Source organism: Streptomyces sp. Root1304 (genome assembly GCF_001426405.1).
GTDB lineage: Bacteria > Actinomycetota > Actinomycetes > Streptomycetales > Streptomycetaceae > Streptomyces.
In genome coordinates, this window is sequence record NZ_LMEP01000026.1 from 229,709 (window position 1) to 287,379 (window position 57,671).

The following is a 57,671-nucleotide window of genomic DNA, read 5'->3' on the forward strand; positions in this document are numbered from 1 at the left end:
ATCTCGATCATCCGCTTCGTCCAGTGCAGCAGCGAGGACGGCGAGGCCATGCCCGCCTCGACATTGGTCACCTGGTAGCCGTGGACCGGGTCCATCACGGTCGGCAGGGTGAGCCGGCCCGGGTCGCAGGAGGAGAAGCCGGCGTTCCGGTCGGGGGTCCACTGCATCGGGGTCCGCACCCCGTCGCGGTCGCCCAGCCAGATGTTGTCGCCCATGCCGATCTCGTCGCCGTAGTAGAGCACCGGCGAGCCGGGCAGCGAGAAGAGCAGCGCGGTGAACAGCTCCATCTGCTTGCGGTCGTTGTCGAGGAGCGGGGCGAGCCGCCGCCGGATCCCGATGTTGGCCCGCATCCTCGGGTCCTTGGCGTACTCGGCGTACATGTAGTCGCGCTCTTCGTCCGTGACCATTTCGAGGGTCAGCTCGTCGTGGTTGCGCAGGAAGATGCCCCACTGGCAGCCGGACGGGATCTCCGGGGTCTTCGCCAGGATTTCCGAGACCGGGTGGCGCGACTCCCGCCGCACGGCCATGAAGATGCGCGGCATGACCGGGAAGTGGAAGGCCATGTGGCACTCGTCGCCGCCCGAGCGGAAGTCGCCGAAGTAGTCGACGACGTCCTCCGGCCACTGGTTGGCCTCGGCGAGCAGCACCGTGTCCGGGTAGTGGTCGTCGATCTCCTTGCGGACCCGCTTGAGGAAGGCGTGGGTCGCCGGGAGGTTCTCGCAGTTGGTGCCCTCCTGCTGGTACAGGTACGGCACCGCGTCGAGCCGGAAGCCGTCGATCCCCAGGTCCAGCCAGAACTTCAGCGCGGACAGGATCTCCTCCTGCACCGCCGGGTTCTCGTAGTTGAGGTCGGGCTGGTGCGAGAAGAACCGGTGCCAGTAGTACTGCTTGCGGACCGGGTCGAAGGTCCAGTTCGAGGACTCGGTGTCGACGAAGATGATCCGGGCGTCCGGGTACTGCTTGTCGTCGTCGGCCCAGACGTAGTAGTCGCCGTACGGGCCCTCCGGGTCGCGCCGCGACTCCTGGAACCACTCGTGCTGGTCGCTCGTGTGGTTCATGACGAAGTCGATGACCACGCGCATCCCGCGCTGGTGGGCCGCGTCGACGAACTCCACGAAGTCGGCCAGGTCGCCGAACTCGGGGAGCACCGAGGTGTAGTCGGCGACGTCGTATCCGCCGTCCCGCAAGGGGGACTTGAAGAAGGGCGGCAGCCAGAGGCAGTCCACGCCCAGCCACTGGAGGTAGTCCAGTTTGGACGTGATGCCCTTCAGGTCGCCGACGCCGTCCCCGTTGCTGTCCTGGAAGGAACGGACGAGGACCTCGTAGAAGACGGCCCGCTTGAACCAGTCGGGATCGCGGTCCTTGGCGGGGGTGTCCTCGAAGGTGTCGGGGACGGGCTCGTTGACAGTCATGAGATGGGTGACCCTCCGGTCTGCGGGGACGGTCGCAGGACGAGGACGTGCGCGGGTGCGACACCCGGTTCCAGGCGCACGTAGCTGGCCCTGCCCCAGTGATAGGTCTCGCCGGTGAGCTCGTCGCGCACCGGCACGGTCTCGTGCCAGTCGAGGCCGAGTTCCGGCATGTTCAACGAGAGTGAAGCCTCCTGGGTGTGGTGCGGGTCGAGGTTGACGACCACCAGAACGATGTTCGAACCCGAGCGCTTGGAGTACGCGATCACCTGCGCGTTGTCCGTGTCGTGGAAGGTCAGGTTCCGCAGCCGGCGCAGGGCCGGGTGGCGGCGCCTGATCCGGTTCAGGGCGGTGATCAGCGGGGTGATCGTGGCCCCCGAGCGCTCCAGCGACTCCCAGTCGCGCGGCCTCAACTGGTACTTCTCCGAGTCGAGGTACTCCTCGCTGCCGTCCCGCAGCGGGGTGCCCTCGCACAGCTCGTACCCGGCGTACATGCCCCAGGACGGCGACAGCGTCGCCGCCAGCACCGCCCGCGCCTCGAACGCCGGCCGGCCGCCCTCCTGGAGGTAGGCGTGCAGGATGTCCGGGGTGTTCACGAAGAAGTTCGGCCGCATCAGCGCCGCCGCCTCCCCGGACAGCTCCGTCAGGTACTCCGTCAGCTCCTCCTTGGTGTTCCGCCAGGTGAAGTACGTGTACGACTGCTGGAAACCGATCGCGCCGAGCGTCCGCATCATCGCCGGCCGGGTGAACGCCTCCGCCAGGAAGATCACGTCCGGATCGGCCCCGTTGATCTCGCCGATCACCCGCTCCCAGAACACCACCGGCTTCGTGTGCGGGTTGTCGACCCGGAAGATCCGCACCCCGTGGTCCATCCAGAACCGCAGCACCCGCACGGTCTCCGCGACGATCCCGTCCATATCGACGTCGAACGCGATCGGGTAGATGTCCTGGTACTTCTTCGGCGGGTTCTCCGCGTACGCGATCGAACCGTCCGGCCGGTGGTGGAACCACTCCGGATGCTTCTCCACCCACGGATGGTCCGGCGAGCACTGCAGCGCGAAGTCGAGGGCGATCTCCAGGCGCAGCTCCCGGGCCCGCGCCACGAAGGCGTCGAAGTCCTCGAAGGTGCCCAGGTCCGGGTGGAGCGCGTCGTGTCCGCCCTCCGGCGAACCGATCGCCCACGGCACGCCCACGTCGTTCGGCGCCGCCGAGAGGGAGTTGTTCGGGCCCTTGCGGTGGGTCTCGCCGATCGGGTGCACCGGCGGCAGGTACACCACGTCGAAGCCCATCGCCGCCACCGCCGGAAGGCGCTCGGCGGCGGTGCGGAAGTTCCCCGGAACCGTACGGCCCTTGACCTTCCGCACGCCCTCGGAGCGCGGGAAGAACTCGTACCAGGAGCCGAACAGGGCCCGCTCCCGCTCCACCTGGAGCGGCAACGCGGGGGAGGAGGACAGGAGTTCGCGCAGCGGGTGCCGGTCAAGGGCCTCGACCACCCGGGGACTGAGCACCGCCGCGAGCCGGACCGCCGCCGGGCGCGCGGTGTCGCGCAGGGCGTCCGCCGCCGCGAGCACGCACTCCCGCCCGCCGCCCTTCTTCGGGACGCCCTTCGCGGCCCGCTCGTGCAGTTCGGCCCCCTCGGCGAGGACGAGTTCGGAGTCGATCCCGGCCGGGATCTTGATCTTCGCCGTGTGGCGCCAGGTGGCCACCGGGTCGCTCCACGCCTCGACGGTGTACGTCCAGGAGCCCTCGACGTCCGGAGTGACCTCGGCGCCCCACCGGTCGGTGCCCTCGGCGAGTTCACGCATCGGCGTCCAGGGGCCGGGCCGGCCCGAGGGGCCGCGCAGCACGACATTGGCGGCGACCGCGTCGTGCCCCTCGCGGAAGACGGTCGCCGTCACCTCGAAGGACTCTCCGGCCACCGCCTTGGCGGGGCGCCGGCCGCAGTCGACCAGCGGGCGTACGTCCAGTACGGGAATGCGTCCCATGAGCGGATTCACAGCATCACCTGACGGGTTACGGGGGAGCGGGTGGTGGTGCGCTCTTTCTAGCTCCGTCGACGGCCGGCGGGTTGCGGGCATGGCCGCTCCTGTCCGCGTTCACCCGGATGGCGGGCATCTGGGGAGGAAACGGGATGATCGGGGAGGAACGGAGGTCACGGGGAGACGGGTTCGGGGGTTTCCGGGGAGGAGCCTTCCCACGCTCCTCGGGTGGGCAATCCCGGAGCTTCGCCAACTACCAGGGCTACTGGGCGGTCGTGGCGCGGGCAAGCACCGGACCCGGACAAAGAAACGGCCCCGCCCTTGTCGGGCGGAGCCGTCTCCGGTGGTCGGGCGCGGTGCTCAGCGCAGCGGCGTCGCGTCGGGTTCGTCCGCGTCCGAGGCCCACACCTGCCACGGCTGGCGGGCCACCCACTCCTCCACCGGGGCCGGTTCGAGCGCCAGGACCTCGGTCGACACCCCGTCGTCGTCCGCCATCAGCAGCGGATCGGCGCCGCTCGCCATGTAGTGGTAGATCCCGGCCACTCCGGCCGCCGTCTCCGGGCCCAGCAGCCGTCCGAGCCCCCGCTCGAACACGGCCGGATCCAGCTCCTCGTACCGCACCGACCGCCCCAGCCCCCGGCCGAAGGCCGCCGCCAGCTGCCCGCCCGTCAGCGAACGCTCCCCGCCGATGTCGAAGGTCCGCCCGTCGAGACCCTCCCGGCTCAGCGCCGCGAGCGCCGCCTCCGCCAGCCCCCGGTGCGAGATCCACGCCGTCCGCGCGGACTCCGGCAGCGGATACGCGAGGACGCCCTCGTCGACCAGCGAAGGACCGTTCCACGGCGAGAACAGGTTGTCCAGGTACACCGGTGGCCGGATCACCACCAGCGGCACCCCGCTCTCCCGCAGCACCCGCTCCGCGAGCCGCCGCGTCTCGAAGGCGGCGACGTCCGTCGGACCCAGCGGAATCCGGGTGTTGGTGTTGAGGACCAGCCGGACCGTGCCCGCCTCGCGGGCCGCCTCCCCGATGTGCCGGGCGTACGCCTCCACCCGCTCGGCCTCGTACACCAGCGGCATCGTGACGAACGCGTGCGTCGTCCCCTCGAAGAGCCGCCGCACGTCCTCCGGCCGCCCCAGATCGCCGCCGAGGAAGAAGGCCCCCGGCAGCGGCGGCCGGTCGGCCTCGGGACGCCGGGTCAGGGTCCGCACCCGGTGGTGCCGGTCGGCGAGGAGACGGGCCACCGCACCGCCCTGGAAGCCGGTCGCCCCCACGACCGCCACCCTCATCGGAATCTCACTGGACATCTGTCTCTGAGGCCCTTCGATAGACTTTCGCCGCTGCCGTGCCGGCGTCATCCAGGCTCGCCGCGCCGGCTTCGGCCGTTCAATTAACAAACCGGGGCGGAAGTTGAAGGATCGTCCATGGCATCCGTGGGAACCGACCGGCACGACCGACTCGACCAGGGCGGGCACGACGACCTGCTGAGCGAACTCCTCAAACCCCTCCGGCTCACCGGAGTCTTCGACAGCCGCTGGCACGTCCGCGCCCCCTGGGCCATCGAAGGGGACGCCGAACGCAGCTGCGCCGTCCTCCACTACGTCGTCGAGGGCGACTGCTGGATCACCACCACCGACGAACCCCCCGTCGCCCTGCACGCCGGCGACCTCGTCGTCTTCCCCACCGGCACCGCGCACCGCCTCTCCGACCGCCCCGAACGCCAGGGCCTCCCGCTCAAGGCCGTCCTGCCCGAGCGGCAGCCCGGCACCTCCGGCGAGATCGTCATCGACGGCAGCGGCCCCGAGAGCCGGCTGCTCTGCGCCGGACTCCACTACGACGCCAGCGCCGCCACCGGCCTCTACACCTCCCTGCCCTGGGCCCTCGTCCTCGACCGCGCCCAGGTCGACCGCGAACCCCTGCTCCGCGACACCCTCCGGCTGCTCGCCGCCCCCGACCGGCCCGTCGGACCCGGCGACCGGCTCATCACCCTGCGGGCCTTCGAGATGGCCCTCGTCCTCGCCCTCCGCCCGCTGCTCCGCGAACTCGCCGACAGCCCGGCCTCCCTGCCGCTGCTCGGACACCCCGGGATCAGCCGGGCCGTGGTCATGATGGCGACCCGGTTCGCCGAGCCGTGGACCATCGACTCCCTCGCCCGGGAGGTCGGCATGTCCCGCTCCGCGTTCACCGCCGCCTTCCGCGAGCTGGTCGGCGAATCACCGGCCCGGTACCTCTCCGCCCGCCGGATGCAGGAGGCCGGCCGGCTCCTCGGCGAGACCTCGCTGCCGCAGTCCGCGGTGCCCGCCCGGGTCGGCTACCAGAGCGCCGTCGGCTTCCACCTCGCCTTCCGCAAATGGTTCGGGGTGACCCCGGGGGAGTACCGCGCGGGAGTCGTCCGGGCGGCCTGAACGGCCCCGGCGCGGCCCGACCTGACATCTTCGCGGGGCCGCTGGACGGTTCTTAAGGAGCCCTGGACGGACGTTCATTGCCCGGGTGGACCGCGCCGGAAAGGCTCGGGTCCGGCAGAGCCGTGACACCCGAGGAGAGGCGACACACCGGTGACGAGGTCCGGGCAGGAGTATCTGGAGGGGTTGCGCGACGGGCGCGAGATCTGGCTCGACGGGGAACGCGTCGAGGACGTCACCGCCCACCCCGCCTTCCGCGCCACCGCGGCCTCCTTCGCCGGGCTCTACGACCTCGCCGACGACCCCGTGCACCGCCCCGTCCTCGTCCGGGGCGGGGTGCGCCGCCCCTACTCCGTACCCCGCTCGTACGAGGACCTCGTCGCCCGCCGCCGCGCCTTCCGGGCCACCGCCCGCGCCAGCTACGGCTTCCTCGGGCGCACCCCCGACTACATGGCCGCGGGCGTGGCCGGATTCGCCGCCTCGCCCGAGGTCTTCACCGGCGACACCTTCGACGGCGCCGGACACGCCCTCGCCCTCCACCGCCGGCTCGCCGAGGGCGACCTGCACACCGCGTTCACCCTGACCGACCCGCCCCGGGGGCACGGCGAGGACGACATCGCCCTGCGGGTCGTCGCCGAGCGGGACGGCGGCATCGTCGTCCGCGGCGCCAAGACCGTCGGCACCGGCGCCGTCTTCGCCGACGAGATCCTCGTCGGCACCATCGAACCCCTCGCCGCCGACGACACCGGGCACGCCGTCACCTTCTCCGTACGGCCGGACACCCCCGGCCTCACGCTCGTCTCCCGCACCTCCTACGAGGGACGCTCCCGGTCCGTCTTCGACCAGCCGCTGTCCTCCCGGTACGACGAGAACGACGCGATGCTCGTCTGCGAGGACGTGTTCGTGCCCTGGGAACGGGTCCTCACCTACCGGGACCCGGTCACCACCGGCGCGGCCTGGTGGGGCACCCCCGCCTACCCGAACCTCGTCCACCAGTCCGCCACCCGCTTCTGGACCAAGCTGGAGTTCCTCACCGGGCTCGCGATCCTCCTCACCCGCTCCAACGGCACCGCGGACCTGCCGGCGGTCACCCAGGCCGTCGGCCGGCTGCTCGGCATGGTCGCCCAGGCCAAGGCCTTCGTGCTCGCCGCGGAGGCCTCGTACGAGCAGGTCGACGGCGGGCGCGGCGGCGTCCGCCCCGGGCAGGAGATCTCCTTCGCCCAGCGGATCATGGCCGGCGAGCTCTACCCGCGCGCCGTCCAGGACATCAGACTCCTCGCCGGAGGCGCCCTGGTGCAGCTGCCCGCGAGCGGCCGGGACCTGCTCCACCCCGAACTCGGGCCGCTGGTCCGCCGCTACTTCGGCACCCCCGGCCACGCAGCCGAGGACCGGATCAAGCTCCTCAAGCTCGCCTGGGACGCGCTCGGTTCCGAGTTCGCCGGCCGCCACGAGCAGTACGAGCGCTTCTACCACGGCGCCCCGCACGTCTATCTGACGATGCAGACCCGGGCCGGCGCCGCCGAGGAGTGCGAGCGCCTCGCCCAGGACTGCCTCGACGGGTACGGCCTCGGGACGACCCGGTGACGGCACCGCCACCGGGGCCCCGGCGCGGAGCCCTCGCCCTGCTCGCCGCCACCCAGCTGCTGCTGATCACCGACACCGCGATCGTCAACGTCGCCCTGCCCTCGATCGGCGCGGACCTCGGCCCCGGCCCCACCGGGCTCTCCTGGGTCGCCAACGCCTACCTCATCACCTTCGGCGGGCTGCTCCTCCTCGGCGGCCGGATCGCCGACCTCCTCGGCCACCGGCGGGTCCTCCTCGCCGGACTCGCCCTCCTCGCCCTCGCCTCCGCCTGCGGCGGGCTCGCCCCCGGCGCCGCCGCGCTCGTCGCCGCCCGCGCCGCCCAGGGCGCCGGCGCCGCCCTCGCCGCCGCCTCGGCCTTCGCCCTGCTGCTCCTGCTCTTCCCCGAAGGCCCCGCCCGGCACCGGGCGCTCGGCGCGTTCGCCGCGATGGGCGGTCTCGGCGGGGTCCTCGGCACGGTCGGCGGGGGCGTCCTCACCGGCGTCCTCGGCTGGCGCTCCACGTTCTGGCTGAACGTCCTCCTCGCGGCCGCCCTCGGCGCGCTCGCGCTGCGGGTCCTGGACGGCGGGACCGGCGGCGTCCGTACGGGCGCCGCCGACCGCTCCGGACGGCGCCACCGGGGCGGCTTCGACCTCGCCGGGGCTCTCACCGCCACCGCCGGACTCGGGCTCGTGGCCTACGCGCTCGTCGGCGCCGCCGGGGCCGGATGGCTCTCCGCCCGTACCCTCACCGCCGGGGGCGCGGGCCTCGCGCTGCTCCTGGCCTTCGCCGCCGTCGAGACCCGGGCCGCCGCGCCGCTGGTCCCGCCCGCGGTCCTCCGCCGCCCTGCGCTCGGCCTCGCCAACCTCCTCGCGGCGCTCGCCCAGATGACGCTGTTCCCGATGTTCTTCCTGGTCAGCCTGCATCTGCAGAGCGTCCTCGGGTACGGGCCGCTGGGCGGCGGCCTCGGCCTGCTGCCGCTCTCGCTGGCCGTCGTCGCGGTCGCCCCGCAGACCGGCCGGATCATCTTCCGGCTCGGACTGCCCCGGACCACGACCCTGGGTTTCGTCCTCCTCTGCGCCGGAACCCTGTGGCTGGCCCTCGCCCTCCGGGCGGACGGCACCTTCGCGAGCACGGTCCTCGCCCCCGGCCTCCTCCTCGGCGTCGCCCTGCCGCTGGTCGTGGTCACCACCAACGTGGCCGCCACAGCCGAGGCCGCGCCCGGGGAGAACGGACTCGCCTCCGGACTCGTCAACACCAGCCAGCAGTTCGGCTCCGTCCTCGGCCTCGCCGTCCTGGTGGCCGTCGCCGCCGGCCGCACCGGGGCCGCGGACGCGTCCCGCGCGGTCGCCGAGACCGCGGGCCACCGCGCCGCCCTGCTCACGGGTGCCGCCCTCGCCGCCGCGGCCGCGCTGCTCTCCCTACGCCTCCACCGGGGAGAACCGGCGGCCGGAGCCGCCCCGGCACGGGCCCCGGACCCCGGGACGCCGGACCTCCGGACGCCGGACCCCGGGACGCCGGACCTCCGGACGCCCGACCTCCGCGAGCCCGGACCGCGCTGAGCCGCCCCCCGGCCCCCCGCCCCCGACCCACCCCACCGACCGCGCCAGAACACCGCCCACCACCGGCGGGTGAGCCGTGCACCCCCGGCGAACCGAGCCGCCCCAGGAGAGGAGCACCGCAGTGCCGCTCGGCGATTCGCCCCGTAGGACCGAGGTCATCCGCGCCGCCGACCCGCTCGGCGCCGACGCCCTGCTCGCCGCGGTGCCCGCGATGAACGCGGACGCCGACACGGCCGCCCTGACCGTCGCCCTGCGCACCCTCGTGCCGGACCCCGACCGGGCCGCGCGGTGGAGCGTCGCCGACGCGCTCGCCGCCATGCGCGACCTCGGCATCCTGCTCGGCTCGCTGAAACGTCACGGCGTACAGCCCCTGGCCGCCGTCCCGGAGGCCCTGCCCCTCCTCGAACTCCTCGGCCACCGCACCGACATGATCCCCCGGGACACCGTCCACCACTACACGACGTGGAACCCGCCGGGCCCGCGCCGCCGCACCTACACCGGCCACCCCACCGAGGCCCGCCTCCAGGACGCCGTACGGATGGTGTTCCCCGGCCTGGTCGCCGCCCTCGACGACTGCGGCCGGATCGCCCGCCTCGAACCGTACGACCCCGGATTCGCCGCCGCCCTCGACCGGGTGGGCCGCCACGTGCGGACCATGGTCGACTCCATCGACCTCACCGTCGCCCAGGTGCCGCCCGAGTACTTCGCACTCACCCTGCGCCCGTACTTCGAGGAGGTCGACGTGGCCGGCCGCCCCTACCTCGGCCCGGCCGCCGCCCAGGTCCCGCTCTGGCTGGTCGACCTGACGCTCTGGCAGTGCGACCGCTCCGACCCCGCCTACGACGCCTTCCTCGCCGAGTCCCTGCCGTACGCGCTGCCCGCCTGGCGCGCCTTCCACGCCCGGCACCGCGGCGGGGTGTCGGCGGTGAGCAAACTGTCCGCCGCCGTCAGCTGGGAGGGCGCCGACCGGCTCCCGCCCGCGCTCACCGCCTCGGCGCAGGCACTCGGCCGGGTGCTGCGCCTCCTGAAGACCTTCCGCGCCCGGCACCTCGGCATCGCCCGCAAGGCGTACCGCGAGGACGTGCGCCTGTACGAGGAGGGCAGCGGCGGGGCCCCGGTCGCGCTGCTGCGCTCGATCCTGGATCTGACCAGGGAGAACGAGACCATGGTGCGCCGCGCGACCGTGCGGTGCCGTCCCGCCGGTGCCCCTGCCGGGCCGTCCGCCGCCCAGCGGCGCGAAGGAGCAGTCGAGATGTCCCCCCACACCCCCGCGCCCTCCCCGCACCGCTCCGCCCACGGATACGGCGGGCGGGGACCGCACATCGTGATCGCCGGCGGCGGCGTCGCCGGCCTCACCACCGCCCTCGCCCTGCACGCCGCCGGATTCGAGCGGATCACCGTCGTCGAGGCCGCGCCCGCGATCCGCCCGGTCGGCGCCGGACTCAACCTGATGCCGAACGCGGTCCGCGAACTCGACGCCCTCGGCCTGCTCGACGCCCTCGAAGCGGGCGCCCTGCGCACCCGCGAGCTGCGCTACTACCACCGCTCCGGCGGACTGATATCCCGCGAGCCGCGCGGTCTCGGCGCCGGCTACCGCTGGCCGCAGCTCTCGGTCCACCGCGGGCACCTCCAGCAGGTCCTGGCCGGCGCCGTCCGGGCCAGGCTCGGGCCGGCCGCCCTCGTCACCGGGGTCCGGGTGCGCGGGGTGGAGCCGCTGCCCGACGGACGGCCCCGGCTGCGCCTGGAGCACCGGGCGGGCTCCGTGCACGGCCGGGCCTCCCTCGAACCGGACGTGCTCGTCGGCGCCGACGGCATCCGTTCGGCGGTGCGGGCCGCGCTCCACCCGGAGGAGGGCGCGCCGCCGTGGAACGGGACCCTGGTCTGGCGGGGGGTCTCCCGGATGCCCGCGCGGGCGGTGGGCCCGGCCATGTTCATCGCCGGCGACGACCGGCAGAAGGCCGTCGTGTACCCGATGAGCCGGCCGACGGGACCCGGCCGGGAGGTCCTGGTCAACTGGGCGCTCGCCCGCCCGGCGGCCGACACCGGCGGGGCGCCGGCGGACCCGGGCGCGGCCGGGGCGGCGGACGGCGACGAGCGGCTGCTCGGCGACTGGAACCGGCCCGTCCCCGTCGAGACCTTCCTGCCGTACTACGAGGGCTGGGAGTTCGACGGCGTCAGCGTCCCCGCCGTCCTGCGCGCCGCCGACTCCGCCCATGTGTACCCGATGGTCGACCGCGAACCCCTGGACCGCTGGACCCACGGCCGCACCACCCTCGTCGGCGACGCCGCCCACGCCATGTACCCCATCGGCTCCAACGGCGCGACCCAGTCGATCGTCGACGCCCGCGCCCTCGCCCACGCGCTCGCCCTGCACCCCGCCGACCCCGCCGAGGGCCTCGCCGCGTACGAACGGGCCCGGCGCCCCGTCACCACCGCGCTCCAGCGGGCCAACCGCGAACTCGGCCCCGAGGTCGTCATCAACCTCGCCCACGCCCGCGCCCCGCACGGCTTCACCGACATCCACGAGGTCATCCCCGCCGAGGAACTCGCCGCCATCGCCTGCCGGTACGCCGCCACCGGCGCCTTCGACCCCGGCACCGTCAACCTGGGCTCCCCGTACGAGGTGCCCCTGCCGGCCATCGGCTGACGCGGCCCGGCCCGACCGGCGCGCCGCCCCTCCCGCGGGAGCGGCACGCCGGACGCACAGCGTGGTGCGACCGCTCCGCTCCGTACTCGCCTGCCAAGGTGGACGACGTGAAGGCAATCCGTCGATTCACCGTGCGTCCCGTCCTCCCGGACACCCTTCGACCCCTCGCCGACCTCGCGCACAACCTGCGCTGGTCCTGGCACGAGCCCACCCGGGCGCTCTTCGACTCCCTCGCCCCCGAGGGGCCGGCCGGAGCCGATCCCGTCCGGGTGCTCGGCGCCCTCGAAGCCCCCCGGCTCGCCGCGCTCGCCGCCGACCAGGAGTTCCTGACCCGGCTGCGGGCCGCCGCCGAGGACCTCGACACCTATCTGCACGCCCCCCGCTGGTACCAGGACCGGTCCGGCGAGGCGCCCGCCGCCGTCGCCTACTTCTCCCCCGAGTTCGGCGTCGCCGCCGCCCTGCCCCAGTACTCCGGCGGCCTCGGCATCCTCGCCGGCGACCACCTCAAGGCCGCCAGCGACCTCGGCGTCCCCCTGATCGGCGTCGGCCTGCTCTACCGGCACGGCTACTTCCGCCAGTCCCTCGGCCGCGACGGCTGGCAGCAGGAGCGGTACCCCGTCCTCGACCCCGGCGAGCTGCCGGTCGCCCTGCTCCGCGAGGCCGACGGCAGCCCCGCCCGGATCACCCTGGCGCTGCCCGGCGGCCGCAGCCTCCACGCCCATCTGTGGATCGCCCGCGTCGGCCGCGTCCCCCTCCTGATGCTCGACTCCGACGTCGAGGAGAACGCCCCCGGCGAACGCGGCGTCACCGACCGGCTGTACGGCGGCGGCAGCGAGCACCGGCTGCTCCAGGAGATGCTGCTCGGCATCGGCGGCGTCCGCGCCGTCCGCACGTACTGCCGTCTCACCGGCACCCCCGCCCCCGAGGTCTTCCACACCAACGAGGGCCACGCCGGCTTCCTCGGCCTCGAACGCATCCGCGAACTCCAGGGCGAGGGGCTCGACTTCGACGGCGCCCTGGAGACCGTCCGGGCCGGCACCGTCTTCACCACCCACACCCCCGTCCCGGCCGGCATCGACCGCTTCGACCGGAGCCTCGTCGCCCGCCACCTCGGCGAGGACGGCGCACTCCCCGGCGTCGACACCGGACGGGTCCTCGCCCTCGGCGACGAGACCCCCCTCGGCGGCGACCCCGGCGTCTTCAACATGGCCGCCATGGGCCTGCGCCTCGCCCAGCGAGCCAACGGCGTCTCCACCCTCCACGGAGCCGTCAGCCGGTCCATGTTCGCCGGGCTCTGGCCGGGCTTCGACGCCGACGAGGTGCCGATCACCTCCATCACCAACGGCGTCCACGCCCCCACCTGGGTCGCCCCCGAGGTCGGCGAACTCGGCCCCGACCCCGCCGACCGGGAGCTGTGGGCGCTGCGCCGCACCCTCCGCGAACGGCTCGTGACCGACGTACGGGAGAGGCTGCGGGCCTCCTGGCGGCAGCGCGGGGCCGCAGCCGCCGAACTCGGCTGGACCGACTCCGTCCTCGACCCCGACGTGCTCACCATCGGCTTCGCCCGCCGGGTCCCCTCGTACAAGCGGCTCACCCTGATGCTCCGCGACAAGGACCGGCTGCGGGCCCTCCTCCTCGACCCCGAGCGGCCCGTACAGCTCGTCGTCGCGGGCAAGGCCCACCCCGCCGACGACGGCGGGAAGCGGCTCGTGCAGGAACTCGTCCGGTTCGCCGACGACCCCCGGGTCCGGCACCGGATCGTCTTCCTGCCCGACTACGGCATGGAGATGGCCCGCGGCCTCTACCCCGGCTGCGACGTCTGGCTCAACAACCCGCTGCGCCCCCTGGAGGCCTGCGGCACCAGCGGCATGAAGGCCGCCCTCAACGGCTGCCTCAACCTCTCCGTCCTCGACGGCTGGTGGGACGAGTGGTTCGAGCCCGACTTCGGCTGGGCCATCCCCACCGCCGACGGGGCCGCCGCCGCGGACGAGGACCGGCGCGACGACCTGGAGGCCGCCGCGCTCTACGAGCTGATCGAGCGCAGGGTCGCCCCCCGCTTCTACGACCGGGGCGCCGACGGCGTCCCGGCCGGCTGGACGGCCATGGTCCGCCGCACCCTCACCGACCTCGGCCCGAAGGTGCTCGCCGACCGGATGGTCCGCGAATACGTCGAGCGGCTGTACGTGCCCGCCGCCGGCGCCCGGCGGGCGCTCACCCCCGGGCGGGCACGGGACCTCGCCGCCTGGAAGGCCCGGGTCAGGGAGGCCTGGCCCAAGGTGACCGTCGACCACGTCGAGGTCGGCGACGGGCTCGCCGACGACCTGGCCGACGCGGAACTCGGCGCGACCCCGGTCGTCCGGGTCCGGGTGGCCCTCGGCGCGCTCGGCCCCGAGGACGTGGAGGTGCAGGCCGTCACCGGCCGGGTCGACGCCGCCGACACCCTCGCCGACGCCCGTGCCGTCCCGTTGAAGCCGGCGGGCGGCCCGGACCTGGAGGGCCGTCAGCCGTACGCGGGCACTCTGGAACTCGACCGCACCGGCACCTTCGGCTGCACGGTCCGGGTCCGCCCCGCCCACCCGCTCCTCGCCCACCCCGCCGAGCTGGGCCTGGTGGCCCTGCCGGAGGAGACGACGGGGGCGGGGGCGGGAGTGCTGCTGAGGTAGCCCCCGGCGCCGGTCAGGGCACCTCGGCCTTGTCGGCGAGGTGCCCGTCGACGAAGCACAGCCGGTACACCGGGATCGCGGCGAGCATCGAGGACCGGTAGTACCGGCACTCGTGCATGCCCGCCGGCTCGGGCGGCACCCCGTGCGGGGGACGGTCGAGCGGATGCTCGGGCAGGTCGTCGGAGACCCCGGAGAGCTGCGCCGGGGTCATCCCGACCCGCATCCGCGCGTAGTCCTCCGGCTCCAGATACGACTGGGACTGCGTCCACAGCGCCACCCCCACCATCAGCAGACCCAGCGCGGCGAGCAGCGCGAGCGGGATCCAGATCGCCCGCGCCAGGCCCTTGCGGACCTCGCGGCGGGCCCGGTCCAGCTCCCGGGCCGAGGTGGGCGCGGTGGGCAGCGGTGCGGGGGGCTTCCTGGGCAGCTCCGCCTCCAGGGCGAAGCCGCCGTCCGGGGTGGCCCGGTGGGTGAGCGTGCCACCGGCCAGCCGGACGCGCTCGTCCAGGCCGACGAGCCCGGTGCCGCCGGAGTCGGTGCCGGAGCGCGAGCCGGGGCCGGAGGCGCGGTCCTGTCCTCCGGGCCCGGCGCCCGTACCCGCACCGGACCCCGCGGCCGGGTCCGTACCTCCGCCGCCCGGTTCCCTGCCGGGCCCGCTGACCACCCCGACCCGGACGTGCGTCGGGTGCGGGGTCACCGTGACCGTGACGGCGGCGCCCGGCGCGTGCTTGGCCGCGTTGGTCAGGCCCTCCTGGACGATCCGGTGCAGCGCGAGCCCCGACATCCCCGGCAGGGTCGGCACCGGGGTGCCGGCCAGGGTGACCGCGAGGCCCGAGGCGCGGGCGCGGGCGGCCAGCTCCTCCACCGTCTCGCCGGGCGGGGCGGTGGTGGGCGCCGCCGGGTCCTCCTCGCGGAGCACGCCGATGATGTCCCGCAGTCGCGCCGTGGCGTCCGCCGCCGCCCCGCGCAGCTCGCCCGCCGCCCGCTGCTGCTCGGGGCCGAGCTCCGGGGAGACCTCGAGGGCGCCCGCCCGGATCGCGATCAGGGCCAGGTCGTGGCCGAGGGAGTCGTGCATGTCGCCCGCGATCCGGGACCGCTCCCGCAGCCGCTCCCGGTCGGCGACGGCCGCCTGCTCCCGCTCCATCCGGTCCGCCAGCTCCCAGCCGCTCCGGACGAGCCGGTCGTACTGGCGCACGTACCGCCCGATCAGCCAGGGCGCCACGACGGCCAGCGCGAGGGCGAGCAGCAGGGTGAACCACTGGCCGAGCGAGGTGTGGGTGAGGCGGGTCAGGAGGAGTCCGACGGCGGCGACCGCGCCGAACAGCCACAGCGCCGCCCGGGTGTGCTCCTGCCGCCGCCCCGCGAGGTAGCCGAAGGCGATCAGGGCCAGGCTGTACGAGGGGGTGAACAGCTCCAGGGAGGCCGGCAGGCTCGCCGCGACGGTGATGCCGAGCGCGAGCAGCGGCCATCTGCGGCTCACCGCGACACAGCCCGCGAGGACCACGACGCCGACGGCGACCAGCGGCCAGCTGCCGCCGTCGTTCGGGTCCGACTTCAGCAGCACGGGCACGCACAGCAGCAGCCACAGGGCCAGGTCGAAGAGCCGTTCCCGGGCGGCCGTGCGGCGCGGCTCAGGCACCGGGGACCAGCCCCGCCTCGTACGCGAGGACCGCGAGCTGCACCCGGTTGCGCAGGCCGAGCCGGCCGAGGACGGCGCTCACGTGCGCCTTGACGGTGCCCTCGACGACGTACAGCCGCTCGGCGATCTCCTGGTTGGAGAGGCCCGCGCCGAGGAGTGCCACGACCTCGCGCTCCCGGCCGGTGAGCGGCTCCAGGCGGGTCCGCGCCTCGGCGGCGCGGGTGAACCGCTCGCCGCCGAGCGTGTCGATGACCCGGCGGGCGACGGTGGGGGAGAGGGCGGCGCCGCCCCCGGCGACGGCCCGGACCCCGGCGATCAGCTCGCGGGGGTCCCCGGACTTCAGCAGGAAGCCGCTCACGCCGCAGCCGAGGGCGCGGGCGATGAAGGCGTCCTCGGAGAAGGTGGTGAGCATGACGACGGCCGCGTCCGGTACGGCCCCGCGCAGCTGCTCGGCGGCGCCGAGCCCGTCGAGCCGGGGCATCCGGATGTCGAGGAGGACGACGTCGGGCCGGTGCTCGCGGGCGCGCTCGACGGCCTCGTGGCCGTCGCCGGCCTCGGCGACCACCTCGATCCCGGGGTCGGAGGCGAGGATGGCCCGCACCCCGGCCCTGATCATCGTCTCGTCGTCGGCCAGCAGCACCCTGATCATGCGGTCCAGGGTAAGCAGACGCGCGGGCGCCCGGAGGGAAGGTTCCCTCCGGGCGCCCGCTCCCGTGCGGTGAGGCTTACGGGAAGGTCAGCTTGAAGCTGTTGATGTAGCCGGTGTCGATCGACGCCTTGTCCTGGACGCGGAGCTTCCAGGCACCGTTGGCGACCTCGGAGGAGGCGTTCACGGTGTACGTCTGCTGGATGTTGTCGGCGCTGCCGCCGGCCCGGTTGCTCAGGTTGTAGACCGAGCCGTCGGGGGCGATCAGGTCGACGACGAGGTCACCGATGTAGGTGTGGACGATGTCCACGCCGACCGAGAGGTTGCTCGGCGCGTTGCCGGTGATGCCGGTGACGTTGACCGTCGAGGTGACCGCGGCGCCGTTGTCCGGGACCGAGACGTCGGCGGTGTTCTCGAAGGAGGTGCCGGTGGGCGGGGTGCCGCCGCCGGAGCGCGGGCCCACGTTGATGGCGGCGAAGGAGTCCTCGACCGCCTTGACCTCGGGGCTGCCCGCGCCGTACAGCTCGGTGGCCGCCGCGACGGCACCCGTGCGGGCGCCGGCGTAGTTGGTCGAGGAGCCGAACTTGGTGGTGAGCGCCTTGAACCAGATCAGCCGGGCCTTGTCGATGCCGATGCCGGTGACCGGCAGGCCGTCGGAGGTCGGCGAGTCGTAGTTCACGCCGTTGACGGTCTTGGCGCCGCTGCCCTCGGAGAGCAGGTAGAAGAAGTGGTTCGCCGGGCCCGAGGAGTAGTGGACGTCGATCGAACCGATGCCCGAGTACCAGGCGTCCTTGGACGAGCCGTCCTTGCTCGGCTTGTCCATGTAGCGCAGCGGGGTGCCGTTGCCGCGGATGTCGATCTTCTCGCCGACGAGGTAGTCGCCCTTGTCGTTGGCGTTGTTGGCGTAGAACTCGACCGCCGCCGCGAAGATGTCCGAGGTGGCCTCGTTGAGGCCGCCGGACTCGCCGCTGTAGACGAGGCCCGCGGTGTTGGAGGTGACGCCGTGCGTCATCTCGTGCGCGGCCACGTCGATGGAGGTGAGCGGCTTGGCGTTGTTCGTGCCGTCGCCGTAGGTCATGCAGAAGCAGGAGTCGGACCAGAACGCGTTCACGTAGGCGTTGCCGTAGTGGACGCGGGAGTACGCGCCGACGCCGTCACCCTTGATGCCGGTGCGGCCGTGCACGTTCTTGTAGTAGTCCCACGTGAGGGCGGCGCCGTAGTGGGCGTCCGCGCCCGCGGTCTCCTTGTTGGAGGCGAGGCCGTTGCCCCACGTGTCCGTGGTGTTGGAGAACAGCGTCCCGGTGCCCGACGTACCGCCGTTGAGGTTGTACGTCTTGTGGTTGCCGCGGCCGGTGTCGGTCAGCGTGTACGAGGGCGCGGTGCCGAGGGTCACCTGGCCGCTGTACTGCGTGTTGCCGATGCCGGTCTCGATGGCCTGCCACTCGTAGAGCTTCGCGCCGGACTTCGCGTCCGTCACGACGTGCAGCTCGTTCGGGGTGCCGTCGTGCTGGAGGCCGCCGACGACGGTCTCGTACGCGAGGACGGGCGCGCCCTGGGCCATCCACACGACCTTGCGCGGGGCGCGGTCGGCGGCGGCCTTCTTCGAGCCCTCCGCGGCGGCGAGGCCGAGGGCCTGCTTCTCGGCGGCGGCCGGGGCGACGGCGGCGGCGAGGTCGACCCCCGCGAGCGCGGCGCGGTTGGACTTGATGACCCCGGTGGTGGCGCCGGCCTTGGACTCGGCGACGATCAGGTCACCGCCGAGGACGGGCAGTCCGGCGTAGGTGCGCTCGTAGCGCGTGTGGGTCGTGCCGTCGCGGTCCTGGACGACGTCGCGGACGACCAGCTTCTCCTGGGCGCCGAGGCCGAGGGACTTGGCCGTCGCGGCCTTGTCGGCGTCCGCCGCCTTGATGAGCGCGGCGCGCTCGTTGGGCGAGAGGTCGGCCGGCAGCTTGCCGGGGTTGGGCTTGCCGGCGGACAGCGCCGACGGGGCCGCCGCGAAGGGGTCGGCCGAGGCGGTACCGGCCTGCACACCGATGGTGAGCATGGCGGCGGCAGCGATCAGGGCGCCGGTCGCGGTGGCACGACGGCTGGGCGTGGATCTCACGCAGACTCCTTATGCGAGGGGGGTACCGGCGGGCTTGGGTGAGTCCGTCCGGGCGGAGCAAGGAGAGCTGTGGAGCACGTACTTGTGACGCGTTACTCGTTCGGGTGAAGCGGTGAACGATGGTGCGAAGGACCGGGGAGAGAGTGACAGGAATGACGGGGACCTGTCAGGACCGCGTCAACAAGTTGGCCGGAAATCGTCCGGTGCCCGATGGGCCGTGTTCGTTAACCGGACGTTTCGTCGATCATGGCCGCGATGCCGTCCAGTGTTCGCCCGAGCCCGAATTCGAAGAGTGTCCGCAGATCGAGACCGAACCCGCCGTCGTGCGTCACCGAGGCCAGTTCGGGGTACGAGCCCGCCGATTGGATCGCGTCGAATCGTGGCTCGTTCTGTTCCATCCACTCGTCGTCGGAGATGCCCGAATCCTGACGCGCCTGCTCCTCCAGGTCGTCCGCCATCGACAGTCCCTGCACGAAGGCGAAGATCACCAGATGGGTGTGCAGCTTCTGCCCCGCCGTCAGCGGAGTGCCCCGCAGCGCCCGCAGCACCCACTCCGTGTACGCCATCGCGTTCGGCGTCGCCACCGGCCGCGTGAACGAGGCCATCGCGTGCGCCAGCCACGGATGACGCGCGTACACCCCGCGCAGCCAGCGCGCCCCCTGCTCCAGACCCGTCCGCCAGTCCGCCGGCACCGGCCCCAACGGCGCCTCGCCGCACGCCGCGTCCGTCATCAGCCGCACCAGCTCCGGCTTGCCCGGCACATGGCGGTAGAGGCTCATCGTGGACACCCCGAGCACCGTCGCCACCCGGCGCATCGTCAGCGCGTGCAGCCCCTCCGTGTCCGCCAGCCCGAGCGCCGCCTCGACCACCCGCCCGCGCGAGAGCGGAACCGTCCCGGCCACCGCACCCGCCCTCGCGCCCGAGGCCGTCACCACCGTGCCCACCCCCGGCTCAGGACGGACCAGACCCTCCCGGCGCAGCACCGCCAGCGCCTTCGTAGCCGTCGCCATGGCCACCCCCCACTCACGGGTGATCGCCCGCGTGGACGGCACCCGGTCCCCGGGCGACAACTCGCCCGTCAGGACCCGGCGGCGGAGTTCGGCGGCGATCCCCAGATAGGGCGGCTCGGTCGTCATGGCGGGGAGTGTACTAGTGCACTCGGACCCCTGTACGCGGCTCCGAACTGCGGCTTCCCGGCGAGCGAACGCGGTGCACTAGGGCGGGAGTAGCGCCGTACACACCCCGCTGCTTCCCTCCTCGCATGACACTCCTCGCACCCACCGAGCCCGAGCCCGGACCCGCCCTCGCCGGCCGCCGCGAATGGACCGCCCTCGGCGTCCTCATGCTCCCGCTGCTCCTCGTGTCCATGGACGTCTCCGTCCTCTACTTCGCCATCCCCTCCATCAGCGCCGACCTGCGGCCCGGCGCCACCCAGCAGCTCTGGATCCTCGACACCTACGGCTTCGTCCTCGCCGGACTCCTCATCACCATGGGCGCCCTCGGCGACCGCCTCGGACGCCGCAGGATCCTGCTCGGCGGGGCCGCGCTGTTCGGCGTCGCCTCGGTCGCCGCCGCCTACGCCCACACCCCCGGCGCGCTCATCGGCGCCCGCGCGCTGCTCGGCGTCGCCGGAGCCTGCCTCATGCCCGCCACCCTCGCCCTCATCCGGGTGCTGTTCCCGGACCCCGGACAGCGCGCCAAGGCCGTCACCCTGTGGACCTCCGTCATGGCCGGCGGCATCTCGCTCGGACCCGTCGTCAGCGGCGCGCTCGTCGAGCACTTCTGGTGGGGGTCCGTCTTCCTCGTCAGCCTGCCCGCCATGGCCCTGCTCCTGGTCCTCGGGCCGCTGCTGCTCCCCGAGTCCAAGGGCGCCGCCGCCACCGGCCGGTTCGATGTCCTCAGTGCCGCCCTCTCGCTCGCGAGCCTGCTGACGCTCGTCGGCGGCATCAAGGAACTCGCCAAGAACGGCTGGGCGCCCCTGCCCGCGCTCGCCGTCCTCCTCGGCCTGCTCCTCGCCGGCGTCTTCCTGCGCCGGCAGACCCGGCTCGCCCACCCCATGATCGACCTCGGCCTGCTGCGGAACCGGGCCTACGGCGGCTCCGTGCTCGTCAACCTGCTCGCCATGGCGGCGACCGTCGGTTTCGCCGTCTTCCTCACCCAGTACCTGCAGTCCGTCCTCGGCCAGAGCCCCTTCGAGGCGGCGCTGTGGAGCCTCGTGCCCACCGGCGGCGTCCTCCTCGCCGCACCGGCCGCCGCCGGGCTCGCCGGCCGGATCGACCGCGCGTACGTCATGGCCGGCGGCTTCCTCCTCTCGGCCGCCGGCTTCGCCTGGCTCAGCGCCGTCGACCGGGCCACCCCGCTCTGGGTGGTGCTCGTCGGCGGCGCCGTCTACGCCGGCGGCCTCGTCTCCGCGATGACCCTCGCCAACGAACTCGCCCTCGGCGCCGCCCCGCCCGAGCGCGCCGGAGCCGCCGCCGCCGTCCTCGAATCGGGCCAGGAACTCGGCGGGGCGCTCGGCATGGCGGTCCTCGGCGCGGTCGGCGCGGCCGTCTACACCTCCGCGATGCCGGCCGGGGCGCCGGCGGCCGCCAGAGAGACCCTGGGCGGCGCGCTGGCCTCCCCGGGACCGGTGCTGGAGGCGGCACGGGAGGCCTTCGTGTCGGCGATGAGCGGGGCGGCGGTGGGAGCGGCCGTGCTGATGGCGGGGGCGACGGCGCTGTCGCTGGTCCTGCTGCGGGCCCGACGGGGCCAAGAGGCCCGGTGAGCCCGTCCATGGGTCACGGAACCGACGGCGGCAGTGGGGGACGTGGAGGGGGTCGTGTTCGGGACGTAAAGCGTGATTTGTGGCGCATCGGAAACGCCCACGACGCGAGGGCGTTGCCTGCGCCGTAAATCATGCAGTCCCGAATACGACCCCCGGAACGGCCCCCACGGACCCACCCACGGGTCTGAACGCCCGGGGCCCGCAGGGGCCTCAGCCCACCAGGCTCTCGCGCCAAGCCCGGTGCAGGCCCGCGTAGTGCCCCTCCCCGGTGACCAGTTCCGACGGCGTGCCGTCCTCGACGACGCGGCCCGACTCCATCACCAGGACCCGGTCCGCGACCTCGACCGTGGAGAGGCGGTGGGCGATCACCACGGCCGTACGGCCCGCGAGGACCGTGTCCATCGCCCGCTGCACCGCCCGCTCGCCCGGCACGTCCAGGGAACTGGTCGCCTCGTCCAGGATCAGCACCGCCGGGTCCGCGAGCAGGGCCCGGGCGAAGGCGACCAACTGGCGCTGGCCCGCCGAGATCCGGCCGCCCCGCTTGCGTACGTCCGTGTCGTAGCCGTCCGGGAGGCCCGCGATGAACTCGTGCGCCCCGATCGCCCGCGCCGCCTCCTCGATCTCCGCGCGGCTCGCGTCCGGCCGGCCGATCGCGATGTTCTCGGCGACCGTCCCCGAGAAGAGGAACGCCTCCTGCGTCACCATGACGACACCCCGGCGCAGTTCCGGGGTGGCCAGGTCGCGGAGGTCCACCCCGTCGAGCCGCACCGCGCCCTCCGTCGGGTCGTAGAAGCGGGCCAGGAGCTTCGCGAGGGTCGACTTGCCCGCGCCGGTGGCGCCGACCACGGCGACCGTCTGGCCCGCCGGGACCGTCAGGTCGAAGCGGGGCAGGACCTCGCCGCCCGTGCGGTAGGCGAACCGGACGCCTTCGAAGACGACCTCGCGGCCCGGGGCGCCCGAGCGGGCGGGAAGCGTCCGGGGCGTCGTCGTCTCGGGCACCCCCGGCTCCTGGGCGAGCAGGCCCGCGATCTTCGCGAGGGACGCGGCGGCCGACTCGTAGGAGTTGAGGAACATGCCGAGCCGGTCGATCGGGTCGTACAGCCGCCGCATGTACAGGACGGCCGCAGCGAGGACGCCCAGCTCCAGGGAGCCCGAGGCGACCCGGTAGGCGCCCCAGAGGCACATCCCGGCGACGGCGGTGTTCGCGACGAGCCGCGAGCCGATGACGTAGCGGGCCATCTCCAGGAGCGCGTCGCCGTTGCTGCGCTCGTGCCGGTGGTTGAGCACCGCGAACTCGGCGTCGTTGACCGGCTCGCGGCGGAACGCGCGGACCGGGCGGATGCCGTTCATGGTCTCCGCGAACTTCACGATGACGCCCGCGATGGCCGTGGAACGCTCGGCGTACACCCGGCCCGCGCGCCGCCGGTACAGGCTCACCAGGAAGTAGAGCGGCAGGAAGGACGCCACGGCCACCGCCCCGATGCCCAGGTCCAGCCAGAGCAGCACCAGGGAGATCGACACGAAGGACAGGACGACGCCGATCAGCTCCTGGAGGCCCTCCGAGAGCAGCTCGCGCAGCGACTCGACGTCCGTGGTCGAGCGGGAGATCAGCCGCCCCGAGGTGTAGCGCTCGTGGAAGTCGACGCTCAGGACCTGGGCGTGACGGAAGATCCGGCCGCGCAGGTCGAGCAGGACGTCCTGGTTGACGCGGGCGGCCCCCCGGACGAAGACGTACTGGAGCAGGCCGGACAGGACCGCGCAGAGCAGATAACCGAGCGCCACCGCGACGACCGGCCCGTGGTCGCCCGCGCGGAACGCCGGGACGCCCTTGTCGATGGCGTACGCCACCAGGAGCGGACCCGCCTGTACGGCCGCCTCCTTGACGAGCAGGACAAGGGCCGCGAGCGCGACCCGGACGCGATGGGTGGCGAGCAGGGAGCGGAGCAGCGCGCCGGTCGCCCCGGGCGGGGTCGGCAGGTCGTCGCGGTCGAAGGGGTCGGCGGCCACCGGGGGCGCGGCCGGGGCGGCCTGCGGTCCGGTGGACGCGGTGTCGGTGATCTCGGTGAGCGTGCTGTCGGTCATCGGTTCCCGTTCTCCCCGGACTTGCCCTCGCCGGACATCAGCCAGGCGTACTCCTCGCTGGTCCGCAGCAGTTCCTGATGGGTGCCCACGGCCGCGATCCGGCCCCGGGACAGCAGCGCCACCCGGTCGGCCAGCATCACGGTGGACGGGCGGTGCGCCACGACCAGCGCGGTCGTCTCCCGCAGGACCTCCCGCAGGGCCGCCTCGACCCGCGCCTCGGTGTGGACGTCGAGCGCGGAGAGCGGGTCGTCCAGGACGAGGAAGCGGGGCCGGCCGACGACCGCCCGCGCCAGCGCGAGCCGCTGCCGCTGCCCGCCGGACAGGCTCAGACCCTGCTCGCCGACCTGGGTCGCGGTGCCCTTGGGCAGCCGGTCGACGAAGCCGTCCGCCTGCGCGACCCCGAGGGCGCGCCGCAGTTCCGGCTCGCCCGCCGCACCGTCGGCGCCCATCAGGACGTTCTCCCCGACGCTCGCGGAGAACAGCGTGGGTTCCTCGAAGGCCATCGACACGAGGGACCGCAGCCGCTCCCGGTCCATCAGGGCGATGTCCTCGCCGTCGAGGAGGATGCGGCCGCCGGAGGCCTCGTGCAGCCTCGGTACGAGGGCGGTGAGCGTGGTCTTGCCGGAGCCGGTGCCGCCGACCAGGGCGAGGGTCTCGCCGGGACGGATGTGCAGGTCGACGCCGTCGAGGACGGGCGGGGAGCCCTCCGGGGCGTCGGGGTAGCGGAAGGTGACGTCCTCGAACCGGACGCCGCCGGGGGCGAGTCCGGGCGCCGGGTCCGCCTTCGGGTCCGCCGGGCCGGTGGCCGTGTCCGGTTCCACCTCGGCGTCCATCACCTCGAAGTACCGTTCCGTCGCGGTCGCCGCCTCCTGGCTCATCGCGAGCAGGAAGCCGATCGACTCCACCGGCCAGCGCAGCGCCAGCGCCGTCGACAGGAAGGCGACGAGCGTGCCCGCCGACAGGTCCCCGTCGGCGACCTGCACCGTGCCGAGGACGAGCGCCGCCCCGATGGCCAGCTCCGGTACGACGGTGATGACCGCCCAGATCATCGCGAGCAGCCGGGCCTTGGCCAGTTCCGTGCCGCGCAGCCGGCCGGAGAGCTCGCGGAAGGCGGTGGCCTGGCTGCGGTGCCGGCCGAAGCCCTTGACGATCCGGATGCCGAGGACGCTCTCCTCGACGACCGTCGTCAGGTCGCCCACCTGGTCCTGGGCGCGGCGCGCGACCAGCCCGTACCGCCCCTCGAAGACCGAGCAGACGACGACGAGCGGGATGACCGGGGTCAGCAGGACCAGGCCGAGCGACCAGTCCTGGGCGAGCAGCAGGACATAACCGGCGAGGATCGTCACGCCGTTGACCAGGAGGAACGTCAGCGGGAAGGCCAGGAACATCCGGACCAGCATCAGATCGGTCGTGCCGCGCGACAGCAGCTGCCCGGAGGCCCACCGGTCGTGGAAGGCGATCGGAAGCCGCTGGAGCCTGCCGTACAGCTCGGACCGCATCCGCGCCTCGACCCACGACAGCGGGCGGGCCACCAGCCAGCGCCGGAAACCGAAGAGCACCGCCTCGGCGATGCCGAGCAGCAGCAGGTACAGCGCCCCCAGCCACACCCCGCCCGGGTCGCGCTCCGCGACCGGCCCGTCGACCAGCCACTTCAGGACCAGCGGGATGACGAGCGACAGACAGGAGGCGACGATCGCGACGAACGCGGCGGTGAACAGCCGCGTCCGCACGGGCCGTACGTACGGCCAGAGACGCAGCAGGACACGGACCGTGGACCGGTCGGCGCCGGCGCCGTCATCGGTGTCGACGGCGGTGGCGGTGACGGCGGCGGTACCGGTGGCGGGTCCGGCTTCGGGACCGGGGGGCTCTGGGGCGACAGGTTTCTCGGGCATCAGGTCCGACCATACGGTTCACCACTGACACGTCTCATCCGGTTTTCCGGCCGACCTTCCCCGACGGGTTCCCGGAATGGTCTTGACCAGGCAAACCCGCACGTCGCAGACTTGCCCGGCCCCACACGGGGGAGGCACAGGGGAGACACCGATGACCACGCCCGACACCTACGAGACCCGCTGCGAGCAGCTGTTCCTCGCCGGCGGCAACGCCGGCGTGCGCCGGGCCGCGCAGGAGGGACTCGACTCCCTCGGCCCGCAGGCCGATCTCTACTGCTGGCTCGCCCTCGGGCACGCCGCCGAGGACGAGGACGACCACGACGACCTCGCCGAGGAGGCCTTCCGCGCCGGGCTCGCCCTCGACCGCGACCACCTCGGGCTGCTCGCCGGCTACGCCGAGCTGTGCCTGCGCGCCGACGAGTTCGACCACCCGGGCCGTGCCTCCCGCGCCCGCGTCCTCTCCCGCCGCCTGAAGGAGCTCGCCCCCGAGTCCGTCGAGGCCGACCGGCTGGCCTCCGCCGAACGCTGGGCCCGCCGCAGCTACTGGGACGAACTGCGGATGGCCGCCGCCGAGGGGGCCGTCGCCTCCCGGCAGACGCAGGACCAGGCCCGCGCGCTCACCGACGCCCTCGCCGCGGGCGGCACCGACGCGGCGGCCCGCACGGCCGCCCGCGCCGCCGAGGCCGCCGCCCCCACCGACCGCGACGCCGCCGTGCTCGCCGCGGCCGTCGAGGCGCTCGCGGGCCCGTGGAACGCGCCGGTACGCCTGCTCGGGCGCCACCGCCCGGCGGCCTGGGCGGTCGCCATGGGCCTGGCCCTCCTCACCAACACGCTGCTCCGGCAGACCGGCGCCGTCGACTCGTTCAGCCTCTGGGGCTACCTCTGGCTGCTCCCGGTCCTCCTCGTCGACCGCCGCTTCTCCTCCGTACGCAAGGAGGCCGAGGCCCGGTACCTGACCCGCCTCGAAGCGGAACTCGCGGCCAGGAGCTGACCGACTCCCGCCCCGAAGTCGTACCCCCGTCAACCGATCGGCTGATGCCAGGTCGAGCGCGATGGCCGATACCCCGGCGCGGGCCGCCCCGACAGCCTGGGGACATGACAGCGATCGAGGTACGGGGACTGCACAAGGCGTACGGCGGCCGGAAGGTCGTCGACGGGGTGTCCTTCGAGGTCGGCGAGGGCGAGGTCTTCGGGATCCTCGGCCCCAACGGCGCCGGCAAGACCACCACCGTGGAGTGCGTGGAGGGACTGCGGACCCCCGACGAGGGCCTGGTGCGGGTCTGCGGCCACGACCCGGCCACCCAGCGGGCCGAGGTGACCCGGCTGCTCGGCGTCCAGCTCCAGGAGAGCGAACTCCAGGCGAAACTGACCGTCCGCGAGGCGCTCGGCCTCTACGCCTCCTTCTACGAGCGGCCCGCCGACCGGCAGGCGCTCGCCGAGCGCCTCGGCCTCCTGCCGCATCTGCGGACCCGCTTCGGGCAGCTGTCCGGCGGCCAGAAGCAGCGGCTGTTCATCGCCCTCGCCCTGATCGGCGACCCCCGGGTCGTCGTCCTCGACGAACTCACCACCGGCCTCGACCCGCGCGCCCGCCGGGAGGTCTGGGAACTCGTCGAGTCCATCCGGGACGGCGGCGTGACCGTGCTGCTCGTCACCCACTTCATGGAGGAGGCCCAGCGCCTCTGCGACCGGATCGCCGTCCTCGACCGGGGCAGGATCGCCGCGCTCGACACCCCCGACGGGCTCATCGGGCGGGCCACCGCCGCCAAGACGATCTCCTTCGCCGCCGACACCGCGATCGGCCCGGCCGAGCTGCGGGCCCTGCCCGGCGCCGTCTCCGTGGAGACGGCGGACGGCCGGACCGTCCTGAGCGGCACGGACGAGACCGTCACCGCCTTCGTCTCCCTCCTCGCCCGCCGGGGCGTCACCGCCGGACAGCTCCGGGTCACCGACGCCACCCTCGACGACGCCTACCTCGACCTGACAGGGACCGATCACCGATGAGCACGACCACCGCCGCGCCCCGCGCCCCGCGTTCCGCCACCGCCGCCGTGCTGCGCACCGAGGCCCGGCTCTTCACCCGCGAGCCCGGCGCCCTGTTCTGGGTGATGATCGCGCCGACCGTGCTCCTCACGATCCTCGGCCTGATCCCCTCCTTCCGGGAGGCCGTCCCGGAGCTCGGCGGGCGCCGGACCATCGACGTCTACGTCCCCGTCGCCGTCCTCTTCGCCCTCATCATGTCCGGGCTCAACGCCATGCCCCCGGTCCTCGCCGGCTACCGGGAGCGCGGCATCCTGCGCCGGATGTCCACCACCCCCGTACGCCCCGGCGCGCTGCTCACCTCCCAGCTCGTCCTGCACGCCGTCGCCGCGCTGGTCTCCTCCGGCCTGGTGATCGGGGTGGGCAGGGTCGCCTTCGGCGTCGCCCTGCCGGAGAACCTCGTGGGCTACGGACTCGCCCTGCTCCTCGCCGTGGCGGGCGGCCTGGCCCTCGGCGCGGCGGTCTGCGCGGTCTCCCGCACACAGAAGATCGCCACGGCGCTCGGCTCGGTCGTCTTCTTCCCCACCATGTTCACCGCCGGTGTGTGGGTGCCCGTCCAGGCCATGCCGGATACGCTGCGGCGGATCGTCCATTACACCCCGTACGGCGCGGCTTCCGGGGCCCTGGACGCCGCCGCCTCCGGGGGCTGGCCGACGGGGGCCGCGCTCGCCGTGATGGCGGTGTGGACGGTGCTGCTGACCGGTGCGTCGGTGCGCTGGTTCCGCTGGCAGTGACCGCGACGACCCACCAGCGGGAGAGGACGACAGGGACACCGTGCCGATCACCGTCGAGGAACCCTGGCGCCTCTTCTACCGCTGGGGGCCGTACGCCCTGCTCGCCGTCGCCACCTGCATCGCCGTCGCGGCGGACCCGCTGACGGAAGGCACCCGGTTCACCGCGGCGGGCACCCTGGTGGCGGCCGCGCTGCTGCTCCAGCTGGGGTGGGACCGCCACAGCCGCCGGACGGAGGGGGAGCCGGCCGCGGAGGACGGCGTCCCGGCGGACACCGGGCCCGGGTTCCGGCTGGTGCCCGGGCCCGCCGGGCCCGTCTCCGTCACCTACTTCCTGCTCCGTACGGCCCTCGCCTTCACGCTCACCCTGTTCAACCCCTTCTTCTCGGTCTACGCCTCCGTCGGCTTCTTCGACGCCGTCCACCTGCTGCCCCGGCGCCTCTTCCGGGCCGGACTCCTCGCCGTCGCCGTCATCATGGCCGGGGCCCAGTCCGGCGGGCTGCCGCCCTCCTCGGCCGTCCAGTGGACGGCCTTCGGCGGTCTGTTCGGCCTGAACGCGGGTCTCGCCGTCCTCTTCTCCCACCTCGGCGCCAAGGAGGCCGAGAAGGCCGTCGAGCGGGCCGCGACCATCGCCGAACTCGCCCGCGCCAACCAGCGCCTCGAACAGGCCCTCGCCGAGAACGCGGCCCTCCAGGCGCAGTTGCTCCTGCAGGCCCGCGAGGCCGGGATCGCCGACGAACGGCGCCGGCTCGCCGCCGAGATCCACGACACCATCGCCCAGGGCCTCACCGGGGTCGTCACCCAGCTCCAGGCCGCCCACGCCGTCCCGGACCGGGAGGCCGCCGAGGTCCACCTCCGGCGGGCCGCCGACCTCGCCCGGCACAGCCTCGGCGAGGCCCGCCGCTCGGTGCGGAACCTGAGCCCGGTCGCCCTGGAGCACGACCCCCTCCCCGAGGCCCTGCGCAAGACGGTCGCCGACTGGGCCGAACGCACCGGCGTCGACACCCGTTTCACCGTCACCGGCGACGAACGGCCGCTCCACGACGAGGTGGCCGCCACCCTGCTGCGGATCGCCGAGGAGGCCCTGTCCAACGCCGCCCGCCACTCGGGGGCCGGCCGGGCCGGGGTGACGCTCTCCTACATGGGCGACGAGATCACCCTCGACGTACGGGACGACGGGCGCGGTTTCGACCCGTGCGCCCGCTCCGGACGGAGCCTCGCCGAGGGCGGGTTCGGGCTCGACGGCATGCGGGCCCGCGCCGAGCGGCTCACCGGGTCCGTCACCGTGGAGACCGCGCCGGGCGGGGGCACGGCGATCTCCGCTCGCGTACCGTTGGGCGCGCCATGACCGACATCACCCTGCTGATCGTCGACGACCACCCCGTCGTACGGGACGGCCTGCGCGGCATGTTCGCCGTGGCGGGTTCCGGCTTCCGGGTCCTCGGCGAGGCCTCCGACGGCGTCGAGGCCGTCGCGCTCGCCCTGCGGCTGGACCCGGACGTCGTCCTGATGGACCTGCGGATGCCCGGCGGCAATGGCGTGGACGCCATCGCCGAGCTGGCCCGCCGCGGCGCCCGCTCCCGGGTCCTCGTCCTCACCACCTACGACACGGACACCGACACCCTCCCGGCGATCGAGGCGGGCGCCACCGGCTACCTCCTCAAGGACGCGCCGCGCGAGGAGCTGTTCGGGGCCGTGCGGGCCGCTGCCGAGGGCCGCACCGTGCTCTCCCCGGCCGTCGCCTCCCGGCTGGTCACCGCCGTCCGCGCGCCCGTCGCCGCGGCCGGCGGCGGGGCCCTCTCCGCCCGCGAGAGCGAGATCCTCGCGCTCGTCGCGAAGGGCACGGCCAACCGGGCCATCGCCGCCGAGCTGTTCATCAGCGAGGCCACCGTGAAGACCCATCTCACCCACATCTACGGCAAGTTGGGCGTGAAGGACCGGGCGGCGGCCGTCGCCACCGGTTACGACCGGGGCATCCTGGGACGCTCCTGACCGGAGTGCGCGCAGAGTCAACGAACCGTGCGCCGGGGATCAACCGCACCGCCCCGGGTCCGGCCGAGACTGGTCCCCACGCGGGTGGTCGGACGGGGGGCACGTTCCGGCGGTCCGCGGCACGGGTGTCCGTGCGGGTCGTCCCCCGGCCCGCCGGGGGAACACCCGCCCGCCCGGCCACCGCCGTCGCGCCGTGGTGGCCGGGCGGACCTATGCCCGGACCCGCAGCAGCACCGTCGAGCGGGCTCCGACGGTGAGCGTCCCGCCGCCCGGGTGGAGTGTCCCGGGGGCCGCCGACTGGTCCTCGCGCGCGGTGTCGACGACCAGCTCGTACGTCTCCGCCCAGGGCGGTCCCGGGAGGTGGAAGTCCAGCGGGCGGGCGCCCGCGTGGAGGACGGCGAGGAAGCTGTCGTCGGTGATCTGCGTACCGCGCTCGTCCCGGCCCGGTATGTCCCGGCCCGACAGGTAGAGGCCGAGCGTGGCCGTGGGCGCGTACCAGTCGGGTTCCGTCATCTCCGCGCCCTCCGCCGTGAACCAGGCCAGGTCCCGCAGCCCGTCCGCGCCCTGCGGCCGGCCGGAGAAGAAGGCGCGGCGGCGCAGCACCGGGTGGCGGTGGCGCAGCGCCAGGAGACGGCGGGTGAGGGCGAGGAGCTGGGCCCGGCCGGGGGCGTCCGGGAGGGTCCAGTCGACCCAGCCGGTCTCGTTGTCCTGGCAGTAGGCGTTGTTGTTGCCGCCCTGGGTGCGGCCCATCTCGTCGCCGGCGACGAGCATCGGGACGCCGGTGGAGAGCAGCAGGGTGGTGAGGAGGTTGCGCTGCTGGCGCAGCCGCAGGGCGTTGATCCCGGGGTCGTCGGTCTCGCCCTCCACCCCGCAGTTCCAGGACCGGTTGTCGTGGGTGCCGTCGCGGTTGCCCTCGCCGTTGGCCTCGTTGTGCTTGCGCTCGTAGGTGACGAGGTCGCGCAGGGTGAAGCCGTCGTGGGCGGTGACGAAGTTGACGGAGGCGTAGGGGCGGCGGCCGCCCCAGGCGTAGAGGTCGCTGGAGCCGGAGAGCCGGTAGCCGAGGTCCCGGACGTCGGGCAGGGCGCCGCGCCAGAAGTCCCGTACGGCGTCCCGGTAGCGGTCGTTCCACTCGGTCCACAGCGGGGGGAAGGCGCCCACCTGGTAGCCGCCGTTGCCCACGTCCCACGGTTCGGCGATCAGTTTGACCCGGCGGAGCACCGGGTCCTGGGCGATGACCGCGAGGAAGGGGGAGAGCATGTCGACGTCGTGCATCGAGCGGGCGAGCGCCGCCGCCAGGTCGAAGCGGAAGCCGTCGACGCCCATCTCGGTCACCCAGTACCGCAGGGAGTCGGTGATGAGCCGGAGCACCTGCGGCTGGACGACGTGCAGGGTGTTGCCGCAGCCCGTGTAGTCGGCGTACCGGCGGGCGTCGGACTGGAGCCGGTAGTAGCCCCGGTTGTCGATGCCCTTCAGGGACAGGGTGGGGCCCAGCTCCCCGGCCTCCGCCGTGTGGTTGTAGACGACGTCGAGGATGACCTCGATCCCGGCCGCGTGGAGCGCACGCACCATCCGCTTGAACTCGCCGACCTGCTGGCCGGCCGTCCCCGAGGAGGAGTAGCCGGCGTGCGGGGCGAAGTAGCCGATCGAGTTGTAGCCCCAGTGGTTGCGCAGCCCCCGCCGCAGCAGATGGTCCTCGTGGGCGAACTGGTGCACCGGCAGCAGTTCCACCGCCGTCACCCCGAGCCCGGCGAGGTGCTCGACCGCCGCCGGGTGGGCCAGGCCCGCGTAGGTGCCCCGCAGATGCTCGGGGACCCCCGGGTGGAGCCGGGTGAAGCCCTTCACGTGCAGTTCGTAGATGACGGAGTCCTGCCAGGGCGTCTTGGGCCTGCGGTCGTCGGACCAGTCGTCGTCGTCCTGGACGACGACCCCCTTCGGGACGTACGGCGCCGAGTCCCGCTCGTCCCGCACGGTGTCGGCCACGTGCTGCTGCGGCCAGTCCCGGACGTGCCCGTACACCTCGGGCGGCAGCCCGAGCCGGCCGTAGTCGCCGTCGACGGCCCGCGCGTACGGGTCGAGGAGCAGCTTCGCCGGGTTCCAGCGGGCACCCGTCCACGGGTCCCAGCGGCCGTGCACCCGGAAGCCGTATCGCTGCCCCGCCCCGATCCCGGGCACGAAGCCGTGCCAGATCTCATGGGTCAGCTCGGTCAGCGGCAGCCGCCGCTCGGTGCCGTCCGCGGCGAACAGGCACAGCTCCACCGCCTCCGCCCCGCCCGCCCACAGGGCGAAGTTGGTGCCGGCGACCCCCGCCGGGCCGACCCGGCACCGGGCGCCGAGCGGAGTGGGCGCGCCCGGCCACACCGGTGGCCCCGCCCGCTCCGGGGCATGCTCGGATACCGCCTCCTGCTCGGCTGCGCTCGCCACCGTCCCGGCCTCCCGCGGCTCGTCGGGCCCGTACCCGGGGGAGCGGCGGCGTCCCGGCCGTCGTTCCCCCCGCATGGTCCTTCCCCTGTTCTGCCCGCGCGGCCGTCCTCCCAACATGACCCGCACGCACGTTTCCCCTGGAGGGTGGCCGTCGTTGGGCCGAGCGTGACACTTGTATGGAAGCGGGCGAGGTACGCCCTCGCGGTGGCGGGACTGATGGCGGGCCTCGTGGGCTGCACGGCGTCGGAGGGCGGAGGCGGCATCGACATCGGCCTGCCGGGGAAGGCGCGGGCCCCCGGTGACGTCATCCGGGTCAGCCCGGAGGACGGCGGGCGCGGGGTGCCGGCCGAGGGCCCGGTGGAGGTGAAGGTGGACAGCGGGCGGCTCGAACGGGTGACGGTCGTCCAGGTCGACGACGGCCGCAGGACGGCGGTCGCCGGGGCGATCTCCGCGGACGGGCTGCGCTGGCGGCCCCGGCCGGACACCCGGCTGGCGCTGGCCGCGAAGTACAGCGTGGACGCCGTCGCGCTCGACGCGCACGGGCGCCGCTCCGCCCGGCACACCACCTTCACGACCGTGGTGCCGGAGAGCCGTTTCATCGGCTACTTCAAGCCGGAGAACCGTTCCACGGTCGGCACCGGCATGATCGTCTCCTTCGGCTTCAACATGCCGATCGAGAACCGGGCCGAGGTCGAGCGGGCCATCCGGGTGACCTCCGATCCGCCGGTGGAGGTGGTCGGCCACTGGTTCGGCAAGGAGCGGCTCGACTTCCGGCCCGCCGCGTACTGGGCGCCCGGCACGAAGGTCACCGTCGAGCTGGGGCTGCGGGACATCGAGGGCGCGCCGGGGGTGTACGGCATCCAGCGCAAGACGGTCGGCTTCACCGTAGGCCGCTCCCAGGTCTCCCTGGTCGACGCCGCCGCGCACACGATGGAGGTACGACGGGACGGCGAGGTCCTTGCCACCCTGCCGATCACGGCGGGAGCGCCGAAGACCACCACGTACAACGGGAAGATGGTCGTCACCGAGCTGTACGACGTGACGCGGATGGACGGGCGCACGGTCGGCTTCGGTGGCGAGTACGACATCAAGGACGTGCCGCACGCGATCCGGCTGACGGACTCCGGGACCTTCCTGCACGGCAACTACTGGGCCTCGGCGGACACCTTCGGCTCCGCGAACGTCAGCCACGGTTGTGTGGGGCTGCGGGACGAGAAGGGCGGCAGCGCGGACGCGCCGGCGGGCTGGTTCTTCGAGCGGACGCTCATCGGCGACGTGGTGGAGGTGGTCAACTCCCGTGACCGGAAGGTCGCTCCCGACAACGGTCTCGGCGGCTGGAACATGGCGTGGAACCTGTGGAAGGCGGGCTCCGCGCTGCACTGATCAGCCGTCCCCCTCGTACCGCCCGGCACGCCTGTTCTCGTAGCAGGTCGATCGGGACGGAACGGTGACATTCACGAGGATCTTTCGTGTCCTGCGGTGTGATTATCTAGCGCCGTGTGCGCGAGTGAATGCGCACGGGGGTGGGGCCGGGCAGTGCCGGGCCGTGCGAGGGGAGAAGACCACAGTGAACGGGCAGCCGATATCGGGGGCATCGGTAGGGGCCAAGGGGCGGCGCGGCCGACGCGGGGGCGTCGGACTGCAGGCCCTGGCGGCGGGAGCGATGCTCCTGGTGCTGACCGCCTGCGGCGGCGGTGCGACCGCCGGCGGCGGTACGGGGGGACAGGGCCCGGCGGCCCAGGGCGGCGGCACGCAGGAGAGCAACGCGGCCTCCCAGGCGGTCGTGACGATCCTTCCGAAGGACGGCGCCGACTCGGTCGCCACCAGCGGGGTCCTCAAGGTCACCGCGCAGCAGGGCAAGCTGACCACGGTCACGGTCGCCGACTCCAAGGGCACCGAGATCGAGGGGAAGATCGCGGCGGACGGCGCCAGCTGGTCGCCCACCTCGCACCTGTCGGGCGGCACGCAGTACAAGGTGCACGCCATCGCGAAGGACTCCGCGGGCCGTGAGTCGGCGAAGGACACCTCCTTCACCACGCTGGTCCCGAAGAACACGTTCATCGGCCACTACACGCCGGAGGACGGTTCGACCGTCGGCGTCGGCATGCCGGTGTCCATCAACTTCACCCGGGGCATCACGGACCCGGAGGCCGTCGAGAAGGCCATCAAGGTGACGGCCGTGCCGTCGGTGCCGATCGAGGGCCACTGGTTCGGCAACGACCGGCTGGACTTCCGCCCGGAGGAGTACTGGGCCGCGGGCACCAAGGTGACCGTGCACCTGAACCTGGACGGCGTCGAGGGCCGCCCCGGCGTCTACGGCAAGCAGAAGAAGACGATCACCTTCACCATCGGCCGCCGTCAGGTCACCACCGTCGACGCGAGCGCGAAGACGATGAAGGTCGAGCGCGACGGCACGGTCATCAAGACGATCCCGATCACCGCGGGCGCCCCGTCGACGACCACGTACAACGGCCAGATGGTCATCAGCGAGAAGTTCAAGGTGACCCGCATGAACGGGGCCACCGTCGGCTTCGGCGGCGAGTACGACATCAAGGACGTGCCGCACGCGATGCGCCTGTCCACCTCCGGCACTTTCGTGCACGGCAACTACTGGGCCCCGGCGAGCACGTTCGGCTCCTCCAACGTCAGCCACGGCTGCGTCGGCCTCCAGGACGCGCGGGGCGCGGGCGACAGCTCGAAGCCGGCCGCCTGGTTCTACGACCGTTCGATCATCGGTGACGTGGTCATCGTGAAGAACTCGAACGACAAGCAGATCAAGCCCGACAACGGCCTCAACGGCTGGAACATGAAGTGGTCGGAGTGGATCGCGTAGCCGTACGCGACTGAACGACCGAGTGCGGGGCCCGGTGCTGTGAGCAACAGCACCGGGCCCCTCCTCGTTAACGGCCACTAACCTCTCCGTATGACTGTGAACCTCGAAGTCGCCGAAGGCGTCGGCACCATCCGCCTCGACCGCCCCCCGATGAACGCGCTGGACATCGCGACCCAGGACCGGCTGCGCGAGCTGGCCCAGGAGGCGACCGACCGCGACGACGTGCGCGCGGTGGTCCTCTACGGCGGCGAGAAGGTGTTCGCGGCCGGCGCGGACATCAAGGAGATGCAGGTCATGGACCACGTGGCCATGGTCAAGCGCTCCCGCGCCCTCCAGGACGCCTTCACCGCCGTCGCCCGCATCCCCAAGCCGGTCGTCGCCGCGATCACCGGCTACGCCCTCGGCGGCGGCTGCGAGCTGGCGCTCTGCGCGGACTACCGGATCGCCGCCGACAACGCGAAGCTGGGCCAGCCGGAGATCCTGCTCGGCCTGATCCCGGGCGCCGGCGGCACCCAGCGCCTCTCCCGCCTGGTCGGCCCGTCCAGGGCCAAGGACCTCATCTTCACCGGCCGGATGGTCAAGGCGGACGAGGCCCTGACGCTGGGCCTGGTCGACCGGGTCGTCCCGGCCGCCGAGGTCCACGAGCAGGCGCACGCCTGGGCGGCCCGGCTGGCGCAGGGCCCTGCGGTCGCGCTGCGCGCCGCCAAGGAGGCGATCGACCAGGGTCTGGAGGCGGACATCGACACCGGTCTCGCCATCGAGCGCACCTGGTTCGCCGCCCTGTTCGCGACCGAGGACCGCGAGACCGGGATGCGCAGCTTCGTCGAGGAGGGCCCGGGGAAGGCGAAGTTCGCCTGACGCGGCCGGTTCGGGGGGTCGATTCCGTCGGAACGGCCCCCGCGAACCGCTCGGTGCGGCCATGATGGGGGGCATGGCGGGCCTGGAGGGTAGGGAACAACCGCGGCAGCGCGCGAGCGCCGCCGCAGCGCGGTGGTCACCGGCCGCGGACGACGAACAGGCCGCCGAAGCAGTGGAGTTGTACGGCAACCCGGCCGACGACGACGTGCGGCTGCCGTCCCTCCCCGAGTCCGCGTGGCTGGCCCGCAGGCTCACCCAGCACGTGGTGCTGCGGCAGTGGGCGCTCGGCCCGACGATCGCGGAGCACGCGGTGCTGCTGGTCTCGGAGCTGGTCGGGAACGCGGTGCGGCACACGGGTGCCCGCTCCTTCGCGTTACGCCTCCAGCGGCGGCGCGGCTGGATCCGGGTGGAGGTGCGCGACCCCTCGCGCGGGCTGCCCTGTCTGATGCCGGTGCACGAGCTGGACACCAGTGGCCGGGGGCTCTTCCTGGTGGACAAACTCTCGGACCGCTGGGGCGTGGACCTGGCGCCGCGCGGCAAGACGACCTGGTTCGAGATGCGGGTAGCGGACCGCCCCTGAGTACGAGGGCCCGACCGTCTCTCTCCATGCTCCGCACGCACGGAAGCCCCCGTGCGCCGTGGTGGGGTGCGTGGGGGCTTCCGTGTGGAGCGCCGTGGACGGGGGGGTGTATCCACGGCCGCTATGTCGACCTGGCCCGGGTCAATGGGGGTCGTGTCTCCGACTATGGCAGACAGGTGGCCTTGTCGCCAAAAGCCCCTACCGGGGCAATGCGGGTCAAAACCGGACAGTTTCATAGTGAATCATTGGTGACGTGCGGCACTCGCCTTGCAAACAATGAATGACTATGCGGTTCATGGGTTGTTTCCGGGGCTCGTCCGCATGCTGGACGCTCCTTCGAAGCCCGCAAACGTCCTGAATTGGCCTAATCGTAATAAATCGGGCATTCCTGTCCTTGAATGGTCGCGTGAAGCCGACCGACCGCCGAGGAATCCTCCGGGCGGGCGCGGCCGCCGCCCTCGCGGGAGCCCTCGCCACCGCCTGCGGCACGGAGCCCCGCCCCGCCGCCGCCCCCGCGCCCCGGCGCCCCGCCCCCGCACCCCACGCGGCCCCGGCGCCCCGGCGCCTCCCCGGACAGCCCGCCGAGATCGCCCACGGCCCCCGCGACCGGCCCCGCGTCGCCCTCACCTTCCACGGCCAGGGCGATCCCGCGCTCGCCAGGACCCTCCTCGGCCAGGCCGAGAAGGCCGGCGCCCGCGTCACCGTCCTCGCCGTCGGCAGCTGGCTCGACGCCCACCCCGACCTGGCCCGCCGCGTCCTCGACGGCGGACACGACCTCGGCAACCACACCCAGCGCCACATCGACATCAACGCCATGACCGAGGACGAGGCGCACGCCGAGATCGCCGCCTGCGCCGCCCGGCTGCGCCGGCTCACCGGCTCCATCGGCACCTGGTTCCGGCCCTCCCGCACCCAGCACGCCTCCCCCGCCGTCCTGCGCGCCGCCCGGCGGGCCGGATACCCGCACGCCCTCTCGTACGACGTCGACTCCCTCGACTTCACCTCGCCAGGAGCCCCGGCCGTCGTCCGCAACGTCACCGGCACGGTCCGCGCCGGCTCCGTCGTCAGCCTGCACTTCGGCTACCCGGACACCGCCGCCGCGCTGCCCCTCCTCCTCGCCGACCTCGACCGCCGCGGCCTGCGCGCGGTCACCACCACGGAGCTGCTGACCTGATGGCACACCCCACGCAGAGCCACCGCGCACGGAACCACCGCACACCGGGGCGCCTCGCACCGCGGACCAGGGCCCTCCTCGCCGCCGCCCTCCTCCTCGGCCTCGCCGGCTGCGGCGGCGGCGACCCGGGGGAGGGCGCCGGCGCCGTGAAGAAGGCCGCCGCCCCCGCCGTACCCGAACCGGCCGCCGCACCCGCCGGGCTCCCCGGGATGCCGCCGCCGCTCGACCCGAAGGACGTCTACGCCGCCGACCGGCCCGACCGGCTCTCCCCGGTCGTCAGGAACTTCCCCTCCCGGGTCTACGTCCCCAACACCGCCTCCAACACCGTCTCGGTCATCGACCCCGCGACCTACCAGGTCGTCGAGACCATCCCCGTCGGCAACCAGCCCCAGCACGTCGTGCCCTCCTGGGACATGAAGACCCTCTGGGTCAACAACAACCGGGGCCACACGCTCACCCCGATCGACCCCGCCACCGGCGTCGCCGGCAAACCGGTCGAGGTCCACGACCCGTACAACCTCTACTTCACGCCCAACGGCAAGTACGCGATCGTGATGGCCTCGCTCGACCGCGAGCTGGTCTTCCGCGACCCGCACACGATGGAACGGAAGAAGACCGTCCCGGTGAGCTGCTACGGCGTCAACCACGCCGACTTCTCCGCCGACGGGCGCTACTTCGTCGTCTCCTGCGAGTTCTCCGGCGAACTGCTCAAGGTCGACACCGAGAAGATGGAGGTGATCGGCCAGCAGAAACTGCCCTTCGAGGGCGCCATGCCGCAGGACGTGAAGATCTCCCCGGACGGCAGGACCTTCTACGTCGCCGACATGATGGCCCACGGCATGTGGGTCCTGGACGGCGAGAAGTTCACCACCCCCACCCTGCTGCCCACCGGCAAGGGCTGCCACGGCCTCTACGTCGGCCGGGACTCGCGCGAGATGTACATCTCCAACCGCGGCGAGGGCACGGTCTCCGTCTTCGACTTCGAGAAGAACAGGCTGACCAAGAAGTGGCACCTGCCCGACGGCGGCTCCCCCGACATGGGAGGGGTCTCCGCCGACGGCAAGGTCCTGTGGCTCTCCGGCCGCTACGACTCCGAGGTGTACGCCATCGACACCACGACCGGCCGTCAGCTGGCCCGCATCCCGGTCGGCAGCGGCCCCCACGGCCTCGCCGTCTACCCGCAGCCGGGCCGCTACTCGCTCGGCCACACCGGGATCTTCCGGTAGCGGGTCAGCCCGCGACCAGCAGCGCCTCCGAGGCCACCGGGCGGTAACCCGCCGCCTGGAAGGCCCGGACGCTCCGGGCGTTGCCCGGGGACTGCTGGGCCCAGACCACGGAGTCCGGCGTGAGGTGGCGGGCCGCCGTCGCCAGGGCGCGGCCCAGCCCCCGGTGGCGTACCCCCTCGTCCACCTCGACCGCCGCCTCCCAGCGGCCCGCCACACCCCGGCCGAGCAGCACGAGACCGCCGTCCGCCGCCCACACCCGGACCTCGTCGCGGAACTTCAGCGCCCGCGCGACCCGGGGGTGCGCCGGATCCTGGATCTCCCGCAGCTCCAGCGGCGGCGGGCCGGGGAGCGCGTCCGCCGCGGTGAGCAGGTCGATCGTGTTCATCCGCCGGCCCGTGTGCGCCATCAGCGCGAGCAGGAAGGCCGGGTTCATGCTCGCCGCCAGCGGGTCGCTCGCCGTGGCCGCCGGCTCGGCCCGTATCCACTCCGGGTCGGCGTCCGTGAAGACCACCGAATGGGCGGTGAAGGCCAGCACCCCGGCGTCCCGGGGGTTCGGCTGCGGCACCACCGTCGTCGACCCGTCCGGAGCGGGAAACTCCCCGCGGGCCGCCGCCGCCATGATCACTGCCAGCTCGTCGCTCATACCCCCATCATCCGGCAGGGCCGGGCCAGCTAATCTGACCCCCGTCAGAGAAGCACCGAGAAGGGGCGAAGCAGTGGCGGACATCGAGTCGGCACGCACGGCATTCAACAAGTTCGACGCCGACGGGGACGGTTTCATCACCGCCGCGGAGTACAAGAGCCTCATGGCGCAGCACGGTGACTTCAACGTCACCGAGTCGGTCGCCGAGGTGCTCATCAAGCAGCGCGACGACAACGGCGACGGCGTGCTCTCCTGGGACGAGTTCTGGGCGCACTACAACAAGGCCTGACCCGCCGGCCCGGACGGGCGGGGCAACGCTGAGTTGCCGCCCGTCCCGGGCTCGGTGACGATCGTCCGGTGACGCTTCCCGGACCCCTTGGTACTCCGAGCCGTCTGACAGCGGCGGTCCTCGCCTCTGCCGTCGTCCTCGGCTTCGCCCTGCTGGGCACCGGCCTCGCCCAGACGGGTACGGGCGAGCTCCGGATACCCGCCGCGGGCACCACCACGGTGCTGCGGCTCCTCGTGCTCACCGGTCTGGCCGTGCACGTCGGCGAACTCGCCGGACGCCGGCTCGCCGGCGAAGGACCACGGCCCCGCGCCTGGTCCGCCCCCGCCGCCCTCCTCGCCGCGGCCGCCTCCGCCGGACTCCTGCTGCTCTTCACCGCCGTCAGCGGACTGAGCCCGAGCGTGGTGTACGGCCTGCGCGAGGGCCGCCTCCTGCTCGTCACCGCCAACGCCTTCGTGCTGGCCGCCCTCTGCGCCGCCTCCCGGCGCCCCGGGCTCGCCGTGCTCCCGCTCGCCCTCGCCGTCGGGGCCGAGGCGCTGCGCGCCCACCCCGAGACGAACCAGCCGCTCCTGGGGACCGGCCTCACCCTCGTCCACCTCACCGCCGCCTCGCTGTGGACCGGCACGCTCCTGTACGTGCTGCGCACCATGCGGCTCCGGGGCGGCGGGCGGGACGTGCTCCGCCGGTACGCCCGGATGGCCGCCTGGGTGTACGGGGCCCTCGCCGTCACCGGCACCGTGTCGACCCTGCGCAAGCTGCCGCCCGACGCCGTCATGAGCACCGCCTACGGACGGGTCCTGCTGCTGAAGCTGGTGCTGTTCGGCGGGGCGAGCCTGCTGGCGCTCGCCGCCCGGGGACGGCTGATGTCCGGCGGGAACGCCCAGGCACCCGCGCGCGTGGAGGCGTCCGTCCTCGCGGGGATCGTCCTCGTCTCGGCGCTGCTCACGGTGGTGCCCAACCCGCACGGCCTCACACCCTGACGGGCTCCGCCCGAAGTCCGGCGGGGGCCGCCGGCGGTACTCCCCCTCGGCAACTCGCTGCCGCACATGCCCGTGGCCGGAACCCTGCCCGGCGCGAGCCGGTTCGCCGGGCGCCCCCTCACCTGGCCCTTTGGCCGGAACAAGGGGGTCCGCTCGGAGTACGCCTCCGGTTTTCCCGCAGGTCGTGAGGCAGCTCATTGCCAGGCAGCTTCCTGGCCTGTCCGGAAGCGGACAGCCGGGCCCCCACGGTGATTTCCTCTAGGTGTGCGGCCGGGACGGCGAAAAACCACCGGCCGCCGAGGAACCACCGACACGCACACGCACCACACCCGTACCGCTGCCGCCCACGGAAATGGAGACCACCGTGTCCTGTCGCTCCCGCCGCGTCCCCACCGTCCTCGCCACCCTCGCCGCCGCCGTCCTCGGAGGCTTCCTGATGGCCTCCCCGGCCGCCGCCGCGCCCGCCGCGCCCTCCGCGCCGCAGACCGTCGCCCAGGGTGGGGACGACTTCGTCTGGCCGACGCCGCCCAAGCCGCAGATGCCGGAGATCCCCTGCGTCCTCCCGCCGCTGCCCGGCGTCCCCCAGCTGCCCTGCGTCGGCGACTTCCCGGACGACTTCGTCTGGCCGATCGCCCCCGGGGAGTGACCGCCATGCACCTCATGACCGCCGCCGGGGCCGCCGCCCCGCTTCAGATCCACTCCCGGCGGGTCGCCTGCACCCCCGCCTCGAACCGGCTCGACGCCCCCAGCCGCTCCATCAGGTCGGCCACGATCCGCCGCTCCGTCCGCACCCCGATGCCCAGCGCACGCGCCACGGCCTCGTCGGTCAGACCGCTCGCCAACAGTTGGAGCAGCTTGCGCTCCTGCGGCGTGAGCCCACCCGGCAGGGCGTCCCCGGGACCGTCCAGCGGGGCGGCGTGCTCCCAGTAGGCCTCGAACAGGGCGCGCATGGCCAGGACCACCGGCTGGCTGCTGAACAGCAGCGCGGACGGCTGGGCCTGACCCGGCAGCCCGGCGACGACCGCCGCCGTGGTGTCCACGATGAGCAGCCGCATCGGCAGCGTCGGCGAGGTGCGTATCTCGCTGCCGCGCTCCGCCATCCACTGGGCGTGCGCCCGGGTGACCCGGTCACCCGCGACGCTGTCCAGATAGATGGTCCGGAAGCGGACGCCCCGCTCCATCGCCCGCTCGTTCAGCGGCCGGCCGGCCTCGACGGACTCCTCCGTGAGGGCCTTGCCGGGATGGAAGGCCAGCGACTCGTGCGTACAGGACTCGGCCAGCGCCTCCAGCCGGGTGCGGATGTCGTCGACGTTGTCGAGGTGCTCCGCCCCGTCCGGGCCGCCCGACCGGCCTGAGGCCGTGTACTCGGCCGCGAGCGCGGCGAGCGCGGCACGGTTCTGCTCGATCCGCTGCTGCCGCGAGGCGAGTTCGCGCTCCTCCCGCTGGAGCAGCACCTTCAGACCGAGCGAGGGGTTCACCGCCCGCATCAGGCCCGGACTGTCCCGGGAGGGGGCGAGCAGCGACAGGCGCGTCAGGAGTTCCAGGGCCTCCTCGACCTTCTCGTGCGTACAGCCGAGGAGTTCCGCGAGACGCCCGGGGTCCTGCTCCTTGTGGAACAGGATCGCGCGGTACACGCCCAGTGTGTGCTGATCGAGCGACGAGACCTCGTCCACGTGGTGCCCCCCCATGGTCATTCCGCCCCCGGCCCTGTCGAGGGCGGAGGGCCCGGAACCCGAGTGCCCCTCGCTCCCTCACCGGAGCCACCCGATTCACCCCATTGACACGATCATCACGCTACCCCGTCGACGACCGCCTCGAAAGGGAGTCCACGTGCTCCAGACCGGTTCCTCCCCGCCTCGGCTCGACGGCCTCGTCGTCCTGGTCGTCGACGCCACCACCGGCATCGGCCGGGAACTCACCACCCGCCTCTGCTCCGCGGGGGCGACCGTCGCCGTCGTCGGCGCCGGCCACCCGGACCGCGGCGACGACGCCGCCACCAACGCGGCCTTCCTCTGCAAGGCCCTCACCGACGCCGGTCTGGTGGCCCTGCCGTACCGGATCGCCGCCGGCGACCCCGCCGAGGCCGGCCGGCTGCCCGGCCAGATCGCCGCCGACATCGGCCCGGTCGGCGCCGCCGTCGTCGTCCTGCCGCCGCCGGACGCCACCGGAGAACTGCGGAACGCCTTCCGCGGCCTCTCGGCCGCCCTCGCCGCCGCGCTGCCGTCCGGCGCCCGGCACATCGAGCGGACACCGGCCGCCGCCACCGGGCCCGACGGCACGACGGCCGAGGACCGCGACTGGATCCGCTCGGTCGTCGACGGCCTGGCCACCGGCCCGGCACGGGCGACCAGCCGCTGACCGCCGGCCCGCGAGGGCCGCCGACACAGAAGTCACCACGGGGGAGAGAGATGTCCATTCGCGTCGTCGTGGCCGGTGACCACCAACTGGTCCTGGAAGCCTTCGCCGAGACCCTGAACGGCACCAACGGCCTGGACGTCGTGGGGCTCGCCACGACCTTCGAGGCGGTGCTGCCCGCCGTCCAGCGGCACCGGCCCACCGTCCTGCTGCTCGGCGAGTCCACCATGGGGGGCAAGGCGCTGCACGCGGCGACCGAGGTGCGCTCGCACCACCCGAACTGCGGGGTCGCGCTGATGGTCGGCTCGGCCACGCCGTCCGTGGTCGACCGGGCGGTGGCCGCCGGTGCCCTCGGAGTCGTACCGAAGACGGCCCGGCTGCCGCAGCTCATCACCACCCTGGTCGGGGTGGCGGGCGGCTGCCTCACGGTCGACCCGGGGCTGCTGCGGACCCCGGCGTCCGGCGACGCGGTGCTCAGCGTCCGCGAGACGGACGTGCTGCGGCTCACGGCGGGCGGGGCGACGGTCAAGGAGATCGCGGGCGAGCTGTACCTCGCGGCGGGGACGGTACGGAACCTCACCTCGGCGGCGATCAAGAAGCTCGGCGGCCGCAACCGCTTCGACGCCGCGCGCATCGCGGCGGAGTGCGGGCTGCTGTGAGCGGGCGGCGGAGGGCCGGACGCGCGCCGGCCCCGGCACAGGAGGTGCCGGGGCGGGGCTTCACGACGTGGTGGAGCAGGGCGCTCCGTGCGCTCCTACTTCTCCAGGCAGAACTCGTTGATCGGGTATCCCACGTGACGGTCGGCCGTCGGCAGGTGCCCCAGGATGCGGTCGCCCGGCTTGAGTTCGGTGCTGTTGAGCACCGAGGCGCCGGGTCCGAGGACCCGCACGTGCCAGTCGTCCTGGAGGATCAGGTTGACCGTCTGGCCGCTGGGCGCGACCGCGTCGATCGAGATCAGCGGACGGGTCTCGATCTTCACCCGGCCGACGCTGACCGGGCGGGTGCGCCCGTCGACGTCGACCGCCAGGACCGAACTGCCGGCGTGCAGCTCGCTCAGGTAGTGGGTGCGGCCGTTCTGCCCCACGGTGTACGAGTGGAGGGCGCCCGCGTTCACCCGGAACGGGCGGGTCGGCATGTACGGCAGCGGGTGGGTCTCGCTGACGCACAGGACCATGCCCTTGGAGTGGGAGCCCACCAGGATGCCCTCGTCCTTGCGGAAGTGGGTCGTGGTGTCGACACAGGCACGCTCGCCCATGCCGATGTGGGTGGTCGCGGTGACCTCCAGCTCGACCAGGGAGATCTCGCCGCCGTGCGCGGTCGCCGCCGTCCGCAGGGCCGTCGCGTCGCCGACCGTGCGGCCCCGCATCAGAACCCCGTCCGAACCGTGCTCCAGGACGCCGTACAGGATCTCGGCCTCCTCGGTGTCGGCGGCCGTCGTCACGATCGCACCGGGCGCGCCCGAGGCGGCCGCGATCACGATCTCCAGCGGGATCTTCGTGGGGTCGCGGAAGTCGAGGACGCTCCACGCCTCCAGACGCGCCGCCAGGCAGGCGTCCTCCAGGGTGTCGGCGTCGACGATCTCGACGTACCGCCCGAACCGGACGTCCGGGTGGGCGGCTTCGAGCTCGGCGCGGCCGTCGCGCGGACCGGGCACGATCACCACGTCGACGCCGCCGAGGTCGGCGGGGAGGGACGTGACGCCGTCCTCGAAGAGCAGGACCTTGCGCACGGTGGGCGGCAGACCGGCGAACACGGCCGGGTCGGCGGCGACGATGCCGTCGATCTTCTGGTGCACGGCTTCTTCCAGCACGGCGGCGGTGGCGGCGCCGGCCTCGCGGACGTCGAGCCAGCACAGCTTGGTTTCCGTCATGATGCGGACCTCCTGTCAGGTGGTGGTGAGGTGAAGGGACGGGCCGTCGAGCGGTGCGCCGTCCAGGTGGTCGGGGGTGAGGCGTTCGCTGTGAAGCCGTTCCCCGCCGCCGTCCGGCGTGCCGAACGGGACCGTGGCGAAGTGCTGTTCGGGGAAGTGGTGCACGATCCGGGCGACCTTGGCCGCCAGCGCGCGCGGGTCCTTGGCCTGGAAGATGTTGCGGCCCATGGCCACCCCGCCCGCCCCTCCGGCGATGGCGTCCCTGACATAGGCCAGGACGTCCTCCTCCTTCTCCAGGGCGGGTCCGCCGGCGACGAGCACCGGCACCGGGCAGGCCGCGGTCAGGTCGAGCATCTCCGCGGTGGATCCGAGGAAGACGGTCTTGACCAGGTCCGCGCCGAGGTCCGCGGCGATCGTCACGGCGTGCGCGACGACCGCCGGGTCCCGGGGGTCGCTGATCCGCGGCCCGCGCGGGTACACCATCGCGAGCAGCGGCAGGTTCCAGCGGTCGCAGGCGTCGGCGATCCGGCCGAGGTCGCCGATCTGCTGCCGCTCGTCGTCGGAGCCGAGGTTGACGTGGACGCTGACCGCGTCCGCGCCCAGGCGCAGGGCCTCCTCGACGCCGGCGACGACGTACTTGGCGTGGGGGTCGAGCGCCTGGCTGGTGCTCGCGTTGAGGTGGATGATCAGCGACATCGCGGCGAACCGCTCCGGGCTGATGTGGCGGACGCTGCCCTTGTGCACGACGACGGCGTCGGCGCCGCCGGCCGCGATCCGGGCCGCGAGCTGGTCGAGCGTGGTGCCCTTCGGCACCACGGGACCGTCGTGGATCGAGTGGTCGAGAGGGGTGATCATCAGGCCGGCCGTGCTGTGGCGGTAGAGCCGCCGTAGCCGCAGCGACCGGGCGAAGTGGCCGAATCCGGTCATGGGACGCCCTTTCTGGTTCGCGAGGAGGCGTGATCGGGCTGGTGACCCGGTCCGCGCGCGCGGACCGGGTCGGCCCGCGCGGTGGCTCCGCGCGGGGAGCTGAGGGCCGGTCCGGCCGGCGCGTCCGGGGCAGCGGGGTCCGGTGGAGAGACGGAGCGCAGATAGGCGCGGTCCGGTTTGCCCGAGGGGGTGAGGGGGAGCTTCGGCCAGACCGAGACGCGGACCGGCGTGTGCTCGGGGGTCAGCGCGGCGGAGACGTACCCCCGCAGGTCGCAGGAGGTGTGACCGGCCCCCGAGTGCAGCTCGACGGCCGCGTGCACCTGCTCCACCCAGTCGCGGTCGCGCACCCCGAACACCGTGGCCTGGCGCACCTGCGGATGGCGCATCAGCGCCTCCTCGATGGCGGCCGGGTCCAGCTTCAGCCCGCCGTGCTTGATCACGTCGCCCACCCGGCCGTCCAGCCGGAGGTAGCCGTAGCGGTCCCAGTACCCCAGGTCGCCGGTGCACAGCCAGCCGTCGCGGAAGACCGTCCCGGTGCGTTCCTCGTCGCCGAGGTAGCCGGCGGTGACGGTGGGCGAGCTGATCCAGATCTCGCCCGGCACCCCCCGCTCCACCTGCGGGCCGCCGCCGGGGCCGCGGATCTCCACCCGCACCCAGGGGAAGGGGCGGCCCGCCGAGCCCAGCAGCTCCGGCTCGCGGTGGTCCAGCGGGTTGAGGCTGCTGATGCCGCCCGCCTCCGTCGTCCCGTACACCTGGATGAGCACGTCGCCGAAGAGCTCCACGGCCCGCGCCACCCGCTCCGGCGCCGCCGGGGTGCCGCTGTAGGTGATGCGGCGGAGCGAGGCCAGGTCGGTGAGCGGGGCCGCCGGATGGTCCAGGAGGCGGTAGAGGTGCGGGACGGCGAGGTAGACGTCGGTGACCCCGTGCCGCTCGAAGGCGTCCAGGACGTCCCCGGCGTCGAACTCGTCGTGCAGCACGACCACTCCGCCGCTCGCGAGCACGGCGTCGGCCATCGGCGCGGTCGTGTGGCTGATCGGTGTGACGGACAGCAGCGTCGCGGGTCCCCGGGGATCGAGGCCATGGGCGAGCCGGCTGACGAGCTCCTCGCGGGTGTCGTACCGCTGGGCGACCATCTTGGGCCGACCGGTGCTCCCGCTGGTGAACTCGACGGTGGCGAGGTCGTCGGGGCGGGGGTCGGGAAGCCGGCCCGGCAATGGTGCTACGGGGGCGGCCGTCGGTCCGGTCTCCCAGGGGACGGTCAGCGCGGTGACGGCCGGGACGCGGCGGGTGAGCCATTCGCCGCGCTCGGCGCTCTCGTCGTCGACGAGCAGCACCGACACCCCCAGGTCCTCCAGGAGTTGGGCCTGGGTGGCGACCGAGAAGGTCTCCGTGTCGGTCCGCGGGTTCATCGACCGTACGTACACGGAGGTGGCGCCCAGGAGATGGACGGCGTACCGGGCGCCGAGCATCACCGGCCGGTTCGGGCCGGTGAGCACGGCGACGGTGTCACCGGGCCGGACGCCGCGGGAGTGCAGCAGGGCCGCGGCGGCCCGTACCGAACCCGCGAGCCGGCCGGCGGTGACGGCCTCGTCGGCGCGGTGCACCACCACGCGCCCGGGGTCCTTTCCGAGCGCTTCGAGAATGCGGCGTACGTACATGGTTCCTCCTTTCTGGAAAGGGGAGTCGTCCGGTCAGGAAATGCGCATCTGCGCCATCATTCCCATGGCGCTGTGGTCGATCATGTGGCAGTGGTACGGAAAGACCCCGCGATGCGTGTCGAAGGTCAGCTGGAGTTTCGCGGTCTGTCCCGGGAAGAGGAGGACGGTGTCCTTGAGTCCGGCCTCCGCCGGATAGACCGGCATTCCGTCCCGTTCGAGAATGCGGAACTGGACCAGATGCGTGTGGAAGTTGTGCGGCACGGTCGTGCTGGTGTTCTTGACCGTCCACACCTCGGTGGAGCCCCAGGCGATCTCGGTGTCGATCCGGTCGTGGTCGAAGGTCTTCTCGTTGATGTACGCGAGGTGGCCGGTGCCCGGCTCGTCCATCCGCAGCTCGAAGCTGCGCTCGACGGTCGGGGTGGGCAGCGCCGGCAGGGTGGTCAGCACGTCCGGCACCCGGCTGGTGTCCTCGACCCGCTCCTCGACGTCGAAGCGCATGATCTGCCCGACGAGTTCGGTGGGGCCGGGGCCCAGCATGTTCGACAGGGTGACCTGGGTGCCCGGGGCGTACCGCGAGAAGTCGATGACGAAGTCGGCGCGCTCGCCGGGGGAGAGGACGACCACCGGGGACGGCGCGGGCGCCGGGAGCAGCCCGCCGTCCGAGCCTATGTGGACGATGGGGCTGCCGTCGGAGAGCGCCATCACGAAGATCCGCAGGTTGCAGGAGTTGACCATCCGGAAGCGGTACTTGCGGGCCTTGACCTTCAGGTGCGGCCACGGGGCGCCGTTGACCAGGATGGTCGTGCGGTTGAGGGAGTCGTCCATCGTGTAGACCATCCGGCCCGCGGCGTCGAAGTGCGCGTCCCGCAGGATCAGCGGCACCTCGTACGGCCCCGAGGGCAGCCCGAGCGCGTCCTCGGCCTCGTCGCCGAGGAGGTAGAGCCCGGAGAGGCCCCGGTAGACGTGCTCGGACTCCAGGTGGTGGGCGTGGTCGTGGGTCCACAGGGTGGCGCCGACCTGGCGGTTGGCGTACACGTAGGTCTTCGACGCGCCCGGCTGGATCAGGTCCATCATCCCGCCGTCCTGGTCCTGCGGGTTGGCCCCGCCGTGCAGATGGACCGAGGTCGGCGCGGACAGGCCGTTGATCTGCTTCACGACGGCCGTGCGGCCGCTGCGGGCCCGGATCGTGGGGCCCGGGAAGGTGCCGTTGTACGTCAGGACCTCGGTCCGCAGACCGGGCAGGATCTCCACCCGGGCCCGGCGCATGGTGACCGCGTAGTAGTCGGCCGAGCGGGTCCTCCGGTACGGGGCGAGGACCCGCGGCCGCGGCAGCGGCACGGTGAACGGGGTGACCGCGGGCGGGCCCGGCGGGGGCTCGGCGGCCACCGCCGGCGTGCCGGACGTGAGGCTCTGGAACACCCCGCCGGCCGCGCCGACAGCGCCGACGGCACCGGCGGTGAGTCCGAGTCGTATCGCATGGCGGCGAGAGAACACAGCGGATTCCTAACGTGACGGTTTTCCCGGAACGACGGTCCGGAGGGGATTCGGCAGGTGCTTCCGAACGGTGGTGAATTCGTTCTCCGAGCATGGGTGTGAAAGGGCGGAACTCCGAGCGGCTTCGCGCCGGTGCTTGCATGTGTCATGCGATCGATGACCTCGGTCATTCCGGCCAGTGGGAACGGGAACCGGGGAATCCGGGATGACGCGCGTCACGGCGCGCGATGCCGTCCGTCACGCCTCCGCCGGGAAATGTCACCGGTTCCCGGCGACGGGGACCGGCCGGGTGCCGGCCGCGCGAGAGTGTCGCTCGGCGTCTGCCCTGCGTACGGCGCCTTCCGTCCGCCGGCCCCCGGGGCCCGCACGGCCCCGGCGCCGGACCGTCATCCCCGCGCACCGGAGGCACCGTGCAGACCACGCAGACGACACGACAGACGACACAGACCGGGCAGGCCGTCCAGACGGAGCAGGCCGCCGGAGCCGCGCACACGGAGCAGGCCGCCCGGGCCGCGCAGACGGCGTCGGACATCGCGGAAGCGGGCGGGCGGCCGCTCGGACCCGCCCGCGCCGTCCCGGCGTTCACCGGCGGGGTGCGGGTGCACTTCTCCCCGGCCGACGGCGACGTCGCCACCCTCGCCGGGCCCGTCACCTCCCTCTCCCTCCGTCCCGTCCGGGGCGGCGTCCGGACCGCCCTGGAGCGGCTCGCCGAAGGGCCCCTGCCCGCCGAGGAGTTGTACGCGGGGCTGCGACCCGCCGAGCGCGTCCAGTTCGAGCGGGTCCTCGACCGGGCCCGGCACCTGGTCGCCCACGCCGTCCTCGCCCGGAGCGAGGGAGAGGGCGAGGGAGCGGACGAGGGGGAAGGGAGGCGGGGCGGCCGGGAGCTGCTCCGGCTGGAGCCGGTGGCCCGCGACGCCGCCTACCACCCGGTCGCCGTCCCCGCCGGCGCGACCGTCCGCCTCTCCCGCTTCGCCTTCTGCCGTACCCGCGAAGGCGCCCTCGTCCTCGAATCGCCGCTCGTCAGGTTCCGTGCCGTGCTCACCGACCCGGCGGCGCGGGCGCTCGCCGCCGCGCTCGGCGAGCCCGGCACCCCGGCCCGCCTCGGCGCGGACGCGGGCCTCGCCGCCACCGGCACCGCCGACCTGCTCGGCCACCTCGTGGGCGCGGGGTTCGCCGAACTCGCCGACGAGGACGGCGCCTTCGCCTCGGACGCCGAACCCGTCCTGCGCCAGTGGGACTTCCACGACCTCCTCTTCCACTCGCGCATCCGCTCCGGCCGCTACGACGACGTGTTCGGCGCCGTCTACCCGCACCGCGGCGCCATCGAGCCCCGGCCGGCCGTGCGCCCGGTCCCCGAGGGCCCCGCCGTGCCCCTGTACCGGCCGACCCGGGAGGAGATCGCCGAGCGCGACCCCTCCCTCACCACCGCCATCGAGACCCGGCGCTCCATCCGGGGCTACGGCGACCGGGAGATGACCGCGCGCCAGCTGGGGGAGTTCCTCTACCGGGTGGCCCGCGTCCGCGCCCACTACACGCCGGAGCCGGGCGGCGAGCGCGACGAGGTCGTCTCGCGGCCCTACCCCAGCGGCGGGCAGGGCTACGAGCTGGAGCTGTACGTCACCGTGCGCCGCTGCGAGGGACTGGCACCCGGCGTCTACTACTACGACCCCGTCGGCCACCGGCTCGTCCTGCGCAACGTGGACGAGGCGGCCCGCGAGTCCCTTCTCCACGTCGCCTCACGGGCCACCGGCATGGAGGCGCGCCCCGACGTGCTCGTCACCGTCACGGCCCGCTTCCAGCGCATGTCGTGGAAGTACCGGGCCATCGCCTACGCCACCACGCTCCGGCACACCGGGGTGCTCTACCAGACGATGTACCTGGTGGCGACGGCCCTCGGTCTGGCCCCCTGCGCCCTCGGCAACGGCGATGCCGACATGTCCGCCGAGGTGCTCGGCCTGGACTACCTCCAGGAGTCCTCCGTGGGCGACTTCCTGCTCGGCAGCAGGCGCCCCGACGACTCCGTCGCAGGTGAGCCGGGGGAGGGCTGGCGGATGCTCAACAGCCCCGAGTGGTCGCTGCCGGAGAATCCCTGATCCTTTGCCGGCCCTTTCGGCATGACGACCGTTATTCCGGGCGTGATAAACGTCAGGCGGTCCCCGGAAAGGCTGGTGCACCCGAGGGCGGGTCAGCATTATTGGTGTTGCAGCCGAACGGTTGCCGAGAAGAATTCGGAAAGGAATTCAGAATGAGCATCGACGACATCAAGCAGGGCGACGACGCCGCGTTCGACAACTTCGACGTCGCGGAGCTGGAGACCCTCGAGGTCGCCCAGGGCGTGGCCCTCCCGGAGATGGGTGCCTCCAGCGGCTCGATCGGCACCTCGTCCTCCTCGTCCTCCACCTGCTCCGCCTGCTGAACCTCCCCCGACCGAAACTCCGAAAGGAACTCACCATGAGCATCGACGACATCAAGAACGGCGACGACGCCGCGTTCGACAACTTCGACGTCGCGGAGCTGGAGACCCTCGAGGTCGCCCAGGGCGTGGCCCTCCCGGAGATGGGTGCCTCCAGCGGTTCCATCGGCACCTCGTCGTCCTCGTCCTCCACCTGCTCGGCCTGCTGACCGAGTAACCGAGGCTGAACGCACGACGCACGAAGGATGCGACCGCCCGGCTCCGGCCGGGCGGCGCATCCTTGCGTGCGTCAGGGGTCGTTCGGGGTGTTCCCCGTCGGGCCCGCGGGCCGCCGGCCCGCGGTGCGACCGGCCCGTCAGCCCCGCAGGGCGACGTGGAAGGACGAGGCCCACAGCACGAGCGCCGCACCGAGACCCACGACCGTGCGGATCGTCTCGGCGGTGGTGCCGGCCGCCAGCACGGCGAGCCCCACCAGCGCGACCGCCGTCAGGAAGACCGCGGTCCACTTGTACTGCCCCTGGTCGAAGAGGCGCGCGAGCGGGAAGAAGTGCAGCCCCACGACCAGGCAGATTCCGACCGGGATGAACTCCGGGTGCCCCGAGGCGTTCGACGCGGCGATGACCACGAAGATCGCCACCAGTTCGGCCATGTTGACCAGGCCGACGCCCCGGTTCCACTTCTCCGGGAGCCGCACCAGGCGGGTCACCGGACCCGCGGTGCCCCGGAAGGCCAGCACCACCGCGCCGACGGTCACGACGGCCGCGACCACGCCGACCGCGACGGAGACGGGCACCGCCGCTATCCCCGAACCGCCGGCGAAGGCCCAGACGAGGGCGAAGACGGCGAGGACGATCGCGCCGCGGCGGCGCAGATTGCGCGTGAGTGCAAGGCACTCGGCGTCGGTGGTTTCCGTAGTCATGGCGCGGACACTACAGCGGCGTCCGCCGATGATCCGACCGCGTTGTCTATTTTCAGCCAGTCCGACTCGTCCGCGTCGCGCGAAGCCCTGGCCCGAGCGTCACGTAAAAGGTGACACATGTCAGCGCGGGACCCCATTCCCTGTCGCGCCGCAATTCCGCCGCCGCATGATGGGCGCCGGAAAGCAGGAAACGCAGGACGTTGTTGTTCTCGGTTGTTCTCGATTTCTCGGAAGGTGCGAAAGCATGAGGGTTGATGCGCTGGAGCGCACTGCCGTGAAGCCGGATTCCGACGGCCTGACGGGAGTGCGGCTGCACACACGGATGCCGGTCACACCGGCCTGGCTCGCCCGGTACGTCGTACCGGTCGCCCGCGCGCTGAACGAGGCGGGCGCTCCCGCCGTCCAGTTGCGCCGCGGGTGGCTCCACGGACCGCACGTCGACATACTCGCCCGGGACGCCACCGGCATCCCCGGCGGCGGCCCCGACTGGGACGCGGTCGCACGGGGCCTGACGGCCGGCCCGCTCGACCCGCCCCGGGCCCTCACCGAGGAGACCTACCTCGGCCAGGCCCGCGAGTTCGGGCGCCTCGAAGCCGTCCAGCCGCCCTACCTGCCGCTGCGCGAGCACGGCGCCGTCGAGCGGATCGAGCCCGGCGGCCGGGACGGCGCCGCCGCCCGCGACCCGCGCCTCGACCGCTTCCGCGCCGTCGTGCACGGAGCCCTCACCCCCGCCCTGCTCCGGACCGTCGACGACCTCGCGGGCGTGCCCGGCTCCGGCACCCTCCGGCTCGCCGAGGCCTTCGTGGCGCTCGCCGACACCCACACCCTCGGCCTCGGATACGGCGTCTTCTCGCCGCGCTCCCACGTCGAGGCCTTCCTTGCCTGGGCCGCGCCCACCAAGGACGTACGGCCCGTCTTCGCCCGGCGCCTCGCCGAGGACGCGCCCGCGCTGCGCCGGGTCGTCGAGGAGCGGCTGAGCGGCGAGGTCTCCGCGACCGCCGCCGCCTGGCGCACCGGACTCGCCTACGGCGCCGGGGCGCTGGAGAGCGCGGTCGCCGCCGGCACCCTCACCCTCGACCTCCTCGACGGCGCCACCGCCGGGCTCGACCGCTCCGAGATGGGCCCGCCCGGAGCGACCACGGTCGTCCCGCGCGGGGAGCAGCCCGACAGCGACTTCCACCGGACGGTCGGCGAGGCCGGAGTGACCTCCGCCCCGTCCCCGTGGTTCGCCTCCTTCCGCCTCCTGACGAACCTCTTCTACGAGCAGCTTCCGCTGCTCACCGTCTCCCCGATGCAGCGCTACTACACCTGCTTCGCCGTCGCCGAGACCGTCGACGAGGTCCTCGGCGTCTCCTGGCGGGAGCGCATCGCCGCGAACACCCCCGCCGGAAACGCGAGTTCCGCCGCCCCCGCCCCGAGCGCCGCTCCGGGCACCGCCCCCGAGGGAGCCCTTCGATGACCGCCCCCGTGATCGGCACCCCGACGCAGACGCGCGGGGCCGGGCCGACGGCACCGGCGGACGTGACGCCGCAGCGGCCCACGCCCGTGTCCGCGCCGACGCCCACGCCCGTGCCCGCGCCGATCCCGCCCGCCACCGCCGCCGCGACCACCCCCGCCGCCCCGGCGGCCACCCCCGTCCCCGAGCCCCTCTGGTTCCTGCGGGTCAACCCGCTGCGCCGCGCCCGGCTCGCCGACGCCGAGCTGCGCCGCCTGCTCGTCCTCGTCACCGCCGCCGAGCAGGACCTCGCCACCGCGTCCGCCGCCGCCTCCGACGAGCTGTACGAGAAGATCGGCGTCGCGGCCGACGAAGCGGAACGGCGCGAACTGATCGCCCTGCGGCGGTCCGTGCACAACGGCCGCGCCCCCAAGCAGCCCCCCGCCCAGGCCGGTCCCGCGACCGCGGCCTGGCTGCGGGCCCGCGAGGAACGCGACCGGATCCGTGCGGAACTCGTCGCCGGCTACCCCGACGCGGCCGACCGCGAGCGCGGCGTCCTCGCCGGCCTCCTCGGCGACCCCGACCTGCTGCGCTCCCTCGCGCTCGTCGCACCCGAGGTCCACCAGGAGGCCGAGCGCTACCGCGCCGCCGTCCGCGCACCCGGCCGGCTCACCTCCAAGTCCCGCAAGTCCGAACGCGGCCTCATCCAGTACGTCACCCGCGCCATGGTCCGTACGAGCCCGCTCGCCCGCTTCACCGCCGTCGGGATCGCCGAGCCCGACCCGGCCGCCCCCGGCCCCGACGAGGCCGGGTTCCCCGGCGCGACCGCCTTCCCCGGGCTCGACCGCGTGATGCTCAACTACGTCGTCGGCGGCCTGCCCGACCCCTCGGACCGGGCGGTCGAGGAGCTGTGGATCGGACTCCCGCCCACCTCCGCACCCGACCCGGCGGCCGGAAAGCTGTTCTTCCTCAAGCCCTCGCCCGAGGGCATGCGCCGCGCCGCCGTCTCCCTCGACGGCCCGGCCGGCGACCTCCTCGACGCCGTGGGCATGGGGCCCCGCCCCTTCCCGTCCGTCGTCGCCCATGTCGCCGAGCGCTCCGGCTGCACCCCGGAGGCCGCCGGCCGCAAGGTCCGCGGGGCCGTCGAACAGGGCCTGCTCTGCACCTTCCACGAGGCCGAGGACGGCTCCGCCGACTACGAGGCCCTGCTCTCCCCGGACGACCCGCGCCCCCTGACCCGGGAACTCACCGACCGCGTCAAGGCCGGACTGCCCGCCTTCACCGCCGCGCCCGCCGCCGAACGCGGCGCCGCCCTCGCCGAGTTGCGCGGCGCCCTCGGCGAACTCAGCCACGCCGCCGGCCGCCCCGCGCACGTCACGGTCGAGGAGGACTACGTGATGCCGCCGCTCAAGGTGGCCACGGAACCCTGGAAGGAGTCCCTGAAGGACCTCGGCCCGGCCGTCGAACTCCTCACCGTCTTCGACTGGCTGCACGACGTCCGGGTCCTCATGACCGCCGCGTTCGTCGAGCGCTTCGGCCCCGGGGCCAACGTCCCGCTCGCCGCGAACGCCCCCTTCGTCGTCGGCGAGGTCTCCCGCCGCGCCGCCGCCATGGCCGCCGTCTACGGACCCGACGGCCCCGGCGACCCGGCCGCGCTGAAGGGCATCGGCCCCGCCGACGGCTCCCTGGAACGCATCTACGAGCTCCGCCGCGAGGTCACCGAAGCCGTCCACGCCCTCATCGGGCAGGCCGTCGAGCGCGGCGACGACACCCTCCGCATCAGCCCGGAGCAGGTCGCCGGACTCACCGGCGAACTCCCCGAGCGCTTCCGCCGCGACCCGCTGATCTACGGCGTCCTCCTCCAGCGCGGCGACGGCCACCTGGTCCTCAACGACGGCCTGCCCGGCCACGGCATGCTCTACGCCCGCTTCCTGGAGGCCGACCGGCGCCTCGGCGGCCGTGCGCTGCCCCGCCTCGCCGAGCACGTCGCCCGGGTGTACGGCCACGACGGCGCCCGCGTCACCGAGGACCTGGGCCTGCACCGCCTCAACGTCAACGCCCACACACCGATCCTCCCCGGCGGCCTCACCCCCGACGACTGGTTCGGCCTGCGGCTCGCCCACGACCCCGCGACCGACTCCCTGCGCGTCGAGGACGCCGACGGCGCCCCGCTGCGGGTCCTGCCGCTCGGCACCGGCCACCCCGGCCTCTTCCCGCCGCCGCTCTCCGTCGCCTCCGGGCTCGCCATCAGCGGCCGGCTCTTCAACGCCCTCCCCAACAGCTGGCACGCCGCCACCCCCTGGGACAGGGCCGTCACCCGCACCGCACCCCGCATGGCCGTCGGCGACGTGCTCATCGGCCGCCGCCGCTGGTACGGGGGAGAGGAACTCGGCGCGGCCCTGGCCGCGGGACCCGAGGAGCACGACCGCCTCCTCGCCCTCAACGCCTGGCGGGCCGCCCACGGCGTCCCCGAGGAGGTCGTCGTCAAGACGGTCCCCGAGGACGAGGGCCCGCTCTCCGTCGGCGCCCCCGACATCCAGTCCAAGCGGCTCCAGCAGAAGCCCCAGTACGTCGACCTGAGCAGCGCGCTCGGCGTCCGCGTATTGCCCCGGATGCTGGAACGGCGCGGCGCCGACACCGGCGGCAGCTATCTGGAGGAGGCGCTGCCCGGCGTCGTCGACGGCACCCACGCCACCGAGTGGGTCGTCGAGGTCGGCCGCACCGCCGGCGGCCGCTTCACCTACCACCCCACGACCGAGAGGGAGGAGCGATGACGACGCCCGCAACCGCGGCGGCCCTCAGGACGCGCCCCGACCTGCACTACGCACCCGTCCCCGGCGGGGTCTACTTCAGCGGCGCCCGCGCCCGGTTCGTGCTGCGCGGCTCCGAGGTCCTGCACGCCGTCGCCCAGGGGTGCGTCCCGCTCCTCGCCGACGGCACCGACGAGGACGCCCTCGTCGCCGGGATCGGCACCGAACGCGCCCGCCCCGCCGTCCGCCTCCTCGTCGACAAGCTCCGCGAGAACGGACTGCTCCTCGACCCGGCCGCGCACACCGCGCCCGAACCGCCCGCCGCCGTACGGGAACGGCACGCCGAGTCCCTCGCCCGCCTCGAAGGCCTCCTCGACGACCCCTACGGGGCGTTCGCCCGGCTCCGCGCCGCGACCGTCCTCGTCACGGGACCCGCCACCGCGACCGGACCCGCCGTGCGCGGACTGCGCCGGGCGGGCGTCGGCACCGTCCTCACCGGCGCGGACGCCCCGGCCGGCACCCCGGACGCCGTCCTCGACATCCGCGAGGACGACGGGACGCCCCCGGTCACCGCCTGGCTCGTCGTCCCCGTGCTGCTCGGCGGCGCGGACGTCACCCTCGTCGGACCCGCCCTCACGGCACCCGGACACCCGGCCGTCCGGGCCGCGTTCCGCGACCGGGCCCGCCGCTGGGCCGCCGCCGAGGCCACCGCGCCCGCGCCCCGCCCCCTGGCGGACGCGCTCGC

At 73.7% G+C, this 57,671-nt stretch carries 45 protein-coding genes (2 of these 45 running past the window's edge); 28 read left to right on the plus strand and 17 right to left on the minus strand.

What is annotated here, in order from left to right; translation table 11 throughout:
* The 3 genes from treS to ASD33_RS30295 all read right to left on the minus strand — a co-directional run.
* Window positions 1-1,412 carry the 5' portion of a maltose alpha-D-glucosyltransferase gene (gene treS, locus ASD33_RS30285; protein ID WP_056567697.1) on the minus strand. 283 nt of this gene lie to the left of the window's left edge, so only the first 1,412 of its 1,695 coding nucleotides appear in the window; it begins with the start codon at window positions 1,410-1,412; the stop codon falls past the left edge of the window.
* Window positions 1,409-3,394, minus strand: a complete 1,986-nt coding sequence (locus ASD33_RS30290) for an alpha-1,4-glucan--maltose-1-phosphate maltosyltransferase (protein WP_063991938.1) — start codon at window positions 3,392-3,394, stop codon at window positions 1,409-1,411. Before ASD33_RS30290 ends, treS begins: the two co-directional genes overlap by 4 nt.
* Window positions 3,395-3,748: 354 nt before the next feature.
* Complete coding sequence (locus ASD33_RS30295) at window positions 3,749-4,690, minus strand: NmrA family NAD(P)-binding protein (protein WP_079045096.1); 942 nt, start codon at window positions 4,688-4,690, stop codon at window positions 3,749-3,751.
* Window positions 4,691-4,807: 117 nt separating this feature from the next.
* Here ASD33_RS30295 and ASD33_RS30300 point away from each other — a divergent pair, with 117 nt between their 5' ends.
* The 5 genes from ASD33_RS30300 to glgP all read left to right on the plus strand — a co-directional run bounded on the left by ASD33_RS30300 (window position 4,808) and on the right by glgP (window position 14,217).
* On the plus strand, window positions 4,808-5,788 hold the full coding sequence (locus tag ASD33_RS30300) for an AraC family transcriptional regulator (RefSeq protein WP_056567706.1): 981 nt from the start codon (window positions 4,808-4,810) through the stop codon (window positions 5,786-5,788).
* A 150-nt stretch (window positions 5,789-5,938) separates the two neighbouring features.
* Window positions 5,939-7,369 carry a 4-hydroxyphenylacetate 3-hydroxylase N-terminal domain-containing protein gene (locus ASD33_RS30305; RefSeq protein ID WP_056567708.1) on the plus strand — a complete coding sequence of 477 codons (1,431 nt, stop codon included), beginning with the start codon at window positions 5,939-5,941 and terminating at the stop codon, window positions 7,367-7,369.
* Window positions 7,366-8,907 (plus strand): MFS transporter, encoded by a 1,542-nt coding sequence (locus ASD33_RS30310; RefSeq protein WP_056567712.1) that lies wholly within the window; start codon window positions 7,366-7,368, stop codon window positions 8,905-8,907. The genes ASD33_RS30305 and ASD33_RS30310 overlap by 4 nt, the downstream gene beginning before the upstream one ends.
* Before the next feature lie 121 nt (window positions 8,908-9,028).
* Window positions 9,029-11,554: a monodechloroaminopyrrolnitrin synthase PrnB family protein gene (locus ASD33_RS36640; protein ID WP_242426935.1), complete on the plus strand. Its 2,526-nt coding sequence runs from the start codon at window positions 9,029-9,031 to the stop codon at window positions 11,552-11,554.
* 107 nt (window positions 11,555-11,661) lie between these two features.
* Complete coding sequence (glgP, locus tag ASD33_RS30325) at window positions 11,662-14,217, plus strand: alpha-glucan family phosphorylase (protein ID WP_056567715.1); 2,556 nt, start codon at window positions 11,662-11,664, stop codon at window positions 14,215-14,217.
* Window positions 14,218-14,230: 13 nt separating this feature from the next.
* On the opposite strand, the gene ASD33_RS30330 is transcribed toward glgP, so the two are convergent.
* The 4 genes from ASD33_RS30330 to ASD33_RS30345 form a co-directional block, all read right to left on the minus strand.
* Entirely contained in the window at window positions 14,231-15,856 is a 1,626-nt protein-coding gene (locus ASD33_RS30330; RefSeq protein ID WP_056567720.1) for a histidine kinase, read from the minus strand.
* The gene (locus ASD33_RS30335) at window positions 15,849-16,505 is read right to left on the minus strand and encodes a response regulator transcription factor (RefSeq protein ID WP_056567723.1); all 657 of its coding nucleotides are present in this window, start codon (window positions 16,503-16,505) and stop codon (window positions 15,849-15,851) included. Before ASD33_RS30335 ends, ASD33_RS30330 begins: the two co-directional genes overlap by 8 nt.
* A 76-nt stretch (window positions 16,506-16,581) precedes the next feature.
* Window positions 16,582-18,606, minus strand: coding sequence for a M4 family metallopeptidase (locus ASD33_RS30340; protein ID WP_056567725.1), 2,025 nt, complete (start codon window positions 18,604-18,606; stop codon window positions 16,582-16,584).
* Window positions 18,607-18,830: 224 nt separating this feature from the next.
* Window positions 18,831-19,742: a TetR/AcrR family transcriptional regulator C-terminal domain-containing protein gene (locus ASD33_RS30345; protein ID WP_056567727.1), complete on the minus strand. Its 912-nt coding sequence runs from the start codon at window positions 19,740-19,742 to the stop codon at window positions 18,831-18,833.
* Between the two features lie 125 nt (window positions 19,743-19,867).
* Between ASD33_RS30345 and ASD33_RS30350 the strand changes: the two genes are divergently transcribed.
* On the plus strand, window positions 19,868-21,370 hold the full coding sequence (locus tag ASD33_RS30350) for an MFS transporter (protein ID WP_056567730.1): 1,503 nt from the start codon (window positions 19,868-19,870) through the stop codon (window positions 21,368-21,370).
* Between the two features lie 210 nt (window positions 21,371-21,580).
* Here the strand turns inward: ASD33_RS30350 and ASD33_RS30355 are convergent, their stop codons facing one another.
* Entirely contained in the window at window positions 21,581-23,452 is a 1,872-nt protein-coding gene (locus ASD33_RS30355; RefSeq protein ID WP_056567734.1) for an ABC transporter ATP-binding protein, read from the minus strand.
* The gene (locus ASD33_RS30360) at window positions 23,449-25,344 is read right to left on the minus strand and encodes an ABC transporter ATP-binding protein (RefSeq protein ID WP_242426937.1); all 1,896 of its coding nucleotides are present in this window, start codon (window positions 25,342-25,344) and stop codon (window positions 23,449-23,451) included. The genes ASD33_RS30355 and ASD33_RS30360 overlap by 4 nt, the downstream gene beginning before the upstream one ends.
* A gap of 151 nt (window positions 25,345-25,495) precedes the next feature.
* Between ASD33_RS30360 and ASD33_RS30365 the strand changes: the two genes are divergently transcribed.
* From ASD33_RS30365 to ASD33_RS30385, 5 genes are all read left to right on the plus strand, one after another.
* Window positions 25,496-26,335 carry a hypothetical protein gene (locus ASD33_RS30365; RefSeq protein WP_063991939.1) on the plus strand — a complete coding sequence of 280 codons (840 nt, stop codon included), beginning with the start codon at window positions 25,496-25,498 and terminating at the stop codon, window positions 26,333-26,335.
* Between the two features lie 104 nt (window positions 26,336-26,439).
* The gene (locus ASD33_RS30370; protein ID WP_056567737.1) at window positions 26,440-27,345 is read left to right on the plus strand and encodes an ABC transporter ATP-binding protein; all 906 of its coding nucleotides are present in this window, start codon (window positions 26,440-26,442) and stop codon (window positions 27,343-27,345) included.
* Complete coding sequence (locus ASD33_RS30375) at window positions 27,342-28,115, plus strand: ABC transporter permease (protein WP_056567739.1); 774 nt, start codon at window positions 27,342-27,344, stop codon at window positions 28,113-28,115. The genes ASD33_RS30370 and ASD33_RS30375 overlap by 4 nt, the downstream gene beginning before the upstream one ends.
* A 40-nt stretch (window positions 28,116-28,155) precedes the next feature.
* Complete coding sequence (locus ASD33_RS30380; RefSeq protein WP_056567742.1) at window positions 28,156-29,460, plus strand: sensor histidine kinase; 1,305 nt, start codon at window positions 28,156-28,158, stop codon at window positions 29,458-29,460.
* The gene (locus ASD33_RS30385; protein ID WP_056567745.1) at window positions 29,457-30,104 is read left to right on the plus strand and encodes a response regulator transcription factor; all 648 of its coding nucleotides are present in this window, start codon (window positions 29,457-29,459) and stop codon (window positions 30,102-30,104) included. The genes ASD33_RS30380 and ASD33_RS30385 overlap by 4 nt, the downstream gene beginning before the upstream one ends.
* 210 nt (window positions 30,105-30,314) lie before the next feature.
* On the opposite strand, the gene glgX is transcribed toward ASD33_RS30385, so the two are convergent.
* Complete coding sequence (glgX, locus tag ASD33_RS30390) at window positions 30,315-32,525, minus strand: glycogen debranching protein GlgX (RefSeq protein WP_056567747.1); 2,211 nt, start codon at window positions 32,523-32,525, stop codon at window positions 30,315-30,317.
* Window positions 32,526-32,741: 216 nt separating this feature from the next.
* Between glgX and ASD33_RS30395 the strand changes: the two genes are divergently transcribed.
* The 6 genes from ASD33_RS30395 (at window position 32,742) to ASD33_RS30420 (ending at window position 39,196) form a co-directional block, all read left to right on the plus strand.
* Entirely contained in the window at window positions 32,742-33,908 is a 1,167-nt protein-coding gene (locus tag ASD33_RS30395; RefSeq protein ID WP_079045097.1) for an Ig-like domain-containing protein, read from the plus strand.
* A gap of 184 nt (window positions 33,909-34,092) precedes the next feature.
* Window positions 34,093-35,358, plus strand: a complete 1,266-nt coding sequence (locus ASD33_RS30400; RefSeq protein ID WP_079045098.1) for an Ig-like domain-containing protein — start codon at window positions 34,093-34,095, stop codon at window positions 35,356-35,358.
* 90 nt (window positions 35,359-35,448) lie between these two features.
* The gene (locus ASD33_RS30405) at window positions 35,449-36,216 is read left to right on the plus strand and encodes an enoyl-CoA hydratase-related protein (RefSeq protein ID WP_056567754.1); all 768 of its coding nucleotides are present in this window, start codon (window positions 35,449-35,451) and stop codon (window positions 36,214-36,216) included.
* Between the two features lie 73 nt (window positions 36,217-36,289).
* Window positions 36,290-36,796, plus strand: coding sequence for an ATP-binding protein (locus ASD33_RS30410; RefSeq protein ID WP_056568168.1), 507 nt, complete (start codon window positions 36,290-36,292; stop codon window positions 36,794-36,796).
* 406 nt (window positions 36,797-37,202) lie between these two features.
* Window positions 37,203-37,970, plus strand: coding sequence for a polysaccharide deacetylase family protein (locus tag ASD33_RS30415; protein ID WP_056567757.1), 768 nt, complete (start codon window positions 37,203-37,205; stop codon window positions 37,968-37,970).
* Window positions 37,970-39,196 carry a YncE family protein gene (locus ASD33_RS30420; protein WP_056567760.1) on the plus strand — a complete coding sequence of 409 codons (1,227 nt, stop codon included), beginning with the start codon at window positions 37,970-37,972 and terminating at the stop codon, window positions 39,194-39,196. Before ASD33_RS30415 ends, ASD33_RS30420 begins: the two co-directional genes overlap by 1 nt.
* 4 nt (window positions 39,197-39,200) lie before the next feature.
* On the opposite strand, the gene ASD33_RS30425 is transcribed toward ASD33_RS30420, so the two are convergent.
* Window positions 39,201-39,839, minus strand: a complete 639-nt coding sequence (locus ASD33_RS30425) for an N-acetyltransferase (protein ID WP_056567763.1) — start codon at window positions 39,837-39,839, stop codon at window positions 39,201-39,203.
* A gap of 73 nt (window positions 39,840-39,912) precedes the next feature.
* Between ASD33_RS30425 and ASD33_RS30430 the strand changes: the two genes are divergently transcribed.
* The 3 genes from ASD33_RS30430 to ASD33_RS30440 all read left to right on the plus strand — a co-directional run bounded on the left by ASD33_RS30430 (window position 39,913) and on the right by ASD33_RS30440 (window position 41,751).
* Window positions 39,913-40,128, plus strand: a complete 216-nt coding sequence (locus ASD33_RS30430; protein WP_056567767.1) for an EF-hand domain-containing protein — start codon at window positions 39,913-39,915, stop codon at window positions 40,126-40,128.
* 68 nt (window positions 40,129-40,196) lie between these two features.
* A complete protein-coding gene (locus tag ASD33_RS36855) occupies window positions 40,197-41,105 on the plus strand; it encodes a CopD family protein (protein ID WP_056567770.1) in 909 nt (302 codons plus the stop codon).
* Between the two features lie 364 nt (window positions 41,106-41,469).
* Window positions 41,470-41,751 (plus strand): hypothetical protein, encoded by a 282-nt coding sequence (locus tag ASD33_RS30440; RefSeq protein WP_157870097.1) that lies wholly within the window; start codon window positions 41,470-41,472, stop codon window positions 41,749-41,751.
* Window positions 41,752-41,794: 43 nt separating this feature from the next.
* On the opposite strand, the gene ASD33_RS30445 is transcribed toward ASD33_RS30440, so the two are convergent.
* Window positions 41,795-42,793 (minus strand): helix-turn-helix transcriptional regulator, encoded by a 999-nt coding sequence (locus ASD33_RS30445; RefSeq protein ID WP_242426938.1) that lies wholly within the window; start codon window positions 42,791-42,793, stop codon window positions 41,795-41,797.
* A 142-nt stretch (window positions 42,794-42,935) separates the two neighbouring features.
* Here ASD33_RS30445 and ASD33_RS30450 point away from each other — a divergent pair, with 142 nt between their 5' ends.
* Entirely contained in the window at window positions 42,936-43,463 is a 528-nt protein-coding gene (locus ASD33_RS30450) for a hypothetical protein (RefSeq protein WP_056567776.1), read from the plus strand.
* A gap of 50 nt (window positions 43,464-43,513) precedes the next feature.
* The gene (locus tag ASD33_RS30455; protein ID WP_056567778.1) at window positions 43,514-44,119 is read left to right on the plus strand and encodes a response regulator transcription factor; all 606 of its coding nucleotides are present in this window, start codon (window positions 43,514-43,516) and stop codon (window positions 44,117-44,119) included.
* A gap of 95 nt (window positions 44,120-44,214) precedes the next feature.
* Here the strand turns inward: ASD33_RS30455 and ASD33_RS30460 are convergent, their stop codons facing one another.
* From ASD33_RS30460 to ASD33_RS30475, 4 genes are read right to left on the minus strand one after another with little or no spacing between them, the layout of a single operon-like run.
* Window positions 44,215-45,330, minus strand: coding sequence for a 3-dehydroquinate synthase II family protein (locus ASD33_RS30460; RefSeq protein WP_056567781.1), 1,116 nt, complete (start codon window positions 45,328-45,330; stop codon window positions 44,215-44,217).
* A gap of 15 nt (window positions 45,331-45,345) precedes the next feature.
* A complete protein-coding gene (locus tag ASD33_RS30465) occupies window positions 45,346-46,257 on the minus strand; it encodes a 2-amino-3,7-dideoxy-D-threo-hept-6-ulosonate synthase (protein ID WP_277922106.1) in 912 nt (303 codons plus the stop codon).
* A complete protein-coding gene (locus ASD33_RS30470) occupies window positions 46,254-47,915 on the minus strand; it encodes an AMP-binding protein (RefSeq protein WP_056567784.1) in 1,662 nt (553 codons plus the stop codon). Before ASD33_RS30470 ends, ASD33_RS30465 begins: the two co-directional genes overlap by 4 nt.
* Window positions 47,916-47,948: 33 nt before the next feature.
* A complete protein-coding gene (locus ASD33_RS30475; protein ID WP_056567788.1) occupies window positions 47,949-49,409 on the minus strand; it encodes a multicopper oxidase domain-containing protein in 1,461 nt (486 codons plus the stop codon).
* A 410-nt stretch (window positions 49,410-49,819) separates the two neighbouring features.
* Between ASD33_RS30475 and ASD33_RS30480 the strand changes: the two genes are divergently transcribed.
* From ASD33_RS30480 to ASD33_RS34660, 3 genes are all read left to right on the plus strand, one after another.
* Window positions 49,820-51,502, plus strand: a complete 1,683-nt coding sequence (locus ASD33_RS30480) for a SagB family peptide dehydrogenase (protein WP_242426940.1) — start codon at window positions 49,820-49,822, stop codon at window positions 51,500-51,502.
* A 152-nt stretch (window positions 51,503-51,654) separates the two neighbouring features.
* The gene (locus ASD33_RS34655; RefSeq protein ID WP_079045099.1) at window positions 51,655-51,825 is read left to right on the plus strand and encodes a thiazolylpeptide-type bacteriocin; all 171 of its coding nucleotides are present in this window, start codon (window positions 51,655-51,657) and stop codon (window positions 51,823-51,825) included.
* Window positions 51,826-51,860: 35 nt separating this feature from the next.
* Window positions 51,861-52,031 carry a thiazolylpeptide-type bacteriocin gene (locus tag ASD33_RS34660; RefSeq protein ID WP_015036315.1) on the plus strand — a complete coding sequence of 57 codons (171 nt, stop codon included), beginning with the start codon at window positions 51,861-51,863 and terminating at the stop codon, window positions 52,029-52,031.
* Between the two features lie 146 nt (window positions 52,032-52,177).
* Here the strand turns inward: ASD33_RS34660 and ASD33_RS30485 are convergent, their stop codons facing one another.
* Window positions 52,178-52,741, minus strand: coding sequence for a hypothetical protein (locus ASD33_RS30485; protein ID WP_056567790.1), 564 nt, complete (start codon window positions 52,739-52,741; stop codon window positions 52,178-52,180).
* 244 nt (window positions 52,742-52,985) lie between these two features.
* Between ASD33_RS30485 and ASD33_RS30490 the strand changes: the two genes are divergently transcribed.
* The 3 genes in view from ASD33_RS30490 to ASD33_RS30500 are tightly spaced (each overlapping or abutting the next) and all read left to right on the plus strand, a layout consistent with a single transcriptional unit that may run on beyond the window.
* The gene (locus ASD33_RS30490) at window positions 52,986-54,200 is read left to right on the plus strand and encodes a hypothetical protein (protein WP_242426942.1); all 1,215 of its coding nucleotides are present in this window, start codon (window positions 52,986-52,988) and stop codon (window positions 54,198-54,200) included.
* A complete protein-coding gene (locus ASD33_RS36860; protein WP_079045100.1) occupies window positions 54,197-56,950 on the plus strand; it encodes a lantibiotic dehydratase in 2,754 nt (917 codons plus the stop codon). Before ASD33_RS30490 ends, ASD33_RS36860 begins: the two co-directional genes overlap by 4 nt.
* Window positions 56,947-57,671, plus strand: partial view of a hypothetical protein gene (locus ASD33_RS30500; RefSeq protein ID WP_056567794.1) — the 5' end (the start) only. The gene runs 1,048 nt beyond the window's last position; 725 of the gene's 1,773 nt are visible here — the first part of the coding sequence; the start codon lies at window positions 56,947-56,949; its stop codon lies off the right edge, out of view. Before ASD33_RS36860 ends, ASD33_RS30500 begins: the two co-directional genes overlap by 4 nt.

Coding starts and splice junctions, on each gene's coding strand:
- ASD33_RS30290 (WP_063991938.1), bottom strand. CDS start 3,394: ATGGGACGCATTCCCGTACTGGACGTACGCCCGCTGGTCGACTGCGGC.
- ASD33_RS30295 (WP_079045096.1), bottom strand. CDS start 4,690: ATGTCCAGTGAGATTCCGATGAGGGTGGCGGTCGTGGGGGCGACCGGC.
- ASD33_RS30300 (WP_056567706.1), top strand. CDS start 4,808: ATGGCATCCGTGGGAACCGACCGGCACGACCGACTCGACCAGGGCGGG.
- ASD33_RS30335 (WP_056567723.1), bottom strand. CDS start 16,505: ATGATCAGGGTGCTGCTGGCCGACGACGAGACGATGATCAGGGCCGGG.
- ASD33_RS30345 (WP_056567727.1), bottom strand. CDS start 19,742: ATGACGACCGAGCCGCCCTATCTGGGGATCGCCGCCGAACTCCGCCGC.
- ASD33_RS30350 (WP_056567730.1), top strand. CDS start 19,868: ATGACACTCCTCGCACCCACCGAGCCCGAGCCCGGACCCGCCCTCGCC.
- ASD33_RS30355 (WP_056567734.1), bottom strand. CDS start 23,452: ATGACCGACAGCACGCTCACCGAGATCACCGACACCGCGTCCACCGGA.
- ASD33_RS30360 (WP_242426937.1), bottom strand. CDS start 25,344: ATGCCCGAGAAACCTGTCGCCCCAGAGCCCCCCGGTCCCGAAGCCGGA.
- ASD33_RS30365 (WP_063991939.1), top strand. CDS start 25,496: ATGACCACGCCCGACACCTACGAGACCCGCTGCGAGCAGCTGTTCCTC.
- ASD33_RS30370 (WP_056567737.1), top strand. CDS start 26,440: ATGACAGCGATCGAGGTACGGGGACTGCACAAGGCGTACGGCGGCCGG.
- ASD33_RS30375 (WP_056567739.1), top strand. CDS start 27,342: ATGAGCACGACCACCGCCGCGCCCCGCGCCCCGCGTTCCGCCACCGCC.
- ASD33_RS30385 (WP_056567745.1), top strand. CDS start 29,457: ATGACCGACATCACCCTGCTGATCGTCGACGACCACCCCGTCGTACGG.
- ASD33_RS30395 (WP_079045097.1), top strand. CDS start 32,742: ATGGCGGGCCTCGTGGGCTGCACGGCGTCGGAGGGCGGAGGCGGCATC.
- ASD33_RS30405 (WP_056567754.1), top strand. CDS start 35,449: ATGACTGTGAACCTCGAAGTCGCCGAAGGCGTCGGCACCATCCGCCTC.
- ASD33_RS30410 (WP_056568168.1), top strand. CDS start 36,290: ATGGCGGGCCTGGAGGGTAGGGAACAACCGCGGCAGCGCGCGAGCGCC.
- ASD33_RS30420 (WP_056567760.1), top strand. CDS start 37,970: ATGGCACACCCCACGCAGAGCCACCGCGCACGGAACCACCGCACACCG.
- ASD33_RS30425 (WP_056567763.1), bottom strand. CDS start 39,839: ATGAGCGACGAGCTGGCAGTGATCATGGCGGCGGCGGCCCGCGGGGAG.
- ASD33_RS30445 (WP_242426938.1), bottom strand. CDS start 42,793: ATGGGGGGGCACCACGTGGACGAGGTCTCGTCGCTCGATCAGCACACA.
- ASD33_RS30455 (WP_056567778.1), top strand. CDS start 43,514: ATGTCCATTCGCGTCGTCGTGGCCGGTGACCACCAACTGGTCCTGGAA.
- ASD33_RS30460 (WP_056567781.1), bottom strand. CDS start 45,330: ATGACGGAAACCAAGCTGTGCTGGCTCGACGTCCGCGAGGCCGGCGCC.
- ASD33_RS30465 (WP_277922106.1), bottom strand. CDS start 46,257: ATGACCGGATTCGGCCACTTCGCCCGGTCGCTGCGGCTACGGCGGCTC.
- ASD33_RS30470 (WP_056567784.1), bottom strand. CDS start 47,915: ATGTACGTACGCCGCATTCTCGAAGCGCTCGGAAAGGACCCCGGGCGC.
- ASD33_RS34655 (WP_079045099.1), top strand. CDS start 51,655: ATGAGCATCGACGACATCAAGCAGGGCGACGACGCCGCGTTCGACAAC.
- ASD33_RS34660 (WP_015036315.1), top strand. CDS start 51,861: ATGAGCATCGACGACATCAAGAACGGCGACGACGCCGCGTTCGACAAC.
- ASD33_RS30485 (WP_056567790.1), bottom strand. CDS start 52,741: ATGACTACGGAAACCACCGACGCCGAGTGCCTTGCACTCACGCGCAAT.
- ASD33_RS30490 (WP_242426942.1), top strand. CDS start 52,986: ATGAGGGTTGATGCGCTGGAGCGCACTGCCGTGAAGCCGGATTCCGAC.
- ASD33_RS36860 (WP_079045100.1), top strand. CDS start 54,197: ATGACCGCCCCCGTGATCGGCACCCCGACGCAGACGCGCGGGGCCGGG.